Origin of the sequence: Clavibacter zhangzhiyongii, assembly GCF_014775655.1 — a bacterium.
In the GTDB taxonomy this organism is placed as follows: Bacteria; Actinomycetota; Actinomycetes; order Actinomycetales; family Microbacteriaceae; genus Clavibacter; species Clavibacter zhangzhiyongii.
Window position 1 is genome coordinate 1,575,431 of sequence record NZ_CP061274.1, and the last position, 57,671, is coordinate 1,633,101.

47 protein-coding genes, 2 tRNA genes and 1 pseudogene (2 of these 50 running past the window's edge) are annotated in these 57,671 nt (G+C 72.9%); 42 read left to right on the top strand and 8 right to left on the bottom strand.

Annotated elements, in window-relative coordinates:
* The 7 genes from H9X71_RS07510 to leuA all read left to right on the top strand — a co-directional run.
* Positions 1-522, top strand: partial view of a hemolysin family protein gene (locus tag H9X71_RS07510; protein WP_191146532.1) — the 3' portion only. 801 nt of this gene lie to the left of the window's left edge; 522 of the gene's 1,323 nt are visible here — the last part of the coding sequence; the start codon falls outside the window, past its left edge; it ends in the stop codon at positions 520-522.
* On the top strand, positions 515-1,564 hold the full coding sequence (era, locus tag H9X71_RS07515; protein WP_191146533.1) for a GTPase Era: 1,050 nt from the start codon (positions 515-517) through the stop codon (positions 1,562-1,564). Before H9X71_RS07510 ends, era begins: the two co-directional genes overlap by 8 nt.
* Before the next feature lie 109 nt (positions 1,565-1,673).
* Positions 1,674-3,179, top strand: coding sequence for a sensor histidine kinase (locus H9X71_RS07520; RefSeq protein ID WP_191146534.1), 1,506 nt, complete (start codon positions 1,674-1,676; stop codon positions 3,177-3,179).
* A 53-nt stretch (positions 3,180-3,232) separates the two neighbouring features.
* Complete coding sequence (locus tag H9X71_RS07525; protein WP_191146535.1) at positions 3,233-3,919, top strand: response regulator; 687 nt, start codon at positions 3,233-3,235, stop codon at positions 3,917-3,919.
* Positions 3,920-4,021: 102 nt separating this feature from the next.
* Positions 4,022-5,410 carry an alpha/beta hydrolase gene (locus tag H9X71_RS07530; protein ID WP_191146536.1) on the top strand — a complete coding sequence of 463 codons (1,389 nt, stop codon included), beginning with the start codon at positions 4,022-4,024 and terminating at the stop codon, positions 5,408-5,410.
* Positions 5,407-7,965, top strand: a complete 2,559-nt coding sequence (locus tag H9X71_RS07535) for a bifunctional lysylphosphatidylglycerol flippase/synthetase MprF (protein ID WP_191146537.1) — start codon at positions 5,407-5,409, stop codon at positions 7,963-7,965. Before H9X71_RS07530 ends, H9X71_RS07535 begins: the two co-directional genes overlap by 4 nt.
* A 179-nt stretch (positions 7,966-8,144) precedes the next feature.
* Positions 8,145-9,911 (top strand): 2-isopropylmalate synthase, encoded by a 1,767-nt coding sequence (gene leuA, locus H9X71_RS07540; protein ID WP_191146538.1) that lies wholly within the window; start codon positions 8,145-8,147, stop codon positions 9,909-9,911.
* A gap of 108 nt (positions 9,912-10,019) precedes the next feature.
* On the opposite strand, the gene H9X71_RS07545 is transcribed toward leuA, so the two are convergent.
* Positions 10,020-10,697 (bottom strand): trimeric intracellular cation channel family protein, encoded by a 678-nt coding sequence (locus H9X71_RS07545; RefSeq protein ID WP_191146539.1) that lies wholly within the window; start codon positions 10,695-10,697, stop codon positions 10,020-10,022.
* 116 nt (positions 10,698-10,813) lie between these two features.
* On the opposite strand from H9X71_RS07545, the pseudogene recO reads away from it, so the two are divergent.
* The 4 genes and pseudogenes from recO to H9X71_RS07565 form a co-directional block, all read left to right on the top strand.
* A pseudogene (gene recO, locus H9X71_RS07550) lies at positions 10,814-11,527 on the top strand (DNA repair protein RecO); the annotation flags it as partial.
* A gap of 215 nt (positions 11,528-11,742) precedes the next feature.
* A complete protein-coding gene (locus tag H9X71_RS07555; protein ID WP_191146541.1) occupies positions 11,743-12,609 on the top strand; it encodes an isoprenyl transferase in 867 nt (288 codons plus the stop codon).
* Between the two features lie 10 nt (positions 12,610-12,619).
* Positions 12,620-13,732 carry a Gfo/Idh/MocA family protein gene (locus tag H9X71_RS07560; protein WP_191146542.1) on the top strand — a complete coding sequence of 371 codons (1,113 nt, stop codon included), beginning with the start codon at positions 12,620-12,622 and terminating at the stop codon, positions 13,730-13,732.
* Positions 13,733-13,841: 109 nt separating this feature from the next.
* Positions 13,842-15,227, top strand: coding sequence for a glycine--tRNA ligase (locus tag H9X71_RS07565; protein WP_191146543.1), 1,386 nt, complete (start codon positions 13,842-13,844; stop codon positions 15,225-15,227).
* 51 nt (positions 15,228-15,278) lie between these two features.
* Here the strand turns inward: H9X71_RS07565 and H9X71_RS07570 are convergent, their stop codons facing one another.
* Positions 15,279-15,809: an aminoacyl-tRNA deacylase gene (locus tag H9X71_RS07570; protein WP_191146544.1), complete on the bottom strand. Its 531-nt coding sequence runs from the start codon at positions 15,807-15,809 to the stop codon at positions 15,279-15,281.
* 51 nt (positions 15,810-15,860) lie between these two features.
* Between H9X71_RS07570 and H9X71_RS07575 the strand changes: the two genes are divergently transcribed.
* From H9X71_RS07575 to H9X71_RS07630, 12 genes are all read left to right on the top strand, one after another.
* The gene (locus H9X71_RS07575; protein ID WP_191146545.1) at positions 15,861-16,586 is read left to right on the top strand and encodes a DsbA family oxidoreductase; all 726 of its coding nucleotides are present in this window, start codon (positions 15,861-15,863) and stop codon (positions 16,584-16,586) included.
* On the top strand, positions 16,583-16,792 hold the full coding sequence (locus tag H9X71_RS07580; protein WP_191146546.1) for a hypothetical protein: 210 nt from the start codon (positions 16,583-16,585) through the stop codon (positions 16,790-16,792). Before H9X71_RS07575 ends, H9X71_RS07580 begins: the two co-directional genes overlap by 4 nt.
* Positions 16,793-16,884: 92 nt before the next feature.
* On the top strand, positions 16,885-18,111 hold the full coding sequence (gene dusB, locus H9X71_RS07585) for a tRNA dihydrouridine synthase DusB (protein WP_191146547.1): 1,227 nt from the start codon (positions 16,885-16,887) through the stop codon (positions 18,109-18,111).
* 4 nt (positions 18,112-18,115) lie between these two features.
* Positions 18,116-19,375 carry a deoxyguanosinetriphosphate triphosphohydrolase gene (locus tag H9X71_RS07590; protein ID WP_191146548.1) on the top strand — a complete coding sequence of 420 codons (1,260 nt, stop codon included), beginning with the start codon at positions 18,116-18,118 and terminating at the stop codon, positions 19,373-19,375.
* Between the two features lie 61 nt (positions 19,376-19,436).
* Positions 19,437-21,338, top strand: a complete 1,902-nt coding sequence (dnaG, locus tag H9X71_RS07595) for a DNA primase (RefSeq protein ID WP_191146549.1) — start codon at positions 19,437-19,439, stop codon at positions 21,336-21,338.
* Between the two features lie 179 nt (positions 21,339-21,517).
* Complete coding sequence (locus tag H9X71_RS07600) at positions 21,518-23,173, top strand: ABC transporter substrate-binding protein (protein WP_191146550.1); 1,656 nt, start codon at positions 21,518-21,520, stop codon at positions 23,171-23,173.
* Positions 23,174-23,326: 153 nt separating this feature from the next.
* Complete coding sequence (locus H9X71_RS07605) at positions 23,327-24,421, top strand: ABC transporter permease (RefSeq protein WP_191146551.1); 1,095 nt, start codon at positions 23,327-23,329, stop codon at positions 24,419-24,421.
* Position 24,422: 1 nt separating this feature from the next.
* The gene (locus H9X71_RS07610) at positions 24,423-25,406 is read left to right on the top strand and encodes an ABC transporter permease (protein WP_191146552.1); all 984 of its coding nucleotides are present in this window, start codon (positions 24,423-24,425) and stop codon (positions 25,404-25,406) included.
* Positions 25,403-27,115, top strand: a complete 1,713-nt coding sequence (locus H9X71_RS07615) for a dipeptide ABC transporter ATP-binding protein (RefSeq protein WP_191146553.1) — start codon at positions 25,403-25,405, stop codon at positions 27,113-27,115. Before H9X71_RS07610 ends, H9X71_RS07615 begins: the two co-directional genes overlap by 4 nt.
* 111 nt (positions 27,116-27,226) lie before the next feature.
* Positions 27,227-28,120 (top strand): ABC transporter ATP-binding protein, encoded by an 894-nt coding sequence (locus H9X71_RS07620; RefSeq protein WP_191146554.1) that lies wholly within the window; start codon positions 27,227-27,229, stop codon positions 28,118-28,120.
* A gap of 298 nt (positions 28,121-28,418) precedes the next feature.
* Positions 28,419-29,324, top strand: coding sequence for a D-isomer specific 2-hydroxyacid dehydrogenase family protein (locus H9X71_RS07625; RefSeq protein ID WP_191149119.1), 906 nt, complete (start codon positions 28,419-28,421; stop codon positions 29,322-29,324).
* A gap of 49 nt (positions 29,325-29,373) precedes the next feature.
* Positions 29,374-30,402 (top strand): lactonase family protein, encoded by a 1,029-nt coding sequence (locus H9X71_RS07630; protein ID WP_191146555.1) that lies wholly within the window; start codon positions 29,374-29,376, stop codon positions 30,400-30,402.
* 49 nt (positions 30,403-30,451) lie between these two features.
* Here the strand turns inward: H9X71_RS07630 and H9X71_RS07635 are convergent, their stop codons facing one another.
* Positions 30,452-30,817 carry a hypothetical protein gene (locus tag H9X71_RS07635; protein ID WP_191146556.1) on the bottom strand — a complete coding sequence of 122 codons (366 nt, stop codon included), beginning with the start codon at positions 30,815-30,817 and terminating at the stop codon, positions 30,452-30,454.
* A gap of 103 nt (positions 30,818-30,920) precedes the next feature.
* Here H9X71_RS07635 and H9X71_RS07640 point away from each other — a divergent pair, with 103 nt between their 5' ends.
* The 10 genes from H9X71_RS07640 to H9X71_RS07685 all read left to right on the top strand — a co-directional run bounded on the left by H9X71_RS07640 (position 30,921) and on the right by H9X71_RS07685 (position 40,825).
* Complete coding sequence (locus tag H9X71_RS07640) at positions 30,921-31,109, top strand: streptamidine-related RiPP repeat protein (RefSeq protein ID WP_191146557.1); 189 nt, start codon at positions 30,921-30,923, stop codon at positions 31,107-31,109.
* Positions 31,110-31,224: 115 nt separating this feature from the next.
* Positions 31,225-32,136 carry a hypothetical protein gene (locus H9X71_RS07645; protein ID WP_191146558.1) on the top strand — a complete coding sequence of 304 codons (912 nt, stop codon included), beginning with the start codon at positions 31,225-31,227 and terminating at the stop codon, positions 32,134-32,136.
* The gene (locus H9X71_RS07650; protein WP_191146559.1) at positions 32,133-33,716 is read left to right on the top strand and encodes a CocE/NonD family hydrolase; all 1,584 of its coding nucleotides are present in this window, start codon (positions 32,133-32,135) and stop codon (positions 33,714-33,716) included. Before H9X71_RS07645 ends, H9X71_RS07650 begins: the two co-directional genes overlap by 4 nt.
* Positions 33,713-35,089 carry a YcaO-like family protein gene (locus H9X71_RS07655; RefSeq protein WP_191146560.1) on the top strand — a complete coding sequence of 459 codons (1,377 nt, stop codon included), beginning with the start codon at positions 33,713-33,715 and terminating at the stop codon, positions 35,087-35,089. The genes H9X71_RS07650 and H9X71_RS07655 overlap by 4 nt, the downstream gene beginning before the upstream one ends.
* Before the next feature lie 8 nt (positions 35,090-35,097).
* Complete coding sequence (locus H9X71_RS07660) at positions 35,098-36,432, top strand: YcaO-like family protein (RefSeq protein WP_191146561.1); 1,335 nt, start codon at positions 35,098-35,100, stop codon at positions 36,430-36,432.
* Positions 36,433-36,518: 86 nt separating this feature from the next.
* Positions 36,519-37,661, top strand: coding sequence for a FecCD family ABC transporter permease (locus tag H9X71_RS07665; RefSeq protein ID WP_213003932.1), 1,143 nt, complete (start codon positions 36,519-36,521; stop codon positions 37,659-37,661).
* Complete coding sequence (locus H9X71_RS07670; protein WP_191146562.1) at positions 37,658-38,446, top strand: ABC transporter ATP-binding protein; 789 nt, start codon at positions 37,658-37,660, stop codon at positions 38,444-38,446. Before H9X71_RS07665 ends, H9X71_RS07670 begins: the two co-directional genes overlap by 4 nt.
* A complete protein-coding gene (locus H9X71_RS07675) occupies positions 38,443-39,438 on the top strand; it encodes an ABC transporter substrate-binding protein (protein WP_191146563.1) in 996 nt (331 codons plus the stop codon). The genes H9X71_RS07670 and H9X71_RS07675 overlap by 4 nt, the downstream gene beginning before the upstream one ends.
* Positions 39,431-40,699: an MFS transporter gene (locus H9X71_RS07680; RefSeq protein WP_191146564.1), complete on the top strand. Its 1,269-nt coding sequence runs from the start codon at positions 39,431-39,433 to the stop codon at positions 40,697-40,699. The genes H9X71_RS07675 and H9X71_RS07680 overlap by 8 nt, the downstream gene beginning before the upstream one ends.
* Before the next feature lie 53 nt (positions 40,700-40,752).
* Positions 40,753-40,825, top strand: a tRNA-Asn gene (locus H9X71_RS07685).
* 118 nt (positions 40,826-40,943) lie between these two features.
* Here the strand turns inward: H9X71_RS07685 and def are convergent.
* Entirely contained in the window at positions 40,944-41,510 is a 567-nt protein-coding gene (gene def, locus H9X71_RS07690; protein ID WP_191146565.1) for a peptide deformylase, read from the bottom strand.
* Positions 41,511-41,549: 39 nt separating this feature from the next.
* On the opposite strand from def, the gene H9X71_RS07695 reads away from it, so the two are divergent.
* From H9X71_RS07695 to H9X71_RS07705, 3 genes are all read left to right on the top strand, one after another.
* Positions 41,550-42,461, top strand: coding sequence for a DMT family transporter (locus tag H9X71_RS07695; RefSeq protein ID WP_191146566.1), 912 nt, complete (start codon positions 41,550-41,552; stop codon positions 42,459-42,461).
* 221 nt (positions 42,462-42,682) lie between these two features.
* Complete coding sequence (locus H9X71_RS07700; RefSeq protein WP_191146567.1) at positions 42,683-43,888, top strand: glycosyltransferase; 1,206 nt, start codon at positions 42,683-42,685, stop codon at positions 43,886-43,888.
* A 10-nt stretch (positions 43,889-43,898) separates the two neighbouring features.
* A tRNA-Ile gene (locus H9X71_RS07705) sits at positions 43,899-43,975 on the top strand.
* A gap of 85 nt (positions 43,976-44,060) precedes the next feature.
* On the opposite strand, the gene H9X71_RS07710 is transcribed toward H9X71_RS07705, so the two are convergent.
* On the bottom strand, positions 44,061-44,966 hold the full coding sequence (locus tag H9X71_RS07710; protein WP_191146568.1) for a toll/interleukin-1 receptor domain-containing protein: 906 nt from the start codon (positions 44,964-44,966) through the stop codon (positions 44,061-44,063).
* 172 nt (positions 44,967-45,138) lie between these two features.
* Between H9X71_RS07710 and H9X71_RS07715 the strand changes: the two genes are divergently transcribed.
* A complete protein-coding gene (locus tag H9X71_RS07715) occupies positions 45,139-45,657 on the top strand; it encodes a hypothetical protein (protein WP_191146569.1) in 519 nt (172 codons plus the stop codon).
* 763 nt (positions 45,658-46,420) lie between these two features.
* Here H9X71_RS07715 and H9X71_RS07720 read toward each other — a convergent pair.
* Positions 46,421-47,950, bottom strand: coding sequence for a Shedu anti-phage system protein SduA domain-containing protein (locus H9X71_RS07720; RefSeq protein ID WP_191146570.1), 1,530 nt, complete (start codon positions 47,948-47,950; stop codon positions 46,421-46,423).
* Between the two features lie 1,261 nt (positions 47,951-49,211).
* On the opposite strand from H9X71_RS07720, the gene H9X71_RS07725 reads away from it, so the two are divergent.
* Positions 49,212-51,410, top strand: coding sequence for an acyltransferase family protein (locus tag H9X71_RS07725; RefSeq protein ID WP_191146571.1), 2,199 nt, complete (start codon positions 49,212-49,214; stop codon positions 51,408-51,410).
* A gap of 94 nt (positions 51,411-51,504) precedes the next feature.
* Here the strand turns inward: H9X71_RS07725 and H9X71_RS07730 are convergent, their stop codons facing one another.
* Together H9X71_RS07730 and gmd are read right to left on the bottom strand one after the other, a co-directional pair.
* On the bottom strand, positions 51,505-52,509 hold the full coding sequence (locus H9X71_RS07730; RefSeq protein WP_280527967.1) for a GDP-L-fucose synthase family protein: 1,005 nt from the start codon (positions 52,507-52,509) through the stop codon (positions 51,505-51,507).
* A complete protein-coding gene (gene gmd / locus H9X71_RS07735) occupies positions 52,506-53,558 on the bottom strand; it encodes a GDP-mannose 4,6-dehydratase (RefSeq protein WP_191146572.1) in 1,053 nt (350 codons plus the stop codon). The genes H9X71_RS07730 and gmd overlap by 4 nt, the downstream gene beginning before the upstream one ends.
* A gap of 221 nt (positions 53,559-53,779) precedes the next feature.
* Here gmd and H9X71_RS07740 point away from each other — a divergent pair, with 221 nt between their 5' ends.
* The 4 genes in view from H9X71_RS07740 to H9X71_RS07755 are tightly spaced (each overlapping or abutting the next) and all read left to right on the top strand, a layout consistent with a single transcriptional unit that may run on beyond the window.
* Positions 53,780-55,009: a glycosyltransferase family 4 protein gene (locus H9X71_RS07740; RefSeq protein WP_244961507.1), complete on the top strand. Its 1,230-nt coding sequence runs from the start codon at positions 53,780-53,782 to the stop codon at positions 55,007-55,009.
* Positions 55,006-55,587, top strand: a complete 582-nt coding sequence (locus H9X71_RS07745) for an LbetaH domain-containing protein (RefSeq protein WP_191146574.1) — start codon at positions 55,006-55,008, stop codon at positions 55,585-55,587. The genes H9X71_RS07740 and H9X71_RS07745 overlap by 4 nt, the downstream gene beginning before the upstream one ends.
* Entirely contained in the window at positions 55,584-56,705 is a 1,122-nt protein-coding gene (locus H9X71_RS07750) for a glycosyltransferase (protein ID WP_191146575.1), read from the top strand. The genes H9X71_RS07745 and H9X71_RS07750 overlap by 4 nt, the downstream gene beginning before the upstream one ends.
* Positions 56,702-57,671, top strand: the 5' portion of a protein-coding gene (locus H9X71_RS07755; protein WP_191146576.1) for an acyltransferase family protein. Its footprint extends 161 nt past the window's final position; 970 of the gene's 1,131 nt are visible here — the first part of the coding sequence; the start codon lies at positions 56,702-56,704; its stop codon lies beyond the right edge, outside the window. Before H9X71_RS07750 ends, H9X71_RS07755 begins: the two co-directional genes overlap by 4 nt.

The window sequence follows — 57,671 nt, forward strand, 5'->3', positions numbered from 1 at the left end:
GACCAGCTCGCGCGTCCGGCCGTCTTCGTCCCCGAGTCGCAGAAGGCCGACGCGCTGCTGCGGCAGATGCAGCTCGAGTCCAACCACCTCGCGATGGTGGTCGACGAGTACGGCGGCATCGCCGGCCTCGTGACGCTCGAGGACCTCATCGAGGAGCTCGTCGGCGACATCAGCGACGAGTACGACCGCGACGTGCCCGAGTACGAGGACCTCGGCGACGGCGTGTACCGTGTGAGCGCCCGGCTCCCGATCGACGAGCTGGGCGACCTGTTCGGGCTCGAGCTCGACGACGACGACGTGGACAGCGCCGGCGGCCTCCTCGCGAAGACCCTGGGGCGCCTGCCGGAGCGCGGGTCCGTGGTGCGCGTCGGCGGGCTGGTCCTCACGGCCGACCGGGTCGAGGGGCGCCGCACGCGCATCAGCACGATCCTCGTCGAGCGCGACCGCGCGGACGACCCCGACGACGACCACGAGGCGGCCCCCGCGGGCGCCGCCGCCAGCAGAGGACACGACCATGACTGATCCCCGCGACGACGACCGCGCGGCCGACGCCGTCGAGGACGCGACGGCGGAGGGCGCGGACGCCCCGGCCCCCGCGCCGCTCTCCGACGAGGCATGGGGCATCGACCGCGCCGCCGAGCCCGCGCGTGCCGCACGCAAGCCGCGCGGCGGCGCCCCCGCCTACCGGGCCGGCTTCGTCTCCTTCGTCGGCCGCCCGAACGTCGGCAAGTCGACGCTCACCAACGCGCTCGTGGGCGAGAAGGTCGCCATCACGAGCTCCAAGCCGCAGACGACGCGCAAGGCCATCCGCGGCATCGTGCACCGGCCCGACGGGCAGCTGATCCTCGTCGACACCCCCGGGATCCACCGCCCGCGCACGCTCCTCGGCGAGCGGCTGAACGCGCTGGTGCAGACGACGCTCGGCGACGTCGACGTCATCGGCCTGTGCATCCCGGCCGACGAGCGGATCGGCCCGGGCGACCGCTTCATCAACGAGCAGCTCGACGAGTACCCGCGCGCCCGCAAGATCGCCATCGTCACCAAGACCGACTCCGCCTCGCGCCACGCGGTCGCCGAGCAGCTGCTCGCCGTGCAGGAGCTGCGCGAGTGGGACGCCATCGTGCCCGTCTCGGCCGTGGAGGCCATCCAGCTCGACGCGCTCGTGGGGGAGCTCCTCAAGGCGCTGCCCGTCTCCGAGCAGCTCTACCCGTCGGACGCCGTCACCGAGGAGGGGCTCGAGGCGCGCATCTCGGAGCTCATCCGCGAGGCCGCGCTCGAGGGCGTGCAGGACGAGCTGCCGCACTCGCTCGCCGTCACGATCGACGACATGATCGAGCGCGAGGACAAGGAGCTCCTCGAGATCTACGCGAACCTCTTCGTCGAGCGGGACAGCCAGAAGGGCATCGTCATCGGCGCCCAGGGGTCCCGGCTCAAGCACGTGGGCCAGGTGGCGCGCGCGCAGATCGAGCCGCTCGTCGGGAAGCGCGTCTTCCTGTCGCTGCGCGTGAAGATCGCCAAGGACTGGCAGCGCGACCCGAAGCTGCTCGGCCGCCTCGGCTTCTGACCCGCCAGGCGGGCGGCCCGTACATCGCGCGGATGAGATCGGGTCGCCGCCGCGGGGATCCTCGGCCCGGAGCGTCCTGCGGCCGGCTCCCGGCACGTACGGTGGTCGCATGCTCCGCCGGATCCCGAGGTACCAGGTCGTCCTCGACGTCGTCCTCGCGGTGGCGTTCGTCGCCCTCCTCGCCCCGGGCTCGATCGGCGTGGCGGCCACGAGCGCCTTCGGCATCTTCTCGTTCACGACCTCCGAGGTCTCGCTGGCGCTCGTGCTCGTCATGGGCGCGGCGCTGTCCGTCCGCCGCACCATGCCGGGGCTGTCACTCGCGATCGCCTGGGCGGGCGCGGTCATCCAGATGAGCGCGGGGGCGAGCGTCGAGCCCGGCGACATCGCCATCGCGGGCGTCGTCTACTGCAGCGCCGCGTACGGCGGCCGCGTCACCCGCGCCCTCGGCCTCACCTCCGCCGTCGTCGGCGGCGTCGTCGCCGCGCTGTACCTGTCGTACGCGGCCGGCCGCGTCCCCGTCGGCCGCCTCGCGTTCAGCACGGGGGAGTGGGCCGACTTCGCGACGCTCTTCCTCTTCCTCCTCCTCTGCGCGTGGAGCGTGCTGCTCGCCTCGTGGACCGCGGGACGTCTCGTGGTGGCGTCGCGCGCGTCGCACGAGAGCCGGGACGCGCAGGAGGCGGCCGAGCGCGACCAGGCCCGCGCGCTGCACGACGTGGTGGTCGAGCAGGAGCGGAACCGCATCGCGCGCGACATGCACGACGTCGTCGCGCACTCGCTGGCCGTCGTCATCGCGCAGGCCGACGGCGCCCGCTACGCCCGGCTGGTGGATCCCGACGCCGCCGACCAGGCGCTCCGCACCATCTCCACGACCGCCCGGCAGGCGCTCGGCGACGTGCGGATCCTCCTCGGGCAGCTCCGGCACAGCGAGGACGACACCCCGCAGCCGGAGCTCAAGGAGCTGAGCGACCTCATCGACCAGATGCGCTCCACGGGCCTCGCCATCGAGTTCGTCGAGACGGGCGCGCCCGGCGCGTTCGGCACCGGTCAGCAGCTCGCGGTCTACCGGATCGTGCAGGAGGCGCTCACCAACGCGCTCCGGCACGGCGACGTCGGCCACCCGGTCGAGGTGGAGCTGGCCTGGGAGCCCGACGGCGTCTCCGTGTCGGTGCGCAGCCGCACCCTCCCGGAGCCCGCGCGGCCGACGCGCGCCACGACCGGGATCATCGCGCTGCCCGTGCTCCCGCCCGCGCCGACGCCGCCCGCGCAGCCCGTCGGGCACGGCCTGGCCGGCATGCGCGAGCGCGCGACGCTGTCGGGCGGCCGGTTCTCCGCGGGCGTGCGCGACGGCGTCTGGACCGTCTCCGCCTGGATCCCGTTCGCCCCCGCGACGCGACCCGTGCCGCGCGTCGCCGTCCCCGGCGGGGACGCCGCCTCGGGCGCGGACGCCCGCAGCCGCCCCCTCACCCTCGACGAGCTGTTCCCGCCCGAGGCCGCGGCGGCCGGCACCGCGACCCCGGGGGCGCCCTCCCCGCGCGTCAGCCCGCACCGCACCGCCGCCGCGCGCGGTGCCGCCGCCGCGCGACGCGCCCGCGACGACCGGCCCGCCGGGTCCTGATCCCGCGCACCCCGCGCTACGCTCCGACCGCCCCTCCCGACCGAAGGACCCCCGTGCCCACCCCACCGATCCGCGTCGCCCTGGTCGACGACCAGGCCCTGTTCCGCACGGGCGTCCGCATGCTCATCTCCTCCCAGCCCGACCTGGAGTTCGCCGGCGAGGCGGCGAACGGCGAGGAGGCGGTGGCGCTCGCCCGCCAGGAGCGCCCCGACGTGATCCTCATGGACATCCGCATGCCCGTGATGGACGGCATCCAGGCCACCGCCGAGGTCCTCCGCGCCGCGGACGCCCGCGGCGAACGCCCGCCGCGCGTCCTCGTGCTCACCACCTTCGACCTCGACGAGAGCGCCGCCCGGGCGATCCGCGCGGGCGCCAGCGGCTTCGTGCTGAAGGACGCCGACCCCGAGTTCCTCCTCGCGGCGATCCGGACGGTGCACGCGGGCAACAGCGTCATCGCGGCGTCGGCGACCCGGCAGCTGCTCGAGCACTTCGACCCGGGATCCCGGCCGCGCGTCGCCCCGCCGGAGTTCGCGGCGCTCACCTCGCGCGAGCGGGAGATCTTCGTGCTCGCCGCCCGCGGGCTGAGCAACGCCGAGATCGCGCAGGCCGAGTTCCTCAGCGAGGCGACGGTGAAGACGCACGTCAGCCGCATCCTCGCGAAGCTCAGCCTCCGCGACCGCGTGCAGCTCGTCGTCTTCGCCTTCGAGCACCGTCTGACGGGGGCGCAGCCGGGCGCCTGATCGCCGGCACGCCTCGCGCTGGCCGCTCCGCGGTCCTCACCGCTCTCCGAGGGAGCGGTGGGCTAGATTCGATCGCCGCAGCTTCCGCACCAGAGGACCACCGTGCTCCACGAACTCGCCGACCTCCCGATCATCTCGGCCTCCTTCGTGACCGCCGCGGCGGTCGCGCCGCTCGTCGTCCTCGTGCTGCTGCTCGTGGTGGCCCGACGCGCCCGCCTCCGCACGGGCGCCCGGCCGGAGGACCCGCGCCGGGCGGCCGTCCGCACGGGGATCGCCGCCGTGGCCGGCGCCCTCGCCGGGCTCGCGCTGGCGTTCGTCCTCGGGGACGTGCTGGGCCTCTTCGGGGTGAGCCTCTCCAGCGGCACCCGCACGTGGACCGCGCTCGGCGGGCTCGGGCTCGCCCTGGCCGCCGTCGCCCTCGTCCGCAGCCGGCGCAGCGTGACCGGCGTCGGCGGGCGGATCCCGCCGAGGCGCACGGAGCGCGCGCTGCACGCCGCGCTCGCCGTGCTCGTCGTCCCGCTCGTCGTCTTCGCGTCGGCCGTCGGGATCAACGCCGACGTCCAGCAGTACCCGAACATCGCGGCCGCCTTCGGGCTGACCCGGGTCGCGCCGCTCGACCTCGCGGGCCTCCCGGCGCCGGTCGACGCCCCCGAGGCGGACGGACCCCTCGAGGACACGTGGGCGCCCGGCGGCGCCCTCCCCGCGCGCGGCCGGCTGGGCACGATGCCGATCCCCGCGACGACCTCCGGCTTCCCGGCCCGCGACGCCCTCGTCTACCTGCCTCCCGCCGCGCTCGTCGACGACGCGCCGGCCCTGCCGGTCGTGATCGCCCTCTCCGGCCAGCCCGGCGCGCCGATGGACCTCTTCGCGTCCGGCCGCCTCGACCGGGCCATGGACGCCTACGCCGCCGCCCACCGCGGCCTCGCCCCCATCGTCGTGGTGCCGGACCAGCTGGGATCCCCGGAGGACAACCCGATGTGCGTGGACTCGCCGCTCGGGAACGCCGCCTCGTACCTCACGGTCGACGTGCCCGCGTGGATCCACCAGCACCTCCGCGTGCAGACCGCGCGCACCGGCTGGGCGATCATGGGCTTCTCGGAGGGCGGCACGTGCGCGGCGCAGCTCGGCTCCGGCCGCCCCGACCTCTTCGGCTCCCTCGTGGACATCTCCGGCGAGGTCGCCCCCACCATCGGCGCCGACACGGTGCAGGACGCCTTCGACGGCTCGCAGGCCGAGTACGCGGCCGCGTTCCCGGCCGCGCTCATGGAGGCCCGGAAGCCGTACGCCGACACGACCGCCCTCTTCTGCTCCGGCGAGGACGACGCGCAGTACCGGCCGCAGGTGGAGCAGGTGGAGGCGGCCGCGCGCGCCGCCGGGATGGCGACCCGCATCAGCGCGTCGCCGGGCACGGCGCACGACTGGGGCACCGTGCAGTGGTGCGTGGGCGACGCCCTGCCGACGCTCGGGACCCGGCTGGGCATCACCCGATGACGCGGCCGCGGATCCTCACGCTCGCCGGAGCCGCTCGCGCCCTCGGTGCGCGCCTGCTGGCGCAGCCCGTCACCCTCGGGATCGCCGCCGTGATCCTCCTGCTCGCCGTGCTGCCCGCCGTGTCGGCCGTCTGGCGCCACGTCGTGCACCACCAGCTGGCCACGGGGTACGTCGCCGTGGTCGAGCGCGGGCACTGGTGGACCACCGTGACGGCCGCGTTCCTCACCGACGGCCCGGTCGAGCTCGTCGTCTCCCTGCTGGCCGTGCTGGTCCTCGTGGGCGTCGCCGAGCGCCTGATGGGCTGGTGGCGCACCCTCGTCGGCTTCGTGCTCACCGGCACGGTCGGCGCGCTCCTCGGCATCGCCGTGCAGGCGCAGGGGCTCGTCGACGGCGAGCTCTGGTCGCACGGGGTGCGCGGCATCGCGACGGCGGACCCGCTCACCGCGGTCGCGGGCGTGCTCGCGCTCTCGAGCGCGTGGGCCGGCGTGCTCTGGCGGCGACGGATCCGGGTCGTCCTCGTGGTCGTCGTGCTCGTGTTCCTCCTGTACTCGGGCCAGCCGTCCGACCTCTACCGGCTGCTGGCGATCCTCCTGGGCGGCGTCGCGGGCGCCCTCCTGCACCGGCCGGCCGCGGGCGCGCGCTGGCAGCGGAGCTCCCACCACGAGGTCCGCGTCATCCTCGCCGCGGTCGTCGGGATCCTCGGCACGGGCCCCGCCATCGCCCTGCTCTCGCGGAGCCGCTACGGCCCGCTCGCGCCCATCGCCCTGCTCTTCGTCGACGACCGGGAGCCGGGCGACGCCATCTCCACCCGCTGCCTCTCGAGCGACTTCACGCACGACTGCCTGCAGGAGATCATGCTGGCGCGCATCGGCGGCGGCGTCGGCCCGATCCTGCTGTCGGTCGCCCCGCTCCTCGCGCTCCTCGTCGCCGCGTACGGCCTCTCCCGCGGGCGCCGCTTCGCCGTGTGGCTCGCCGTGAGCGTCAACCTGCTGCTGGCGGTGCTGTCGGCGTACGCGTTCGGGATGCTCGTGCACCGCGACATGGTGTCGCCCCGGCTCTCCGCCTCGCCGTCGGCCCACCCGGAGGCGGTGGCCGCGCTCGTCGCGTCGGTGATGCTCCCGCTCGGGAGCGCCATCGTGCTCGTGGCGCTGCGGCGGCACTTCACGATCCTCTCCACGCGCCGCGCGATCCGGCGCTTCCTCGTGACCACGGGCGCCGCCCTCGCGGGCCTCATGGCGCTCTTCGTCGCCACGGGGCTCGCGCTGGCCGACGGCTTCACGCGCCCCGTCGACCTCAACGACCTGATCGCCGAGGCCCCGGACCGCTTCATCCCCGCGTCGTTCCTCCGCGGCGAGTCGCTCGACTTCCTGCCGACGGACCCCATCACGGACGTCGTCTACCGCGGGGTCGGCCCGGCCTTCTGGATCATCCTGGTGATCGCGAGCCTCCGCGCCATCGCCGACGTCCGCATGGCCGCGGTGCCGCGCGCGCAGGCGCTCGTGCGGCCGGCCCTCCGCCGCGGCGCCATCGGCTCGCTCTCCCACATGGCGACCTGGCCCGGCAACTCGTACTGGATCGCCGCCGACGGCCGCACGGTCGTCGCGTACCGGGTGGTCGGCAGCGTCGCCATCACGACGGCCGCGCCGCTCGGCCCGCCCGACGACGAGCGCGCGCTCCGCGACGTGCTCGCGCAGTTCGCGCGCTTCGCCGACGACAACGGCTGGACCCCGGTCTTCTACAGCGTGCCCGCGTCGATGGCCCCCCTCTTCCACGACATGGGCTGGGAGACGCTCGGGGTGGCGGAGGAGACGGTCGTGCGCCCCGGCACCTGGCAGACCACGGGCAAGAAGTGGCAGGACGTGCGCACGTCGATCAACCGGGCCGACCGCGCCGGGATCCGCGCCGAGTGGACCACCTGGGCCGAGCTGCCGCTCGCGTGGGCGAGCCAGATCGAGCAGATGTCGGAGGAGTGGGTCGCCGAGAAGGAGCTGCCGGAGATGGGCTTCACGCTCGGCGGCGTCGAGGAGCTGCGCGACCCGCAGGTGCGCCTCATGCTGGCCGTCGACGCGGACGACCGCGTGCAGGCGGCCACGAGCTGGCTGCCCACGTGGCGCGACGGCGTGGTCGTCGGCTGGACCCTCGACTTCATGCGCCGCCGCCCCGACGGCATCAACGGCGTGATGGAGTTCCTCATCGCGCGCTCGGCCATGCGGATGAAGGAGGACGGCATCGAGTTCATGAGCCTCTCCGCGGCGCCGCTCGCGCAGACCCGCGCGGCCTCGCCCGCCCCCGCCGACGCGGCCGACGGCCAGCAGGAGCGGCAGGAGGGCGGGGTCGAGCGGATCCTCGAGTTCCTCGCCGACTCGCTCGAGCCCGTGTACGGGTTCCGCTCGCTGCTGGAGTTCAAGCGCAAGTTCCAGCCGGAGCTCGTGCCGCTGATCATGGCCTACCCCGACGCGACCGCCCTGCCGACGGTGGGGCTCGCGCTCACCCGCGCGTACCTGCCGTCCACGTCGGTGCGCGACCTCACGCGCGTCCTCCGCTCGGCGCGCTGACCCGCCGACCCGCCGGGCTGCCGGGCCGCCGTCCCGGGTGCGGATCGTCCGGGCGCCGGTGTACCGTGGATCCATGCAGTCCGGCCGCCTCCTCCTTAGTCGCCGCGGCGAGGCCTGATCCGGCCCTCCTCGTCGCGGAGTCCCGTCACGGCTGACCCGACATCGATGAGGAGACGACCATGAAGCGCACGCAGACCCCCAGCGGGATGCCGATCCACAAGTACCGCCCGTTCCACGAGCAGATCCAGGTGGACCTGCCCGACCGCACCTGGCCCACCCGCCGCATCACGGAGGCCCCGCGCTGGTGCGCGGTCGACCTCCGCGACGGCAACCAGGCGCTCATCGACCCGATGAGCCCCGAGCGCAAGCGGATCATGTTCGACCTGCTGGTGCGCATGGGCTACAAGGAGATCGAGGTCGGGTTCCCGTCCGCGAGCCAGACCGACTTCGACTTCGTGCGCAGCCTCATCGATGAGGACGCCATCCCGGAGGACGTGACGATCCAGGTCCTCACGCAGGCGCGCGAGCACCTCATCGCCCGCACGTACGAGTCGATCCGCGGCGCGAGGCAGGCCATCGTGCACCTCTACAACTCCACGAGCGTGCTGCAGCGCGACGTCGTCTTCCGCACCGACCGCCAGGGCATCATCGACATCGCGCTCGAGGGCGCCCGCCTCTGCAAGCGGTACGAGGAGACCATCCCGGACGTCGACGTCTACTACGAGTACTCGCCCGAGAGCTACACGGGTACCGAGCTCGAGTTCGCCGCCGAGATCTGCAACCGCGTCATCGAGGTGCTCGACCCGAGCCCCGAGCGCAAGGTCATCATCAACCTGCCGGCGACCGTCGAGATGGCGACCCCGAACGTCTACGCCGACTCGATCGAGTGGATGTGCCGCCACCTCGACCGCCGCGACGAGGTCATCGTGTCGCTGCACCCGCACAACGACCGCGGCACCGCCGTCGCGGCCGCGGAGCTCGGCTACCTGGCCGGCGCCGACCGCATCGAGGGCTGCCTCTTCGGCAACGGCGAGCGGACCGGCAACGTCGACCTCGTCGCGCTCGGCATCAACCTGTTCACGCAGGGCATCGACCCCGAGATCGACTTCAGCGACCTCGACGCCATCAAGCGCACCGCCGAGCACTGCAACCAGCTGGCCGTGCCCGAGCGGAGCCCGTGGGCGGGCGACCTCGTCTACACGGCGTTCAGCGGATCGCACCAGGACGCCATCAAGAAGGGCTTCGAGGCCATGGCCGTCGACGCGGCGGCGCAGGGCGTCACGGTCGACGACATCCCGTGGGCGGTGCCGTACCTGCCGGTGGACCCGCAGGACCTCGGCCGCTCCTACGAGGCCGTGATCCGCGTCAACTCGCAGTCGGGCAAGGGCGGCGTCGCGTACCTGCTGAAGGCCGACCACGCGCTCGACCTGCCGCGCCGCCTCCAGATCGAGTTCTCCGGCGTCGTGCAGGCGAAGACCGACGCCGAGGGCGGCGAGGTCACGAGCGCGCAGATCTGGTCGATCTTCCAGGACGAGTACCTGCCGGCGCCGCTCGACCGCGCCGAGGAGAAGTGGGGCCGGTTCGAGCTCACGTCCACGCGCACGTCGAGCGACATGGGCGGATCCGTGAGCCTCGAGGTCGAGCTGCGCGACGGCGACGAGGTGCGCGAGGCGTCCGCGTCCGGCAACGGCCCGATCGCGGCGTTCCTCCAGGTGCTCGCCGACCAGGGGGTCGACGTCCGGCTGCTCGACTACGTGGAGCACGCGCTGAGCGCGAGCGGCGACGCGCGGGCCGCGTCCTACGTGGAGCTCGAGGTCGAGGGCGTGCGCCTCTGGGGCGTCGGCATCGACGAGGACAGCTCGACCGCCTCGCTCGAGGCGATCGTCTCGGGCGTCAACCGGGCGATCCGCCGCGCGGTGCGCGAGCCGGAGCTGGCCGCGGTCTGATCCGCGGAGCACGACGCACGAGGACGGCCGGGCGGCGACGCCCGGCCGTCCTCGTGCGCGGGGCCGGTCGCGGCGCGCCGTCGCCCGCGGCGCGTCCGCCGTCGCGGGTCAGCGCCGGGGACGCGGGCGGCGCAGCGCCGTGAACCGGAGCCGGCTCAGCGCGCGCTGCTCGGGCAGGCTCCAGCCGAAGCGCACCGCGAGCAGGCGCGTGGTGGCGGTGACGGCCACGCACACGATCGCGGCGACCCACATCGGCACGCCGGTCGCCGCGAGCGCCACGACGATGATCGCGCCCACCGCGGCCGCGACCGCGTAGAGCGAGCCGACGTGCATCATCGCGATGGGCAGGTTGAGGAGCAGGTCGCGCACGAACGAGCCGCCGACGGCGGAGACGACGCCGATGAAGACCGCGGGCACCTCCGGCACCCCGGCCGCCAGCGCCTTCGACGTGCCGATGGCGCAGAACAGGCCGATGGTGAGCGCATCGAGCACCGTGATGACGACGTCGAGGCGGGTGAAGATCCGCTCGAGGAGCATGCCGCCCAGGGCCGCGGCCACCGCGACGAGCATGAGCCAGTTGCTGGAGAGCGCCGCGGGCGTGACGTTGAGGAACACGTCGCGGAGGAGGCCGCCGCCGAGGCCCGTGGCGGTGCCGATGATGGCGATGCCGAGGAGGTCGAGCCGGCGGTCGCGGAAGCCCGCGGCGAACATGGCGCCCTGCAGGCTGCCGATGCTGACGGCCAGGAGGTCCGCCCACAGCGGGATGGTGAGGGGGACGGGATCCATGGCCTCCCCTTGATAGCACAGCGCGGACGCGCGCCCGGGCCGGGTGACGCCGCGCGGCCCGGCGGACGGCCCGCGCGGCGGCGGGGGAGGCCGCGCCCGGGGCGGATAATCGAGGGGTGCCCCTCTACCGTGACGAGATCGTCGTCCTGCGCACCCACAAGCTGGGCGAGGCGGACCGGATCGTCACGATGCTCTCGCGGCAGCACGGGAAGATCCGCGCCGTCGCCAAGGGCGTCCGCCGCACGCAGTCCAAGTTCGGCGCCCGGCTCGAGCCGTTCATGGTCGCCGACGCGCAGTTCTTCGAGGGCCGGACCCTCGACATCATCACGCAGGCCGAGTCCATCGCCTCGTACGGCACCCTCATCGCGAGCGACTACGGCAGCTACACGGCGGCCAGCGCCATGGTCGAGACGGCCGACCGCGTCACCGAGGACGAGGGCTCGCTCCAGCAGTACCTGCTCCTCGTCGGCGCGCTCCGCTCGCTCAGCCGCCGCGAGCACGGCGCCAGCCTGACGCTCGACTCGTACCTGCTGCGGAGCCTCTCGATGGCCGGGTGGGCGCCGAGCTTCCAGGACTGCGCGGTGACGGGCGCACCGGGGCCGCACTCGGCGTTCGTCGTGCAGCTCGGCGGCGTCGTCGCGGACGCGGCGGCGCCCCCCGGATCCCCGCGGCTCGACCCCGACACGCTCGCGCTCCTCTCCGCCCTCCTCACGGGCGACTGGCCGCACGCCGAGGCGGCCACGCTCCGCTCGCAGGCCCGTGCCAGCGGCGTCGTCGCCGCGTACGCGCAGTGGCACCTCGACCGGGGGATCCGCTCCCTCGGCCTCGTCGACCGCAGCGACGCGCGCCAGCTGCTGCCGCCGACCGAGCAGCCCGTGCCGCTCGACGCGCCCGACCTCGACGCGCGGGACCCGGATCCCGCAGCGGCCCTCGCCGCCGCCACCGCGTCCGTCGTGCGGGGCACCCCGCGCGACGCGGACCCGGCGGCGGACCCGGACTCCGACGACACCACCGCCGACCGCCCCCGAGCACAGGAGACGACCCGATGAGCCGACGCCCCGAGGTCCCCGGCCGCACCGACCTGCCGCTCGACTGGACGGGGGAGCAGCCGCCCGCGATCCCCGCCGACCTCGTGCCGAAGCACATCGCGGTCGTGATGGACGGCAACGGCCGCTGGGCGAACCAGCGCGGACTGCCCCGCACCGCCGGGCACCAGGCGGGCGAGGAGGCGTGGTTCGACACCGTCGCCGGCGCCGTGCAGCTCGGCGCGACGCACCTCTCCGTCTACGCGTTCTCGACCGAGAACTGGAAGCGGTCACCCGCCGAGGTGCGCTTCCTCATGGGCTTCAACCGCGACGTGATCCACCGCCGCCGCGACCAGCTGAACGCCTGGAACGTGCGGATCCGCTGGGCCGGCCGCCGACCGCGCCTCTGGCGCAGCGTCATCGACGACCTGCAGGTGGCCGAGGAGATGACGAAGCACAACACCGGGATGACGCTCACGATGTGCATCAACTACGGCGGCCGCACCGAGATCGGGGACGCCGTGAAGCGCATCGCCGAGGACGTGGACGCCGGACGGCTCAAGGCGTCGCGCGTGGACGAGCGCACCATCCAGCGCTACCTCTACCTGCCGGACGTGCCCGACGTCGACCTCTTCATCCGCAGCTCCGGCGAGCAGCGCACGAGCAACTTCCTGCTCTGGCAGTCGGCCTACGCGGAGATGGTCTTCCTCGACCGGCTCTGGCCCGACTTCCGCCGGAAGGACCTGTGGGACGCCGTCGAGAGCTACGTGCACCGCGACCGCCGGTTCGGCGGCGCGGTCGACGCCCACGCGGGGGACGCCGACGAGGGGTCCGCGGAGGATCCGGACGGCCCCGCCGAGGGCGACCAGGAGCCCGCCGCTCAGTAGCATCGGGGACGTGAGCACACCCGAGAACGCGCCCCGTCCGTCCGCCGCATCCGCATCCGCCGCGGGATCCGACGCGCCCATCCGCGTCGGCATCGTGGGCTACGGCCTCGCCGGTCGCGTCTTCCACGCGCCGTTCCTCGAGGCGAGCCCCGAGTACCGCATCGCGCTCGTGTCCACCTCCGACCCCGACCGCGCGGCCCTCGTGCGCGAGCGCCACCCCGGCGCCGACGTCGTCGCCTCCGCGGACGAGCTGTTCGCGCGCTCCGCCGAGCTCGACATGGTCGTCATCGCCTCGCCCGCGTCCGCGCACCTCCGTCAGGGCCTCCAGGCGCTCGACGCGCACCTCGCCGTCGTCATGGACAAGCCGTTCGTCGCGACCGTCGACGAGGCGCTCATGCTCATCGAGCGCGCCGAGGCCCTCGGGATCCCGTTCTCCGTCTTCCAGAACCGGCGCTGGGACGGCGACTTCCTCACCGTGCGGGCGCTCATCGCGTCGGGCCGGCTGGGCGAGGTCCACCGCTTCGAGTCGACCTTCGAGCGCTGGGGCGGACCCGTGCGCGACCGCTGGCAGGACCGCGAGACCCCGGCCGAGGCCGCCGGCATCTCCTACGACCTCGGCAGCCACCTCATCGACCAGGCGCTGGAGCTCTTCGGCCCCGTCGTCGACTTCGCGGCCGAGCTCGCGACCGTCCGCGACGGATCCGCGAGCGACGACGACGCCTTCTACTCGCTGCTGCACGAGTCGGGCGTGCAGTCGCACCTCACCGTCAGCCGCGTCGCCGCGCTGGCCGGCCCGCGCTTCCGCGTGCTCGGCACCGCGGGCGCCTACGCCGTGGACGGCCTCGACCCGCAGGAGCCGCTGCTCAAGGAGGGCGCGTCGCCCGCCGACCCCGGCTTCGGCGAGGCGCCCGAGTCGGAGTGGGGCACGCTCGTGGAGGCGGCCGGCGACCCCGCGGGGGAGCGGGTCCCCACCGAGCGCGGCCGCTACGCCGACTTCTACGCCGCCATGGCCGACGCCGTGCGCGGCCGCGGGCCCGTCCCGGTGGATCCGCGCGCGTCCCTGGAGACCGTCCGCATCGTCGAGCTGGCGCACCGCCGCACCGCCGGGGACGACGAGGACTGAGCGGCCCGCCCGTAGACTGGGGGCCGCCTTTCCCGGCGACCCGCGGCATCCGCCCACCGGTCGCCGTCCGCCGACCGGGCACCCAGTCCGGCCCCACCTAGGAGCAAACGTGGCAACCCCCTCGCGTCTCGACCCGGTCATCAACCTCGCCAAGCGGCGCGGCTTCGTCTTCCAGGCGGGTGAGATCTACGGCGGCTCGCGCTCCGCGTGGGACTACGGGCCGCTCGGCGTGGCGCTGAAGGAGAACATCAAGCGCCAGTGGTGGCAGACCATGGTCAACGGCCGCGACGACGTCGTCGGCCTCGACTCCTCCGTCATCCTGCCGCGCCGCGTGTGGGAGGCCTCCGGCCACGTCGAGGTCTTCAGCGACCCGCTCGTCGAGTCGCTGCACACGCACAAGCGCTACCGCGCCGACCACCTTCTCGAGGCGTACGAGGCCAAGCACGGCCACCCGCCGGTCAACGGCCTCGCCGACGTCAACGACCCCGACACCGGCCAGCCCGGCTCCTGGACCGAGCCGCAGAACTTCTCCGGCCTGCTGAAGACCTTCCTCGGACCGGTCGACAACCAGGAGGGCATGCACTACCTCCGCCCCGAGACCGCGCAGGGCATCTTCGTCAACTTCGCGAACGTCCTGAGCGCCGCCCGCCAGAAGCCGCCGTTCGGCATCGGCCAGATCGGCAAGAGCTTCCGCAACGAGATCACGCCGCAGAACTGGATCTTCCGCACCCGCGAGTTCGAGCAGATGGAGATGGAGTTCTTCGTCGAGCCCGGCACCGACGCCGAGTGGCACCAGTACTGGATCGACCAGCGCTACGCCTGGTACACCGACCTCGGCATCGACCCCGAGAACCTGCGCCTCTTCGAGCACCCGCAGGAGAAGCTCTCGCACTACTCGACCCGCACCGTCGACATCGAGTACCGCTTCGGCTTCACGGGCGGCGCCTGGGGCGAGCTCGAGGGCATCGCGAACCGCACCGACTACGACCTGCGCACGCACTCCGAGGCGTCCGGCCAGGACCTCTCCTACTTCGACCAGACGAAGAACGAGCGGTGGATCCCCTACGTGATCGAGCCCGCGGCCGGCCTCACGCGCTCGATGATGGCGTTCCTGGTGGACGCGTACCACGAGGACGAGGCGCCCAACGCGAAGGGCGGCGTCGACAAGCGCACGGTCCTCCGCCTCGACCGCCGCCTCGCGCCCGTCAAGGTCGCCGTCCTGCCGCTGTCGCGCAACGAGAAGCTGTCGCCGGTGGCGCGCGAGCTCGCTGCGGAGCTCCGCAAGGTGTGGAACATCGAGTTCGACGACGCGGGCGCCATAGGCCGCCGCTATCGCCGCCAGGACGAGATCGGCACGCCGTTCTGCGTCACGGTCGACTTCGACACGCTCGACGACCGGGCCGTCACGGTGCGCGAGCGCGACACCATGGCGCAGGAGCGCATCCCGCTCGACGACCTCATGGGGTACCTCGCGGGGCAGCTCATCGGGGCCTGATCCGACCCTCGCGCCCGGCCGATCCGCCGTCCCCGCTCCCGCCCCGCGGGATCAGGGGCGGCGGATCGTCAGCTCGTCGGTGATGTCGCCCACCGTGGCGCCGAGCGCCCCGATCAGCGCGTCCGCGTCCACGAGGGCCGAGACGCCGTGCTCCCCGCCGCCCATGCCGATCCGCCGGCCGACGATCCGCTCGTCCGCGTAGACGGGCAGGTCCCCGTCGGCGCCGAGCGGCGTGATGGTTCCGCGCTCGTACCCGGTGGCCGCGAGCGCCACCTCGGCCGCGGGCATCGAGAGCTTGTTGACCCCCACGATCCCGCGCAGCTTCGCCCAGCTGATCTGCCGGTCGCCCGGCACGAGCGCGATGAGCAGCGCGCCGTCGTGCCGCTTCACCACGAGCGACTTCACGAGGTGCGACGGCGGGATGCCGAGCCCCGCGGCCGCCTCCTCGAGGGAGGACGCGTCCGGGCGGTCGACGACCTCGATGTCGATCCCGAGGCGCGCCGCGTGGGCGAGCACGCGGTCGCGGCCGCGGGGCGCGGCGTCGGATGCGGACGGGACGGGGGAGGGGGAGCTGTCGGCCATGCTCGGGCAACACCGCGGGAATGCCCCGCCTTCCCGACGGGTTGCCCACCCGTGACCGACTCCTCCGCCTCCGCCCCGCCCGCCCTCCGCGTCGACGTCTGGTCCGACATCGCGTGCCCGTGGTGCTACGTCGGGAAGCGGCGCTTCGAGCGCGGCGCCGCGGACTTCGCCGCAGCCACTCCCGGCGCGCCGCGGATCGAGGTCGAGTACCACTCCTTCGAGCTCGCCCCCGACACCCCCGTCGACTTCCAGGGCACCGAGGTCGACTTCCTCGCCGGACACAAGGGCATCCCCGCCGAGCAGGTCCGGACGATGCTCGCCGACATGACCTCCCTCGCCGCCGCCGAGGGCCTCGCCTACGACTACGACGCGCTGCAGCACACGAACACCGTGCTCGCGCACGAGCTGCTGCACCTCGCGCGGGTGCGCGGCGTCCAGCTCGAGATGGTGGAGCGGCTGCTGAAGGCGTACTTCACCGAGGGCCGCCACGTCGGGCGCGTGGACGACCTCGTGGACCTCGCCGTCGAGGTCGGCCTCGACGCCGGCGAGGTGCGCGAGGCCCTCGCGTCGCACCGGCACCTCGACGACGTGCGCGCCGACCAGGCGCAGGCGGCCGCCTACGGGATCCGCGGGGTCCCCTTCTTCGTGATCGACGAGCGCTTCGGCGTCTCCGGCGCGCAGGACCCGACGGTGTTCGCGTCCGCCCTCGCCGAGGCGCTGGCCGCGCGCGACGGCGAGACGGCGCACGTCGGCGCCGACGAGGAGGCCGCGAGATGAGCGCCGTCCCCGTCACCGACGCGCTGCCCGTCGTGGCGTCCCCCTTCGCCATGCGCGGATCCGCGGACGCCGCCGCCTGCGAGGGCGACGCGTGCCTCGTGCCCGGCGCCCTCGACGCCGCGGCGTCGGCGGCCGCGTCCGACGCCTCAGCCGCCGCGGACCTCGCCCGGGTCCGGGACGCCATCGACTCCGGTCGGGCCATCTGACCGTCCCTCCCCAGGCGCGCACCGACCCCGGGTCGCCCGCCTCCCGTCCCGCGTCCGTCGCCCGCCGTCCCGTCTGGGAGAATCGAGCCGTCATGTCCTCTCCGACCCTCGCCCCCGTCCCCTCCGCGGCCGACGCGCCCGGCGCCCCCGCGCCCGCCGCCGAGCCGGCCCTCCGCATCGGCGGCATCCCGCTCGACGTGCCCGTGGTCCTCGCGCCCATGGCGGGCATCACCAACACCGCGTTCCGCCGGCTCTGCCGCGAGTTCGGCGCCGGCCTCTACGTCAGCGAGATGATCACGAGCCGCGCGCTCGTCGAGCGCACCCCCGAGTCCATGCGGCTCATCACGCACCACCCGTCGGAGAAGGTGCGCTCCATCCAGCTCTACGGGGTCGACCCGAAGACGGTGCGCGAGGCCGTCACCATGCTCGTCGCGGAGGACCGCGCCGACCACATCGACCTCAACTTCGGCTGCCCGGTGCCCAAGGTCACCCGCAAGGGCGGCGGCGCGGCGCTGCCGTGGAAGCTCGGGCTCTTCACCGACATCGTCGAGGGCGCGGTGAAGGCCGCGGGCGACGTGCCGCTCACGGTCAAGATGCGCAAGGGCATCGACGCCGACCACCTCACCTACCTCGAGGCCGGCCGCGCCGCCGAGGGCGCGGGCGTCGCGTCCATCGCGCTGCACGCGCGCACCGCGAGCGACTACTACAGCGGGCACGCCGACTGGTCGGCTATCGCGAAGCTCAAGCAGGCCATCGCGAGCGTGCCGGTGCTCGGCAACGGCGACATCTGGGCCGCGGAGGACGCCATCCGCATGATGGACGAGACGGGCGCCGACGGCGTGGTCGTCGGCCGCGGCTGCCTCGGCCGCCCCTGGCTCTTCGGCGACCTCGCCGCCGCCTTCCACGCGCGCGCCGCCGGGTTCGACCCCGCGGACACGCCGCGGGCGCACCCGTCGCAGGGCGCCGTCGCCGACACCTTCCGCCGCCACGTCGAGCTCCTCGCCGAGTTCTTCGAGAGCGAGGAGCGCGGCTGCCGGGACGCGCGCAAGCACGTCGCCTGGTACTTCAAGGGCTACCCCGTGGGCGGCGACCTGCGGGCCGCGCTCGCCTCGGCGTCCTCCCTCCAGGAGATCGACGGCCTGCTCGCCACCCTCGACCGCGACCAGCCCTACCCGGGCGCGGGCGCCGAGGGCGCGCGGGGCCGCCAGGGCAGCATGAAGCGCACGGCGCTGCCCGACCGCTGGCTCGAGAGCCGCGACATCGACGCGCAGGATGCGATGGACATCGCGGACGGGGAGATCCACAACAGTGGCGGGTGACGGCATGACGACGAGGTCCACGTACAGCGAGTCGGACGCGGAGCGCTGGTACCCGGAGCAGCACTCGTCCCGCCGCAGCGACTTCGCGCGCGACCGCGCCCGGCTCCTGCACTCCAGCGCGCTCCGCCGCCTGGCCGCCAAGACGCAGGTCCTCAGCCCCATGGCCGGGCTCGACTTCGCGCGCAACCGCCTCACGCACTCCCTCGAGGTGGCGCAGGTCGGCCGCGAGCTCGCCTCGAGCCTCGACCTCGATCCCGACGTGGTGGACACGGCGTGCCTCGCGCACGACATCGGCCACCCGCCCTTCGGCCACAACGGCGAGCGGGCGCTCAACGACTGGGCGTCCGACATCGGCGGCTTCGAGGGCAACGCGCAGACGCTGCGCCTGCTCACGCGGCTGGAGCCGAAGGTCATCGGGCCGACGCGCCGCCCCTACGGGCTCAACCTCACGCGCGCCAGCCTCGACGCGAGCTGCAAGTACCCGTGGCCGAGCTCGCAGTCGGTGCCCGACCCGTCCGGCCGCGGCAAGTTCGGCTTCTACGACGACGACGTGGCGGCCTTCGAGTGGCTCCGCGAGGGCGCGCCCACGGGTCGCCGCTGCATCGAGGCCGAGGTCATGGACCTGAGCGACGACATCGCGTACTCCGTGCACGACTTCGAGGACGCCATCGTGGGCGGCTACGTCGACGTGCGCGCCCTCGGCGCCCGGGTCGATCACGAGGAGCTCGTCGACTCGATGGTCGCGTGGATCGGCGGGGCGCACTCGCACGAGGAGCTCATCCAGGCGTTCGACCGGCTCGACTCGCTCGACGTCTGGGTCGACGAGTACGACGGCGGCCGCGGCGCGCAGGCGGCGCTGAAGGACCTCACCAGCCAGCTCATCGGCCGGTTCGCGGGCGCGGCCACGCAGCTCACGCGCGCCACGCACAGCGAACGCAGCCTCATCCGCTTCGGCGCGCACGTCGTGGTGCCGCGGGCCATCCAGGCCGAGATCGCGGTGCTCAAGGGCATCGTCGCGGCGTTCGTCATGTCGAAGAACACGCGCCAGCCCATCTACGCGCGCCAGCGCGAGGTCCTCGCGGGCCTCGCGGACGCCCTGCACGCGCGCGGCGCCGACGAGCTCGACCCGGGCTTCGCGGGCGACTGGCGCGAGGCCGCGGACGACGGCGCCCGCAAGCGCGTCATCGTCGACCAGGTCGCCAGCCTCACCGACCAGTCGGCCATCGCCTGGTACGAGCGCCTGTGCGCCCGGCCCGTCTTCTGACGCCCGCGCGGGGCCGACCGCGGCCCGGGATCGCGCCGGACGCCGGACGTAGGATGAGCCAATGGCCCTGATCCGCAAGAGCGACATCGACGAGGTGCGCGCGCGGGTGAACCTCGGCGACGTGGTGGGGGAGTACGTCACCCTCAAGTCGGCCGGCGTCGGATCGCTCAAGGGCCTCTGCCCGTTCCACGACGAGCGCACGCCGAGCTTCCACGTGCGGCCCCAGGTGGGCTTCTACCACTGCTTCGGCTGCGGCGAGGGCGGGGACGTCTACACGTTCCTGCAGCGCATGGACCACGTGACCTTCGCCGAGGCCGTGGAGCGCATGGCGCAGCGCATCGGCTACCAGCTCCACTACGAGGACGGCCAGGCCGCCACCGACCAGGGCAACCGCTCGCGCCTCCTCGGCGCCAACGAGGCCGCGGCCGAGTTCTTCGTCGAGCAGCTCGGATCCGAGGAGGCGGAGATCGGCCGCACCTTCCTCGGGGAGCGCGGCTTCGACCAGGGCGCGGCGCAGCGCTTCGGCGTCGGCTTCGCGCCGCAGAGCTGGGACGCGCTCTCCACCCACCTGAAGGCCAAGGGCTACACGGAGGCCGAGCTCGTGACCGCCGGCCTCCTCAGCCAGGGCGACCGCGGCGCGTACGACCGGTTCCGCGGCCGGCTCGTCTGGCCCATCCGCGACCTCACGGGCGCCACCGTCGGCTTCGGCGCGCGCCGCCTGCGCGAGGACGACAAGGGCCCGAAGTACCTCAACACCCCCGAGACGCCCGTCTACCACAAGAGCTCCGTGCTCTACGGGCTCGACCTCGCCAAGCGCGACGTCAGCCGCGGCCGCCAGGTCGTCGTGGTCGAGGGCTACACGGACGTCATGGCCTGCCACCTCGCGGGGATCACCACGGCGGTCGCCACCTGCGGCACGTCGTTCGGCGTCGACCACATCAAGGTCCTCCGCCGCGTGCTCGGCGACGACAGCGGCCTCGGCGAGGTCGTCTTCACGTTCGACCCCGACGCGGCCGGCCAGAAGGCCGCCATGCGCGCGTTCTCCGAGGAGCGCCGCTTCGCCGCGCAGACCTACGTGGCCGTGGGGCCCGAGGGCCTCGACCCGTGCGACCTCCGCCTCACGCGCGGCGACGACGCCGTGCGCCGCATGATCCAGGGCAAGAAGCCCATGTTCGAGTTCGCGATCAAGCAGATCCTCGCCGACCACGACCTCGACACCGTCGAGGGCCGCGTGGCCGCGCTCCGGGCCGCCGCGCCCGTGGTCGCCGACATCCGCGACCCGTCGCTCCGGCCGGGCTACGCGCGGGAGCTCGCCGGCTGGCTCGGCATGGACCTCACCGAGGTCGGCCGCGCCGTGCAGACCGCGGGACGCTCCACGCCCGCGGACGGCACCGACCGCTCCGGCGGCACGCCCTCCGGTCGCGGTCCCGGGCAGCACGGCGCACACGGCCGCGACGAGGACGGCCCGGTCATCGACAGCTCGCGCTCCATGTCGCTCATGGACCTGCCCACCGACCTCGCGACGCGGCTCGAGCGCGACGCCCTCATGGCGATGCTGCAGCACCCGGAGCTCGTCGGGAACGACCTCGTGATGCGCGCGGCGCAGGTCACCTTCGTCAACGAGAGCCTCGCGGTCGTCCGCGACGGGGTCATCGGGAGCATGGACGCGCTCGGCGGCGCCGACTGGCTGTCGCGCGTGGCGCTCGAGGTGCCCGAGTCGTTCGCGACGCTCGTGAAGCAGCTGGGCGTCGCGCCGCTGCCGAACCGCGGCGACGCGGACAAGCTCGCCGTCTACGTCAAGGGCGTCACGGCGGAGCTCGTGGGGCGCGATCTGCTCCGCCGGAAGGCCGACCTCATCGGACGGCTGCAGCGCACCGACGCGACGCACGAGCGCGAGCGCTACCAGGAGATCCAGCGCGAGCTGATGCAGGTCGAGGCCGAGCGCCGCGCCCTCCGGGAATGACGCTCGGGGCGTCGGCCCCCGCGCCGCGCCCGCATGTTTCGGTCGTGTGAAGAAGCGCCGCCGCACGACCCCGGGGTCGGGGCTGCTGTTTCCCGTGTGTTAGAAATCATTCACAGCACAGCGTCCGTGTCTCTCGATGCGCGGGCGCGAATCCCCTTCATGAAAGAGGCACTCGGAACATGACGTCCGCATTCTCCCGGCGCTCACGCGTCCTGCTCGCCACAGCGGGATTCTCCGCCGCGGCCCTCGTCCTCGCCGGCTGCTCCGGCGGCTCCGGTGACCCCCTCGCCGAGGACGGCGCGTCCGGCGGCGGCTCCATCGTCGTCGGCACGACCGACAAGGTCCTGTCGCTCGACCCCGCGGGCTCCTACGACAACGGCTCCTTCGCCGTGCAGAACCAGGTCTTCCCGTTCCTGTTCAACAGCCCCTATGGCAGCCCGGACGTCGAGCCCGACCTCGCCGTCTCCGGCGAGTACACCTCGGACAACGAGTTCACGGTCATGCTGAAGCCCGACCTGAAGTTCGCGAACGGCCACGCGCTCACCGCGAGCGACGTCAAGTTCACGTTCGACCGCGTCGCGGCCATCGCGGCCAACGGCGCGGACAACGGCAACGGCCCGTCCTCGCTCCTCGCGAACGTCGAGTCCGTCGCGGCGCCCGACGACACCACCGTCGTGTTCACGCTGAAGACCGCCAACGACCAGACGTTCGAGCAGGTGCTCTCCAGCCCCGCCGGCCCCATCGTCGACGAGGAGGTCTTCCCGGCCGACGCGCTCGCGGACCCCGCCGACATCGTCGCGGCGAACGCCTTCGCGGGCCAGTACGTCATCACCGACTTCGACCTCAACCAGCTCGTCGCCTACGCGCCGAACGCCGACTACCAGGGCGTCCTGCCGAAGGCCGCGAACGGCGGCGTGACCGCGCGCTACTACGCGGACGAGACCACGATGAAGCTCGCCGTGCAGAACGGCGAGATCGACGTCGCGGGCCGCTCGCTCGGCGCGACCGACATCGCGGACCTCAAGAAGGACGACAGCGTGAAGGTCGTCGAGGGTCCGGGCGGCGAGATCCGCTACATCACGTTCAACCTCAACACGCAGCCCTTCGGCAAGACGACGGGCGAGGCCGACGAGGCCAAGGCCCTCGCCGTGCGCCAGGCGGCCGCCGACCTCATCGACCGCGAGGAGCTGTCGACCGAGGTCTACAACAGCACCTACACGCCGCTCTACTCCTACGTGGCCGACGGCCTCTCGGGTGCGAACGAGGCGCTCAAGGGCCTCTACGGCGACGGCGACGGCGGGCCGGATGCGGACAAGGCCGCGAAGGCCCTCGCCGACGCGGGCGTCCAGACGCCCGTCGCGCTGCAGCTGCAGTTCAACCCGGACCACTACGGCGCCGGATCCGACGACGAGTACGCGCTCGTCAAGCAGCAGCTCGAGGCGACCGGCCTTTTCCAGGTGAACCTGCAGTCCACCATCTGGGACCAGTACAGCAAGGCCCGCGTCAACGACGAGTACCCGGCGTACCAGCTCGGCTGGTTCCCCGACTACTCGGACGCGGACAACTACCTGACGCCGTTCTTCTCCCCGCAGTCCTTCGTCAAGAACCACTACGACAACCCGGCCGTGACCGACCTGATCACGCAGCAGCTGTCGGAGGCGGACACCTCGAAGCGCGCCGACCTCATCGGCCAGATCCAGGACGAGGTCGCGGCCGACCTGCCGACCCTGCCCCTGCTCCAGGGCTCGCAGGTCGCGGTCGCCGGCGAGGACGTCGAGGGCGTCACGCTCGACGCGTCCTTCAAGTTCCGCTACGCCCCGATCACCAAGGGCTGAGCCGACCGGGAGGAGGCCGCTCGATAGGCTGACTCCCTCCACGGATGGGGCGTCCCGCTGCGGCGGGACGCCCCACTCCTGTGCCACCCGAGGTGGCACCGCCCGTCCGCGCCGCACCGCCCGCACACCGACGACCTGAGAGGCCCACCCGCCGTGACCGTCATCCCGGACGCCGTACCCGCGTCCGCGCCCCCCGGGGCGCAGCAGCCCAAGGCCCGGAAGCAGGGGATCGGGCTCGGCCAGTACATCCTCATCCGCGCCGTGCTCATCATCCCGACCGTGTTCATCCTCGTGACGCTGGTCTTCTTCCTCATGCGCATCGTCGGCGACCCGATCTCCGCCGCCGTCGGCGACCGGCTCACCCCCGAGCAGCTCCAGGAGCGCCTCGCGACGGCCGGGTTCGACCGGCCGATCATCGTGCAGTACCTCGAGTACCTCGGCCAGATCGCCACCGGCAACTTCGGCCGCTCGCTCACCGACAACCGGCTCATCAGCGAGGTGCTGCTGCAGTACGGCTCCGCCACGCTCGAGCTCGTCGTCTACTCGCTCATCGTCGCGTTCCTCATCGGGATCCCGCTCGGCCTCGTCGCCGCGTACTACAAGGACCGCACGCCCGACGCCGTGCTCCGCATCCTCGCGATCCTCGCCTACGCCACGCCCGTGTTCTTCGCGGGCCTGCTGCTCAAGCTGGTCTTCTCGGTGTGGCTCGGGATCCTCCCGCTGTCGGGCCGCGCGGACACGCGCGTGGAGGTCGCCCTGGGTCGCCTCGAGAACCCGACCGGCATCTACCTCATCGACGCCCTCCGCCTCGGCAGCCCCACCGCCGTGAGCGACGTGCTCGAGCACGCGGTGCTCCCGGCGCTCGCGCTCGGCCTCCTGACGGCCGGCATCTTCCTGCGCCTCGTGCGCACCAACGTGATCTCCACCCTCGGCACCGAGTACGTGGACGCCGCGCGCTCCCGCGGCGTCGGCGAGTTCCGGCTCACGACGCGGCACGCGCTGAAGCCGGCGCTCATCCCGATCATCACGGTCGTGGGCCTGCAGATCGCCGTCATGCTCGGCGGCGCGGTCCTCACGGAGACCACCTTCGAGTGGCGGGGCCTCGGCTTCCAGCTCGCGCAGTACCTCGCGGCGCGCGACTTCGTCGCCGTGCAGGGGATCGTGGCGCTGCTGGCCGTGATCGTGGCCGTGACCAACTTCATCGTCGACGTCGTCGCGGCGCTCATCGACCCGCGAGTGAGGTACTGACATGAGCGAGACCACCACCACGCCCGCCGCCGTCGCGTCCGGGCCCGCCCGCCGCACGCTCTGGCAGCGCCTCCCGCTCGTCTCGCACGTGCGGCAGAGCGTCGGCCTCCAGCGCGGCATGCTCGTCGCCGGCATGGTCATCACCGGCGCCTTCCTCCTGCTCGCGGCGCTCGCGCCGCTCATCGCGCCCTTCGGCTTCGCGCAGGGCCGCGACGACAGCGGGTCCTTCCCGCGCCAGTCCGCGCCCGACGCCACGCACATCTGGGGCACCACGGTCGGCGGCTACGACGTGTTCTCGCGCGTCGTCTGGGGCACGCAGACCGCGCTGTCCGTCGTCGTCATCGCCGTGATCCTGTCGCTGTTCGCGGGCGTCCTGCTCGGCGTCGTCTCCGGCTACCTGGGCGGCTGGCTCGACCGGATCCTCGTGGTCGTCGCCGACGCCATCTACCCGTTCCCGACGCTGCTGCTCGCCATCGTGGTGAGCATCGTGCTGAACGGCGGGCAGTCGAGCCTCTGGGGCGGCATCCTGTCGGCCGCGGTGAGCATCACGGTCGTCTACATCCCGCAGTACTTCCGCGTGATCCGCGCGGAGGTCGTGCGGCTGAAGGCGGAGGCGTTCGTCGAGAGCGCCAAGGTCATCGGCACGTCGACCCCGCGCATCATGTTCGTGCACGTGCTGCGGAACTCCACCCGCACGCTGCCGCTGATCCTCACGCTCAACGCGTCCGAGGCGATCCTCACCCTGGCCGGGCTCGGCTTCCTCGGCTTCGGCATCTCGCCGACGTCGGCCGCCGAGTGGGGCTACGACCTCAACCGCGCCCTCGCCGACACGGCGAGCGGCGTCTGGTGGACGGGCGTCTTCCCCGGCGTCGCCATCGTGCTGCTCGTCCTCGGGCTCACGCTCGTCGGCGAGAGCGTGAACGACATCTCCGATCCCAAGCTGCGCGCCCGCAAGCGCGCCTCGACGAAGAAGGTGGCCGCATGAGCGACGTCGTCTCCATCCGCGACCTCGGGGTGACCTTCGCGACCGACGGCGGCGACGTCCGCGCGGTCGACGGGGTCTCGCTCACGGTCTCGCCCGGCGAGATCCTCGCCATCGTGGGGGAGTCGGGGTCGGGCAAGTCCGTCACCGCCCGCACGGTGCTCGGGCTCCTGCCCGACACCGCCGTCACCGACGGCGCCGTGCTCCTCAGCGACCGGACGGGCCAGGGCGCGGTCGACGTGCTCTCGCTCTCGGCGGACGAGCTGCGCCGGGTGCGCGGCCGCGACGTCGCGATGGTGTTCCAGGAGCCGTCCACTGCCCTGAACCCCGTGCACACCATCGGCTGGCAGATCATTGAGGGCCTCCGCGCCCACGGTCGCGTCTCGAAGAAGGAGGCGCGCGCGAAGGCGATCGACATCCTCCGCCGCGTGGGCATCCCCGACCCCGAGACCCGGGTCGACCACTACCCGCACCAGTTCTCGGGCGGGCAGAAGCAGCGCGTCGTCATCGCCATGGCGCTCGTGCTCGACCCCGGCCTCATCGTCGCCGACGAGCCGACCACCGCCCTCGACGTGACGGTGCAGGCTGAGATCCTCGACCTGCTGCGCCGCTGCCGCGACGAGTTCGGCGCGGCCGTGATCCTCATCACCCACAACATGGGCGTCGTCGCCGACCTCGCCGACCGCGTGGCCGTCATGTACCGCTCGCGCCTCGTCGAGCAGGCCGACGTGGCGACGCTGTTCGCGTCGCCGAAGGAGGAGTACACGCGGAACCTGCTCGCCTCCGTGCCGAAGCTCGGCGAGGGCGTCGCCGCCACCGTCGAGCGCGCGGCCGTGCGCTCGCGGGCGCGCGAGGCCTCGGCCACGAAGGCGGCGCCCGTCGTCGTCGCGCGCGGGCTCGAGATCGAGTACCCGGGTCGCCTCGGGAGCCCCGCGTTCCGCGCGGTCAAGGGCGTCGACCTCCACATCGAGGCCGGCGAGGTCCTCGGGCTCGTGGGGGAGTCGGGCTCCGGCAAGACCACCATCGGGCGCGCCATCGCGGGCCTCACGAACGTGACCGGCGGATCCCTGCGGGTCCTCGGCACCGAGATGCTCGGCGTCCGGGAGCGCGACTTCCGGAAGCAGCGCGCCGACATCGGCTTCGTGTTCCAGGACCCGGCGACGAGCTTCAACCCGCGCCTCACCATCGCGGAGTGCGTGGCAGAGCCGCTCATCGTGCACGGCCGGGCGAAGAGCCCGCAGGCCGCGCGCGGGCGCGTCGACGAGCTGATGGAGGCGGTCCAGCTGCCGAAGGCGTTCGGCGACCGCTACCCGCACGAGCTCTCCGGCGGCCAGCGCCAGCGGGCGAGCCTGGCCCGCGGCCTCGCGCTCGAGCCGTCGCTCCTCGTCGCCGACGAGCCGACGAGCGCGCTCGACGTGTCCGTGCAGGCGCGCGTGCTGGAGCTCTTCGCCGAGCTGCAGCGCGAGCTCGGGTTCGCGGCGCTGTTCATCAGCCACGACCTCGCCGTCGTCGACCTCCTCGCCGACCGGATCGCCGTGCTGTACCGCGGCGAGCTGGTGGAGGAGGGCACGGGCGCCGAGGTGCTCGGCGACCCGCAGCACCCCTACACGCAGCGCCTGCTGGCGTCGCTGCCCGTGCCGGACCCGGCCGAGCAGGCCGAGCGCCGCGCCCGGCTGCACGCGCTCCGAGCCGCCGAGCGCACCGCCGGCTAGGGAGCCGCGAGCGGGGCCCGGCCGACGCCGGGCATGATGGGACACGACCCGCATCCGTCGTCCGGCCGGCACCCGTCCGGCCGGACGACCACGCCGAGGACGGAGCAGCGCATGACGCACACCCCCCGAGACGCCGACGCGGGCGGCGGGCCGGCCGAGCCGGTCCTCGACGCGCGGGACCTCCGGCTCGCCTACCCCTCCCGCCGCGGCGCCGAGACGCCGCCCGCCGTCGACGGCGTGACGCTGCGGCTCCAGCCCGGCGAGGTGCTCGGCGTGGTGGGCGCGAGCGGATCCGGCAAGTCGTCCCTCGCACGGGTCCTCGCGGGCCTCGTCCCGTCCGGCGACGAGGCTGCCGCCGTGCCACGCATCACGGGCGGCGACGCCTCCGTGCTCGGCCAGGGCCTCCGCCGCATGGGGCGCCGCGCCCGCACGCGCACCACGTACGGCATCGGCTACGTGCCGCAGGACGCCGGCACCACGCTGCACCCGCAGCTCACGGCGAGCGAGGCCATCGCCGAGCCGATCTTCTCCCGCGACCGCCGCTTCGACAGCCAGGTCGCCGCCCGCCGCGTCGTCACGCTGCTGGCGGCGCTCGACCTGCCGCCCGGCACGCAGGACCGCTACCCGCACGAGCTCTCCAGCGGCCAGCGCCAGCGTGTCGCGCTCGCCCGCGCGCTCGTGCTCGGGCCGCGCCTCCTCATCGCCGACGAGCCGACCTCCGGCGTCGACGTGATGAGCCGCGTCGCGGTCCTCGACCTCCTCCGCGACCTCCAGTCCCGCGGCGGCTTCTCCGCCCTCGTCGTCAGCCACGACCTCGCGGTCGTCGAGCGGCTCACCGACCGGCTGGCCGTGCTGCACCGCGGCACGCTCGTCGGCTACGGCGACATCGACGACGTGCTCCGGGACCCGACGCACCCCTACGTGCGGGGGCTCGCGGAGTCCCGCGCCGCCGCCGACCCCGGGCGGGTCCCCGCGACCGGCGAGACGACGGCGGGCGAGGCGTGACGCGCGAGGCCCGGCCCGACGACGAGCACGCGGAGACGACGACCGACGGGGCGTCGGCTGCGGCGCCCGACCCGCGACGCGACGCCGCCGATCCCGCGCAGGAGCCCGAGCCCGCCGACCCGCCCGTCGTGCTCCGCGACCCCGCACCCCCCGTCCGCATCCCGCACCCCCGGAGGCCCCGCACATGACCGACACCGCCGCATCCGCCCCCGCCCCGCGCCGCGTCCACCGCGCGGTCGACGGCGCCACGCCGCATCGCCTCACGGGCGACGCGCGCCCCGCGCCCGGCCCCGTCGCCATGCTGCCGCGCACCGAGGACGCCTACCTCGAGGCCGTCCGCGCGGGCGGCGGCGAGGTCGCCGAGCTCTCGGAGGAGACCCGCGGGATCGTCTGGCTCTCCATCCGCCGCGCCGCCGAGCTGACCGACACGCTCGCCGCGAACCCCCAGGTGCAGTGGGTCCAGCTGCCGTTCGCGGGCGTCGACGCCTTCGCCGACACGCTCCGCGAGTGCGACCGGCCCGACCTCGTGTGGACGAGCGCGAAGGGCGCGTACTCGCAGCCCGTCGCCGAGCACGCGCTCGCGCTGACCCTCGCGACCCTGCGCCAGCTGCCCGAGCGCGCCCGCGCCACGTCGTGGGGATCCTCGGCCGGCCTCTCGCTCTACGGCGCCGAGGTCGTCGTGGTGGGCGCCGGCGGCATCGCGCTGGAGTACATCCGGCTGCTCGCCCCGTTCGACTGCACCGTCACGGTCGTGCGCCGCAGCGGCGACCCCGTGGAGGGCGCCGACCGCACGGTCACGGCCGACCGGCTGGACGAGGTCCTGGCCGACGCGGACGTCGTGATGCTCGCCGCTGCCAGCACCGACGACACCGCCCGCCTCATCGGCGCCGCGCAGCTCGACATCATGAAGGACACGGCCGTCCTCGTGAACATCGCCCGGGGCGCGCTCGTCGACTCCGACGCGCTGCTCGCGGCCCTCCGCGCGGGAACCCTCTTCGGCGCGGGCCTCGACGTCACGTCGCCCGAGCCGCTGCCGGACGGGCACCCGCTGTTCTCGGAGCCGCGCTGCGTCATCACGCCGCACACCGCCGACACCCCGGACATGGTGCGGCCCCTGCTCGCCGAGCGGATCCGCCTCAACACGGAGGCCTTCCTGCGCACCGGCGACTTCGTCGGCATCGTGGAGCCGTCCTCCGGGTACTGACCCGGGCGCCCGCCGCACGTCGGGGGCGCCCCCTAGTGTGGGCAGCGTGATGACGCCCGAGGAAGCCGCCCTGCCCGAGGTCTCGATCTGGGCGGGCGGGTACACCGCCGACAGCGGCGGATCCGGCATCGGCATCACGGGCCTCGCGCTCGACGCCATCACGGGCGACCTCGCCGTCGTCGGCACCGCGGTCGAGACCCCGTCGCCCTCGTTCCTCCTCGCGCACGGTGGCATGGTCTACGCGGTGGGGGAGGCGGCGGACCGCGTCGAGGCGTTCCGCCGGGGACCCGGCGGCTCGCTGCGCTGGGCGGGCGGGCAGGCGAGCGGCGGATCCGGCCCGTGCCACCTCCACGTCGTCGACGGGCTCCTCCTCACCTCGCACTACGGCGACGGCACGGTCGCCGTCCACCCGCTCCAGGACGACGGCGGCATCGGCGAGGCGGTGCAGCTGCTGACGGCCGAGGGGTCCGGCCCCCTTCCCCAGCAGGACGGCCCGCACGCGCACAGCACGCTGCACGTCGGCGGGGGAGTCGTGCTGAGCGCCGACCTCGGCTCCGACGCCGTGTTCGTCCACGCCCTGCGCGACGGCCGGCTCGACCGGATCGCCGGGGTCGTCCTCCCGCCCGGCACCGGGCCGCGTCACCTCGCCCTGCTCGACTCAGGGCGCGTGCTCGTGGTCGGCGAGCTCGACGGCACCCTGCACGCGCTCGAGGGCGCCGGCGCGTCCTGGCGCATCGCGGCCTCCACCCCGTGCGCGGCCGAGCCCGACGCGCGGGACTCCGCGGCCGAGGTGCGGGTGTCCGCGGACGGGCGGCGCGCGTACGTCGGCCTCCGCGGATCCGACCGCATCGCCGTGGTCGGCATCGCCGCCGACGGTGCGCTCGCGCCCCTCGCGGCCTTCGCCTGCGGCGGCGCCATGCCGCGCCACCACGTCCTCGTCGACGACCGGCTGCACGTGGCGAACCAGGAGTCCGGCACCGTCGCGTCCTTCCGTCTCGACCCGGCGACGGGGCTGCCGACCGCGGCGCCCGCCGTCATCGCCGTGCCCAGCCCGACGTACCTGCTGCCCGTCGTCTGACGGGGCCCCCGCGCGATGCGCCGCTCGACGCGCGATCGGCGCACGGCCGTCAGCGCAGCAGCAGGGGCGCCGCGGCGCGGATCTCCTCCTCGACGCCGAGGCCGCGCCAGCCCGACGCGGTGAACGCCCGACCGCCGACGCCGTTGCGGTCCATGAGCGCGAAGCCGACCGCGCGGATCCCCGAGTAGGCCAGGAGCACGGGCGCCTCCGGATCGGACACCAGGCGCACGATGCGCTCCCGGCGCGCCTCCAGGAGCGGCAGCGTCTCGTCCGGTGCGTCGCCCGGCCGCGGGCGGAGGGCGGCGGACACCGGATCCGCGTCGGACGCGTCGCGCTCCCGCAGGTCCTCCGCGAGCAGCGGCCACAGCCGGTCCACGTCGTTCGGCCGGGCGACCACGACCTCGAACATCCCCATGCCGCGACGCTACCTGTGGACGGCGTGCGCGTCCCGACCTACCGCTCCTCTACCGTGCCCGTACTGAGAACCGTTCTCAGTAACTGACAGGGAGGATGCCGACATGATCGACGTCACCATCACCAGGATCGCCGGCGACGACGTGCTGAGCGCGCCGCAGGGACCGGGCACGAACGCGCTCGTCCACAATCCGTTCGCCGTCGAGGCGATCGCCGGCGACGACGTGCTCAGCGCGCCGCAGGGACCGGGCACGAACGCCCTCGTCCACAACCCCTTCGCTCTCCAGCACTAGGAGAGGGAAGCCGGCCGGCGCGCGACGGCGCGCCGGCCGGGACGACGCCCGCCCGCGTCCGACGCCCCCGCATCCGCCGCCCGGCCCCGCCGCCGCCCACCGATCGTGAGACCCGATGCTCCGCCTCGCCCCGCACCACCTCCTGTACCGCGTCGCCGCCGACGAGTGGCGGCACGTGACCCCCGCCCGCGAGTTCCACCGCGTGAGCGGACCCGACGCCCTCGTCGCCGACGTCGCCCGGCGCCTCGCGGGCGACGGCATCGCGGATCCCGACGCCCCGGCCCCGGCGTCGTCCGACGACCCGGGCACCCCGCTCGTGCGGCTCCTGCGGGACCGCGGCGCGGCGATCGAGGGCGTCCCCGACCCCTCCCGCCCGCTGCCCGGGAACGCCCCCGTGTCCGTCGAGGGCGACGGCCCGGTCGCGCGGGCGCTCCTCGCCCTGCTCGGCGACCGCGCGACGCCGCTCGCCTCGGACGCCGCCGTGCCCGCGGCCGCATGCGCGCTCGTCTCCATCGCCCCCGAGCAGCCCGACGCCGCGTGGTCCGCCCGGGGGCGCGAGCTCGCCCGCACCGGACTGCCCTGGCATCGGGTGCACCAGGAGGGCGAGCTCCTCGTCGTCGGGCCGCTGCAGGCGCCGGGCGGCCCGGGCGCCGTCGCCTACGCCGACTACCGCGGCCGTCGCCGTGCCGCGCACCGCGTGGTGGAGGAGCTCGACCGGTTGTGGCGGGAGGCGGACGCGCGCGCCGCTGCGGGGATCACGGCGCCATGGGCGTGGCACGGTGTGGGTGTCGGCGCGGCGGCCATCGCCGCGGGCATCGTCGTCGACGAGCTCGAGGCGCACCTCGACCCCTCCGGCGGGGGCTCGCCCGGCGTGCGGCACGAGCACACGATCGCCCTCGCCACCGGCCTCGTCGAGCGCCACCCCGTGCTGCCGCTGCCCGTCGACCTCGCCGACCCGCCGGTCGCGCTCGCGACCGCCGACGGCCTCCCCACCGCGCCCCACCTCCCCGTCGCGGTCGACCGATGACCGGCACCTCGGGCTTCGCCCTGCCGCTCCGCGCGTCCGACGGCGTCGTCCTCGTGCACGACGCGCACGTGCCGGAGGGCGCCGGGGCCGACGGGCCGACCGTGCCCTGCATCGTGACGCGCACCCCCTACGGCCGCTCCCGGCACCTCGCCGAGGGCCGCGCCTGGCGCGAGCGCGGCTTCGCGTACGTGGCGCAGGACGTCCGCGGCCGTCACGACTCGGACGGGACGTGGGTCCCCTACCGCGGGGAGCGCTCCGACGGGGCGGCCCTCGTCGACTGGGTCGTCGCGCAGCCCTGGAGCGACGGACGCGTCGTCGCGTACGGCGGCTCGTACTCCGGCTGCACCGCGTGGGCGATGGCGGTCGAGCGTCCCGCGGCGGTACGCGCCGTCGTGTCCCTCGGCCCGTCGATGTCGCTCGGCCGCACCAAGTTCGGCGGCGGGGGGATCCTGCGGCTCGCCGAGCACGCGGCCTGGTGGCTCGAGCGCGGCGACGCCCGCACGAGCCGCGACGGCCTCGCGGCGCTCGTCTTCGGGGAGCGGCCCGGGATCCTGCGGCACCTGCCCGTCGTCGACCTGCCGGACGCGCTCGGCGCGCACCTGCCGTCGTGGCGGCGGATCGTGGAGGACGGACCCGACGCGCGGACGGGGGAGGAGATCACGCCCGACGAGCTCGCCGCCCTCGACGCCGCGACCCTGCACGTCGGCGGCTGGCACGACCTGCTGCTCCCGGAGACGCTCGAGCACCATCGCCTGGCCGGATCCGCCGTGCCCGGCACCCCCGCGCACCTCCTCGTCGGACCGTGGGAGCACGACCTCGCGAGCAGCGGCTCGGGTCGGATCGGCGACCTCGACCACGGGGACGACGCCGTCCTCCCGTGGGGCCGGATGCTCGTCGACTGGATCCGCGACGCCCTCGACGCCGCCCTGCCGCCCCGGCGCGCGCAGGTGCACGTCCGCGGATCCGGCTGGGAGCAGCACGAGCACTGGCCGCCGCCGCATGCGCTCACCCGCGTGGAGTGGGCGGCGGGCGGCCCGGTCGGCATCGTGCACGACCCGCGCGATCCGCGTCCGTCCCGCCACCCGGGCGTCGACCGGCGCGCCCTCGCGTCCCGGCCGGACGCGGTGCGCGCCACCGCCCTCCCGATCACCGCGCCCCTGCGCCTCACCGGCGACGTCGCGGTGGAGCTCGTGAGCTGCTCCGACGCGCCCGGCGTGGACTGGGTCGCCCGGCTCCTCGCCCGCACCCCCGACGGCGCCGAGCAGGAGCTCGCGGTCGGGGAGACGACCGTCGCCGGACCCCACGACGGCCTCCGCGTCGCCGTCCCGCTCGGACCCGTCGCGGTCGTCCTCGCGGCGGGCACCGTGCTCGTGCTCGAGCTGGCCGGCGCCGACGCGCCCCGGCTCGCGCGGAACCTCGGCGGGCCGCCGGGGGAGCGGTGCACCTCCACGCGGCAGGCGACGGTGCGGCAGGGCGTGCGCATCGACCCGGACGCGCCGCTCGCGCTCACGCTGCCGGTCGCGTCGGGATGCGTCCCGCCGCCCGACGGCGTGCGGGCCGGCGGGGAGGAGGCCCCGTGAACGTCGCCGACCTGGTGGACGCGCGCACGGGACTCATCACGTCGCTCGCGCGCCAGCCCGCGGATCCCCGCCTCCCGTTCGCCTGGGTGGGCCACGGCGCGACCGTCTCCCGCGCCGACCGCTTCTCGCCGTGGCGCGCGGACGGCTTCGGATTCGGCGCGTCCTCGGGCGATCCGGTCCCCGCGCGCCTCGCCGCGTGCGGGGAGGCCGTCGAGCGGTACTGCGGCAACGCCGTGCCGGAGCGCCTCGTCCGCGGCTCGCACGCGTCCCTCACCGCGGGAGGCGCGAGGGTGCTGGATCCCGAGTCGCTCGCCCTGTACTCGCCCGCGCAGCACGCCGCGCCCGGCTTCCCGTTCCGCCCGTTCACGCGCCGCTCCGAGGCGCTCTGGACTCCGGGGGTCGACCTCCATGACGGCGGGCCCGTGCTCGTGCCCGCCACGCTCGCCTGGCTCGACGTCGTGCACGGCTCCCGCGCCGGCGAGGTGCCGCGGCACTCGCTCGCCTACTCCGGCATCGCCACGGGATCCGACCGCCGCATGGCGGAGCGCAACGCCCTCGAGGAGCTGTGGGAGCGCGACGCCACCGCCGTCTGGTGGGCGAGCGGCGCGTCGACGCGCGCGATCGACGACGGCGGCCGGATCACCGGGGCCCTCGGCTGGGCGGAGGACGCCACGACACCGCCCGTGCGCGTGCGCCTGCTCGAGGTGCCGTCGGAGTCGCCCGCGCCCGTCGTCGCCGCGTTCCTCGAGGAGGAGCACGACGACGGATCCCGGCTGGTCGCCTTCGGCAGCGCCTGCCGGAGCACACCCGCGGGCGCCGCGACGAAGGCCCTCGTCGAGGCGCTCGGCCTGCTGCAGCTCACCCGCCAGCTCGTCGACCCGGCGAGCGAGGTGTGGCGGGCCGTCCGCGCGGGCGGCATCGAGGAGCACGTGTTCCTGCCGTACCGCGCGGATCGCCGCTACCTCGACGACGCGGGTCCCGGGTACGCGCGGCTCGTCGACCTGCCGTCCGTCGCGCAGCTGCACCTCGACCCGCGGATGAACGGCGCGCACCTCGACCGGCTGCGACCGGACGCGTCCGTGCCGCTCGACGACCTCCCGCGCATCGCCGCCGCCGACCCCCGGCAGGCGCACCTCCAGGAGCTGGCCCGGCAGGGCCTCCGCGCGGTGTCGGTGGACCTCACCACGCCCGACGTCCGGCTCGCCGGGCTCGAGGTGGTGCGCGTCGTCGTGCCGGGGCTCGTGGGCAACGGGCCGCCCGCGTACCCGCTCCGCGGATCCGCCCGCTACCTGGAGGTGCCGCGGCGCCTCGGGCTCGACCGCATCCCCGCGACCGCCGACGACCTCGTCCCCGACCCGATCCCCCTGGCATGAGAGGCCGCATGGACGCCGACCCCTACCCCGCCCCGACCTCGACGCCGGCCGACCTCGTGGACGCGCGCACGGGCGTCGTCCGCCGCATCGAGCAGCGCCGGATCCCGGCCCACTTCCCGCCCGCCTTCGCGCTCGCGCACGCCGTGCTCGCCGACTCGACCGCGTCCTGCGGCTGGGCCTCCGACGCGTCCGGGGCCGGCCACGCCTTCGCGGATCCCGACGCCGTGCTCGGCGCCGCCGTGGGCGAGGCGGTGGAGCGCTACTGCGGCAACGTCGTGCCGTCGGGCCTCGTCCGCGCGTCCGCCCGCGAGCTCGCCGCCGCTGGCCGTGACGTGCTGGACCCGCGCGAGCTCGCGCTCTACTCCGCCGCCCAGCACGCGTCGGGCCGGCTGCCCGTCGCGGTCCTCGACCGGGACGCCATCGTCGACTGGACGGAGGCCGCGCGCCTCGGCACGGACGGGCGCGTGCTCGTGCCCGCATCGCTGGTGTGGGTGTCGCACGCGCTCCTCGTGCCCCCGGCGGTGCACCCGATCATGCAGGCGGGGCTCGCGACCGGCCGGTCCGAGCGCGAGGCGCTCTGGGGCGGCCTCGGGGAGGTGCTCGAGCGGGAGGCGATGACGCGCGCGTGGACGGACGGCGCCGGCTTCGTCGAGCTCGACGTGCCGCGCGAGCTGCACGACCTGGCGCGCGGGCCCGCCGACGCCCTGTCCTGCCGCTGGCTCCTCCTCCCCGCGGAGGGCGGACTGCCCGTGCTGGGGGCGCTGCTGCGCGACGCACGCACCGGGTACCTCACCCTCGGCATGGCGAGCGGCGGCCGACCCGTGCGCGCCGCCCGCAAGGCGCTGGGGGAGGCCCTGCAGCTGCAGCTGTTCCAGGCCGACCTCGACGATCCGACCGGCCCCTACATGGCCGCGGCCCGCGAGCCCGGCAGCCCGCTGAAGCCGTGGCGCGCCGACCGCGCCCACCGCCTGTCGTACCGCGCGGACCTCTCCGACGTCGTCGACTACGGCTGCCACCTGCAGCTGCACCTCGACCCGGTGATCCAGCGCACGTTCCTCGACGAGCTCGACCGGTCGATCACCGGGCGCCGGGCCCTCGCCGACCTCGACGACCGGTTCGACGGACCCGACCGCCTGCCGGAGCTCGTCGACGCGCTGCGGGCGGGCGGCCGCGAGGTGCTCGCGGTCGACGTGACCCTGCCGGAGATCCGACGCGCGGGCCTGCACGTGGTGCGCGTGATCGTGCCGGGCCTCCGCTCGAACGCGCCGCACGCGCTGCCGTTCCTCGGCGGGCCGGGACCCGCGAGGCCGCGACCCGCGCGGCCCGTGCCGCTGCCGCACTGAGCTCCGGCGGCCCGCCGCACCCCGACCCGCCGCCCCACGACCATCCGCCGGCCCGCCGGCGCCCCACCCTCCCGACGGAGAGCGACATGGATCCCACGACCGCCCCCGCGCCCGACGCGCCCGCCCCGCCCGCACCCGACGGCTCCTCGCCGCGCCACCCGGCGCCCCCGCCGCCGCCGCCGCATTGCGCGCGCCTCGCCCGGCGGGCCCTCGTGCCCGCCCTCGTCCTCGCCGCCCCGCTGGTCCTCGCGATCGCGATGGGCGTCGGATCGGTGTCCGTGTCGCCGCTGCACGTCGCGCAGGTCGTCCTGCACCACGCGCTCGGCGCGGACCCGCTCGGCCCGGGCGTCGACCCGATCGACGACCAGATCGTGTGGGAGTACCGTGCGCCGCGGGTCCTGCTCGCGCTCGTCACGGGCGCCGCGCTCGCCCTGGCGGGGACCGTGCTGCAGACCCTGATCCGGAACCCGCTCGCCGACCCCTTCGTCCTCGGCATCGCGTCCGGCGCCTCGCTCGGCGCGGTGGCGGCGCTCGTCGTGGGGGCGTCGGCGGCGGGGATCCTCGCGACCCTCGGGGTCACCGGCGCCGCCTTCGCGGGCGCCCTCGGGACCCTCGCGCTCGTGCTGGCGCTCGGCCGTCGGGGCGGCCGCGTCGATCCGGCGCGGCTCGTCCTCGTGGGCGTCTCGATCTCGTCCCTCCTGCAGGCGCTCACCAGCTGGCTGCAGCTCCAGGCGTCGCCCGACCAGATCGCCGGCGTGCTCTTCTGGCTGCTCGGCAGCGTCTCGGGCGCCTCCTGGGCGTCGCTCGCCCTGCCCGCCTCCGCGCTGGCGCTCGGCCTCGTGGGGCTCCTCGGCGGCGCGCGCACCCTCGACGCGCTGCTCCTCGGCGACGACCGCGCGGCGTCGCTCGGCGTCGACCTGTCGCGCTCGCGCACGATCCTCTTCGCGGTCTCCGCGCTCCTCACGGCCGCCGCGGTGTCCGTCGCCGGCGGCGTCGGCTTCGTCGGGCTCATCGCGCCGCACCTGGTCCGGCTCGTCGTCGGGCCCGGACACCGGCGGCTCCTGCCGCTCGCCGCGCTCGTCGGCGGCCTGTTCCTCGTCCTCGCCGACCTGGCCGGCCGGACGCTCACCGCGCCGCGCGAGCTGCCGCTCTCCATCGTGACCGCGCTCGTCGGCGTGCCCGTCTTCCTGGCGGTCCTGCTCCGCGCGGACGGGGGACGGACCCGATGAGGCTCGCGATCCGCGACGTCGCCGTCCGCATCGGCCGCGCCACGCCCGTCACCGAGGCGACGCTCGAGGCGCGCGACGGGGAGCTCGTGGGCCTCGTGGGCCCGAACGGCAGCGGCAAGTCCACCCTGCTCAAGGCCCTGTACCGCGCCCTGCCCGTCGCGCAGGGCACCGTCCTCCTCGGCGACCGCGACCTCCGCGGGATGCGCCCGCGCGACTCCGCCCGGATCGTCGCCGCCCTCACGCAGGACCACGGGGACGACGGAGCGCTCGACGTGCGCGCCGTCGTCGCGACGGGCCTCACTCCGCACAAGGGCGCGCTCGACCGCGACACCGCCGACGACCGCGCGACCGTCGACGCGTGCCTCGCCCGCACGGGAGCGGCCGGCCTCGCCGACCGCGCCGTCCGGTCCCTGTCCGGCGGGGAGCGCCAGCGCGTCATGCTCGCCGCGGCGCTCGCGCAGCGTCCCCGCATCCTGGTGCTCGACGAGCCGACGAACCACCTCGACGTCGCCACCCAGCTCGAGCTGCTCGACCTCGTGCGCGGGCTCGGGATCACCGTGGTCGTCGCCCTGCACGACCTCAACCTGGCCGCCGCGTACTGCGACCGCATCCACGTCGTGCACCACGGCCGCATCGTCGCGGGCGGCACGCCCGACGAGGTGCTCCGCCCCGGGATCCTGCGCGACGTCTTCGGCGTCGACGTCCACCTGGGCGAGCACCCCGTCACCGGCCGCCGCCACCTCTTCTTCAGCACGCCCACCACCCCCCAGGACGGACGACCATGACCCCCGCACCTCCCGCACGCCCCCGCGCCGCCGCGCGCCTCCCCACCCTCGCCGCGGCCCTCGCCGCCGTGCTCGTCCTCGCGGGCTGCGCGGCCGACGCCCCCGCGGCCCCGCCCGCCGCCGACGCGGCCCCCGTCTCGGTGGACTCGTGCGACCGCACGCTGTCCTTCCCCGCCGGCCCGCAGCGCATCGTCTCGCTGTGGCCGGCCGTCACCGAGATGCTGCTCGAGCTGGGAGCGGGCGACCGCCTCGTCGGCCAGGCGTTCACCGACCAGTCGCCGCCGCTCGACCGCTACCGGGACGCCTACGACCGCATCCCCGTGCTCGCGACCGGCGCCGTCGACCGGGAGACGCTGCTCGCATCGCACCCGGACCTCATCGTCGCCGACGGCGAGTACCACTTCGACGGCACGGAGCTGCCCACGATCGACGACCTCGCCGCCCTCGGCATCCGCGTGTACGTGATCAGTTCGTTCTGCCACGGGCAGGTCACGACCGGGCACGTCGACGACGCCGCCACCGACCTCGCCGCGCTCGGGACGCTCCTCGGCGCCGAATCCGCGGCCGACCGCGCGATCGCCGACGAGCGCTCCCGGCTGGCGGCGGTCGACGCGCGCGTGGCGGACGCGGCTCCCGTCGACCTCGCCGTGCTGCAGGTCTTCGACGGCTCCGTCTACGCCGACGCCCGCGGCCTCTACAGCGACGTCGTCGCCCGCGCGGGCGGACGCGACGTGTACGAGGACGCGCTCCCCGCCGACCAGTACTACACGGAGGTCAGCGTCGAGGACGTGGCCCGCCGCGATCCCGGCACGATCGTCTACCTCTACTCGACCGACGCCGAGCGCGACAGCGTGCGCGCCGACCTCGAGGCCCGCCTCCCCGGCGTCCGGGCCGTGCGTGAGGGGCGGATGCTCGCCCTGCCGTCGACCGACTTCATCGGGTCACGCGCGGTCGACGGGGTCGTCGCCCTCGACGCGCTCCTCCATGGCTGACGCGACGGCGCGCGCGCCGGCCCTGCGCGACGCCGACCGGTTCGTCCTCTCGCGGGCGGTTTCGTGGGCGGGCAACGCGCTCACGGCGGTGGCGCTGCCGGTGCTCGTCTACACGACCACGGGCGACGCGGCCCTGCTCGGCCTCGTCGCCATGATGGAGGCGCTGCCGTACCTGGTGCTCGCCCTCCCGGTCGGCGCGCTCGTCGACGGGTGGGACGCCCGTCGCACGATGCTCGCCACGACGTGGCTGAGCGCCGCCGCGACCGCCTCGGTCCCGCTCGCCGCGCTCGCCGGCCCCCCGCATCCGGCGCTCCTCGTCGCCGTGGCGGCGGCCGTCTCGTCGCTGTTCGTCTTCTTCGACGCCGCGAGCTTCTCCGCTCTGCCCGCCCTCGTGGGGCGCGACCGCGTGGGAGCGGCCACCACGCGCATGACGACCGTGTACACGGTGATCGGCATCGCCGGCCCGCTCGCGGGCGCCGCGGCGGTATCGGGGCTCGGCGCGCCGGCGGTCCTCGCGCTCGACGCGGCCAGCTACGTCGCCGCGGCCCTGCTCCTCGCGCGGGTGACCTGGACGCCCGTCCCGCGCCCGGGGCCCCGCGTCCGGCGCCGCATCGCGGCGGAGGTCCTGGAGGGTCTGCAGCACATCCGACGCGCGCCGCTCGTCCGCGACCTGACCCTCGTCGGATCCGCCAGCAGCCTCACCGGGGGAGCGGTCACGGGCACGCTCGTCGTGATGGTCGCCCGCGGCCTCCACGAGCCCGCCGACGGACCGGCGCTCGGCGTGCTGGCGGCGGCCGCCGCGTGCGGGACCCTCGTCGCCTCGCGCGCCCTCGCCCCCATCCAGCGCCGCGTCGGCGTGGGCGCCGTCGCGATCTGCGGGCTCGCGATGCAGACCGCGCTCACGGCGGCGTGGGCGGCCGTCGGATCGCTCGTCGCCGCCGTCCTCGTGCTCGCGGCCTGGCAGGCCGCGGCGTCCACGGTCGCGCTGTCGGGGATCGTCGTGCGCCAGACCGTCACGCCCGCGCACCTCCAGGGCCGCGTGAACACGACCGCGCGCATGATCGCGTGGGGCGGGCAGCCCGTGGGCGCGGCCCTCGGCGGGGCGATCGCCGGCGCCTGCGGGATCCGCGCGGCCGTCCTCGTCACGGGCCTCGGCGCGCTCGTCGGCCTCGTCGGCGCCGTCGCGTCGGGCCTCGGGAGGGCGCCGCGACTCGCCGATCTGCCGGTGCCGGACACCGGGGACGCGCCCGTCGCGCGCTAGGTGATCGGAGGCGCCCGGATTCTTTGCTACGCTTTCCAGGTTGCTCCACACGATCCTCGATAGCTCAATTGGCAGAGCAGCCGGCTGTTAACCGGCAGGTTGTTGGTTCGAGTCCAACTCGGGGAGCGAAGGCCTCGCGGCTCCACCCGCGGGGCCTTTTCCTTTGCCCGGACGCGGGCAGCCGGAGGTGCCGCACGCCCAGCTGGGCGCCCCCCGCACCCGCGCGTCGCCCGGGCGCGTCCCCTCAGTCCTCGAGCCGGTCGCGCCCCGGCAGCCACGAGACGCCGGGCACGCCCCAGCCGCTCCTGCGGATGACCTTGGCGACCGGCTTCCGGTGCTCGTGCTCGAGCCGGTCCGTGTAGAGGTACCCGTCGAGGTGGTCGAACTCGTGCTGCAGGATCCGCGCGAACCAGCCGAAGGCCTCCATCTCGAACGGCCGGCCGTCGAGGTCCTGCGCGCGGAGGATCGCGCGCTCGGCGCGCACCAGCGGGAAGCGCTCGCCCGGGAAGGACAGGCAGCCCTCCTCCTCGGTGTCCTCGTCCGCCTCGCGCACCGGCACGGGCGTGATGAAGAGGTCCGGGTTCACGGCGACCCCGCGCAGCGGCTCGCCCTCGTCGGTCTCGTAGGAGTAGACGAACACGCGCAGCGGGACGCCCACCTGCGGGGCCGCGAGACCCACGCCGGGAGCCTCGTCCATGGTCTCGAGCATGTCCGCCACGAGGGTCCGCAGGTCGTCGTCGAACGACTCGACCTCGCGGGCTCGCTCGTGCAGGACGGGGTCTCCGGTGATCCGGATCGGGAGGACGGCCATGCTGCCGAGCATAGGCGGGCCGCCGGGTAGGGTCGGGGCGTGCCCTTCGACGCCAGCCCCGTGATCCAGGCCGCATCGCTGACCCCGTACCAGGCGCTCGGGATCCCGATCGCGCTCGTCGGCGCCGTGTTCCTCTCGCTGGGCGCGCAGCTGCAGTCGCAGGGCGTCGCGAAGATGGAGGCGCGGGGGAAGAAGAGCACGTCGGGCCTCAGCCTCCGCCAGCTGGGCGCGCTCCTCGGCCGGCCGTCGTGGGTCGCCGGCACCGTGATGCTCGGCCTCGCCATCGTGTTCCAGCTCGCGAGCCTGCGCCTCGCGCCGCTCATCGTCGTGCAGCCCCTCGGCGCCGTGGCCCTCGTCGTCACGGCCGTCCTCAACTCGCGCGCCACGGGCGTCCGCCTCGACCTCAAGGCCAAGCGCGCGGTGGCCCTCTGCATCGGCGGCGTCGGGCTCTTCGTGGTGTTCGCGGCGGTCTTCGCCAAGGAGACCCCCATCCGCACGCCCGAGCTCATCACGATCCTCGTGATCCTCGCCGTCGTCCTCGCGCTGCTCGGCGGCCTGTTCCTCTACTTCCGCCGGCACGTGCGCGCGATCTTCTACATCATCAGCGCGGGCGTGCTCTACGGCTTCGTCGCGACGCTGGCGAAGGTCGTCATCAACCGGCTCACCACGGGCGACTTCGACGTCCTCACCGCCGTGTGCATCGTGGCCCTCGTCGCGGCGACGCTCCTCGGCGCCTACTTCGTGCAGACGGCCTACTCCTCCGGCCCGCCCGACCTCGTCATCGCGGGCCTCACCGTGGTGGATCCGCTGGTCGCCGTGTGCATCGGCGTCACGGTCCTCGGCGAGGCGGCCGACGCGCCCTTCTACGCGGGCGTGGCTTTTCTCGTCGCGGGCGCCGTGGCCGTGGCCGGCGTGTTCCAGCTGGCGAAGCACCACCCGCACGTCGTCTGACCGATCCCGTCCCGCGCGGCGCGATCCGGCCCGGGCGGCCTCGGCTCGCTCCGGTGCGCCGTCGGCCGCCCGCCGGACCCGTGCGATACGTTGCTCGGCGACTCCCGACCCCGCGCCGCCCACTCCGCGTCGCGCGTCGGACGCCGACACCCCTGGAGAGACACTTCGTGCCGAACACCTCGGACCCCGTCCCGCACCATCCCTCGACCGACGGTCGACCGATGCGCATCCTCATCGGCGCGGACACGTTCCCGCCCGACGTCAACGGGGCCGCCCGCTTCGCCGAACGGCTCGCGGGCGGTCTCGTGCGCCGCGGCCACGAGGTCCACATCGTCGCCCCCGCCGCCAGCCGCAAGCACGGCACGTGGAAGGAGGTGCACGACGGCCAGGAGGTCACGGCGCACCGCCTCCGCAGCTGGCGCTGGTACCCGCACGACTGGCTCCGGTTCGCGCTGCCGTGGACGATCAACCAGAACAGCGCGCGGATCCTCGACGCCGTGCAGCCCGACGTCGTGCACTTCCAGTCGCACATCGTCACCGGCCGCGGCCTCAGCATCGAGGCCGCGAAGCGCGGCATCCGCATCATCGGCACCAACCACTTCATGCCGGAGAACATGCTCCAGCACACGCTGCTGCCCGTCGCATGGCAGGACAAGGCGATCAAGGCCGCCTGGCGGGCCGCGCGCCGCACCTTCGGCCGCGCCGAGGCCGTCACGACGCCCACGCGCCGCGCCGCCCAGTTCCTCGAGCGGTACACGGGCCTGTCGGGCGTCATCGCGATCTCCTGCGGCATCGACGCCGCCAACTACACGCCCGACTTCACGCCGCGCACGCGCAACCGGGTCGTGTTCGTCGGCCGGGTCACGGGCGAGAAGCAGATCGACGTGCTGCTGCGCGCCTTCGCGAAGCTGCCGGCCTCGCTCGACGCCGAGCTCGAGATCGTCGGCGGGGGAGACCAGCGGACGGCGCTCGAGCGACTCGCCGCCGAGCTCGGCATCGCCGACCGCACCACCTTCACCGGCTACGTCTCCGACGAGGAGCTGCGCCGCGCCTACACGCGATCCACGGTGCTGGCCATGCCGAGCATCGCCGAGCTGCAGTCCATCGTCACGATGGAGGCGATGGCCTCGGCGCTGCCCGTCGTGGCGGCCGACGCCATGGCGCTCCCGCACCTCGTGCACGACGGCGAGAACGGCTACCTGTTCCGCCCCGGCGACGTCGACGACCTCGCCGCGAAGCTCCAGAGGGTGCTCGAGCTGCCCGACGAGGAGTTCCAGCGCATGAAGCGCGAGAGCCTCGCGGTGGTCGCGTCGCACGACATCCAGCGCACGATCTCCACGTTCGAGAGCCTGTATCGTGGCGAGTCCGTGGCCGCGCCGGTCACGGACGAGGCACGCGGCGTGACGGACGGCTCAGGCGCCGCCTGACCCGCGCCTCGGGGCGGTAGCTCAGCTGGTCAGAGCAGCGGACTCATAATCCGTCGGTCATGGGTTCAAGTCCCATCCGCCCTACCAATAAAGCACAGGAATCTACGACCTCAGCCGGCAGCCTGGACAGAAGTAAACCCGTCCGGAACCCGTCGTGCTCAGGGGCATCTGCTCAGTCCCGGGGCGCCAGTTGTCCGTCGGGACCCGTCCGGTACCGCCCGCCGGGCTCGAACTCGTACCAGTGCTCGTCATCCCATTGCAGGCGGAACACGAGCTCTGACCCGATGGCCAGGCTCTGGAACGCCCAGATGTACTCAGGGCCCAGGTCAGGTACGGAGGCGGGAAGCTGCAGCACGAGGCTCTGACCGACACGATGTGCGGACAGGCCCTCTTTGAGGTCCAGCTTCATCATCTTGATGTAGTCCAAGGCTCGGCGCGCGGCATCGCTTACCTTCTGTTCGCTGAGAGGAATCGGTCCTGGCCCAGCAACCTCAAAGCGAAGGTCATCTACCTGGCGCTGTAGGCCGCGTACTGTGCCAAGAACTTCCTCAAGGATGTCCTCCGTGCCACGACGAGGAGTCTCGTCCGTGTTCGTGGCTCTTGCGGCTGCAACAAGCTCCTGAAACGCGGACCAGTTGAGGCCGAAGAGGTCCTTGACCGTCTCCTCATCGACCGGGTCAGGCTGAGCCCGGTTGACGGACAGAACCAGCTGCAGCACCGACTCCTTGCTGGTTGCGGAACGCATCTGGAACTGCGAAAGTGGCGGCTTGACTTCCTGCTCGGCCAGACCCACGAGCAACGGTGTGACTTGCGCGTGGTCCTTGAAGGCTTTCGAGAGCGCCCCAGCTTCGAAGTTGATCCAGGGCTTTTCCAAGTTGTCTGGCGTGACAACGACGATGCCGAACTCGCACTGCTCAAGCTGTTGAGCAATGACGTTGAGGCCTCGTTGCCCACTCTCAATGTCTGACGACGACACGAAGCAGCTGACCGTCCGCGCCAGCACGCGCGGAAGCCAGTCCTTCAGACCCTCGGCCACGGCGTTGGCCTGCGGACCGGACCAGCTGATGAAGACCTGCATGACGCTCCTTCGAGTAGACACCTCACATTACTCAGGGGACCCCACCCTCCGCACAGGGGCTAGGACGCTCAGGCCACAGCAGCCAGTTACATGTCCTCATCGCACGGGCTCTGATGCAGTACGTTGTGCGTGAGGACGCAATTGTCCCGCTGGATTGACGGAGGAGGGGCGCGTGCAGTGGTTCGACTCGACCGTCAACCCGGGCTGGTTTGACTGGCTCGGAATGGCAGTGGCGTTAGTCGGATTCGCGGTGACGATCTTTCAGGTTGTCCGAACACGCTCGGCGGCCAAAACCGCTACAGATGCTCTTGAAAAAGCACAGACTGTCCTCACGGCTAACATGCTTATCGCTCTACCAGGTCAATATAGCCTCATTGTCTCAGAACTTGATCATGCAATCAGACTGAACCAGGGAGACATGGCTATTAGAACGCTAGTCCGATACGGTCACTTAGCTCAAGAAACTATCGCTCTCTTACAGTCACCAACTGACGAGCATAGCGAACTTTGCCAGCAACTTATTGATACTACGACGCGTGCCCTAAATACAAAGGAAAAGCTCGTGCAAACGGCAGAGCCTGACGTGCGGGCCATCAGTAAGCGTGTAGCAAAGGAAATAGACGAAGTGTCGGTTGGCATGTCCGGCGTAGTTTCGACCATTCGCAACAAGATTGGAGCTCCAGGTGTTTGAGGACTCTGAGTGGCTGGCCCTGATCGACAGGTTGACTCAACTGACGATGAAACAGGTAGCTAAGTGGGAGGTCAGCGGCATCGGCGATGTGGTGACCACGATCGCGAGAACTGAGTACTTAATGTTCTCCGTTGATTCCGATGGTCGGCAGCCCTACGCCTTGGTCGTTCGAAGGGAGGAGCGGGGAACATGGCGAGACCTTGCACGTTTGGAGTCGGGTCCCCTAGACGATCAGCGTGACGATGTACATACATCACAGGCCTTGGTCGACCTTTACACCCTTGCGCATCGCATGGCCCTAGGCGGGCCTCAGCTGGTGCAAGATCTCCTTGCTGAAATGGACAGCGCACTTTGGCCAGGCCCAGCAGGAATGGGCAAGCCTGCGGGGCTAGATGGGCCTGCCGGCGTTTACGGGTCGCCGCCTTGGGACCCAAACACTCCGTTTTGAAACCGGGCATATATTCTAAGGTGTTTCGTGGCTGCGCGGCCTTCAATAGTCTCGTGTTTGTCACGCACCTCTGCAGCTAGGTGTATCGCAAGGGTTAGCACCTAGGTCGTATGACGGTTGGCCCTTCTCCCAGCTGAGGCTGCTCAGAGACGCAGAGTTCTTCCCGGCGCGTCCGTGCTCAAAACGCCGTTCTTTGGCTGATAGTTTTGCCTCACGTTGTTCTCAACGCCCCAGGCGGCGTTTTGGCTTGGTATTCAAGGATTCAAGCGTTTACTACCGACTAGAGCTGCTGATTAGGCCTGCAAATGCGTGAACCTAGGAGTCCTCGCTGTCGTCGTCGTCGCCGAATGCGTTCTCTTGCGTTGGCGGAGACTCGAGCATGTCGCGTAGACCCTTAAGCCGTTCGCCGACTTCGTCATACCCGAGAATGCTCACTGCAGTTAGGCCCTCGCGGTATCGGAGAAAGGAAGCGCGCTGCTCGTCATTCAGAGTAGACACATTGCCGATGACTACAGCGCCGCGCACGTGCCACTTATCAATTGCCCCAAACTGCGGCACTTCCTTTAGGTCACGACTAACCGACTCCATTTGAGCTTGTATTTGACTCACGGCACCGCTTAGTTCGGTAGAGGTGGCATAGACCGTAGCCATCCCGCTGCCCCGATACGCACTAGCACTCATGAGCCTGGTAGCAGGAGTCTTAATTTCCACGACTATGGCGCTTCTTGTTACGGTGTTAACGCATAGGAAGTCAGCAATACGACCGCCCTGCCCAAGTGCATCGGCGCCTCTCACGTGCACGAGTCCGCCGAGGACTAAGAGTGGGGCAGAAAAAAGCTGTTGTAACGCGAATGGGTTAGTAGTAAAGAATCGTTGCCAGAAACCTTCATTGCTCCTGCCGATCAAACTCCGCTCAAACTGCTCTATTAGGACCTGTAGTGAGACTAGCTCTATGTCTTCGCGAAGGCGTCCAAATTGTTGGGGTGATTCTTGTGCGACTTGAGGTGCGGCGAGTACCGTCTCATTGACCATGGTCAACCGATCTTCAGGGCTTGTTACATGCCCGGTCTCGACCTCCTCCGTCAAAGCCTGGATTACCGGATTCCGGCCATAACGAGGCTGTGTAGGCGTTAAGCCAAATAGGTCAGCAACTGCATTGTGACGTTCGGCCTCAATCACGCGCCGCACTGCGGTGTTGCCACGGCCGCGGTTGCGGTCGACAGTAGCCCTGTACGCATCAAACCGTTCGAGCGAAATACAAAAAACGTCTCGGTCAGGGCCCTCCGCTTCGGAAGTCACGAAGCGTACAATGGAGCAGGCGGTTTGTTCTTCAATCGTTTCTACGATACCACGGTAAATTCGCTGGATACCAAGTCCAAACAGCCAAACAGCACTAAATCCCTTAGGTAGTCCGAGGACTCGGAGAAGGCCGTATCGGTCACTTTCGACCGAATGACGATCGGGATCCCAGCCTGGAGCCTCAATCTGTAGTTCGACGATCTGATCAAAGGGGTTCTCATGGGTAGATCCGCGACTTATCATCGGGTATATATGCAACAGTTCAGTGTCTCTATTGAAGCGCAGCATCTCAGTACCGCTGGAGGAGCCTCTATTCACCCAGGAATACGAAGCGGCATTACCGACCTCGGCTCTCCTGACTGAGCCGCTTTGGTCGCTATCATCGGTCGCTTGTTCGTTGTTCATTACTTGACCGGGCGCAACGTCCTCTTCATCGAGCAGCGAGCTGTCCGTCAGATGACTGTCTGCGTCCCCGTCGCTGGTCGATAACAGTTCATCGTAAAGCTCCTCGAACCCAACGGGGCTTTCGCGATCTGACTCATCCAATGATGCCTCCTAGTAATCCTGTGTCTTGCTCGCTGGCGTACGTTGCCGCGACGGGTCACCGCCGCTTCAGCGCGGCCCGGGCGTCATCGGCTGAGGATGAGCAACGTTATGTAGGGTAGCGCGCGGCGTGGGACGGATCGATGCTACTTCTTGTGGCACAAGCGCGTCGGGCATCAGGGGCATTCAGCCGATCACTATGCACAAGCTGCCTGTGGCCGCGCTTGCAGCAAGTGCCGCGAGGGTCGGGAAAGCACGGTGGAAACCGCCGCCTCGTGCCCCACCGTGGCGGCTAAGTCGTCGCACCGTTAGTGTCTCGGTCCAAGCGCGAAAACCTGGACACTGCGTGCTGACGGCAGTGCAGACGGGTGGTGCTCCTTACGAGCGAAGCTTCGTGGCGGCGGGCATCCTCGGCGCAGTACTTGCGTGTACGGCCGCAGCCCACAACTCGTGGCGGAATGACGGGTGCGGCACGGCAGCTTCACTTCATCTTCGGTACGGATTTGAGATGTTTCTGCAGGACGCGCTTGCTGAGGAACAGGGCACCTGTCTGACAAGTGCAGCGGTCGCGCCTGGCACTGAAAACCGTCGTGCCATGTCTGCACGCTTTTCTCTAACCGAGCCCCAGGAGGCCACGTAGCCGGCTCGGCGACGCCCCGACCCAGCCCAACGGCCGTGAGCGGGGCGTTCGCTCGTTACGCGGGGTCCTTCTGAGCGCCGCGACTGAGCGCGGGGCGACGGGCCCGCGTGTCCCGCAACCCGTCGCAAACCTGTCGAGCTGTGCTACTCCGCACCGATCAGTTACCGACCGCTCAGCACCATCGCGGCTTGCCGCAGACGACCAGGCGGACCTGCAGAAGCCGGTGTTCTAGCGGTTAGAATGATGCGGGGAAGTGCGATCCGGTTCGGTCCGCAGCAGAGAGGTAGCGACGGTCCGTCTCGGGCCCGACGCGCTCATACTCCGTCGGTCATGGGTTCAAGTCCCATCCGCCCTACTCCTTTTCCCCCTCCTCCCGCGTCGCGGTCCCCGTGCGGATCCCGCGGCGACGCCGCGCGCGGCATCCCCCTCGGACTGGGGTGCGCGCCGGGCATACCACGGCGCCGCCGGCACCGCCATCGGGATGTCCGCTGGATTACCATGGGCGGAGAAATCTCCCGGTCGCGGGGCCCTGCGGGTGCCGTCGACCGCAGCCGGCCGCCCGTCGCCGGCCGCCCCTGCCGCGCCGTGCGCACGCGCGCGCACCGCCGCCCACCCGAGGACACGATGACCAGCACCCGCTCACGCAGCAGCCGACAGCCCACCACGGTCGCGCCCGAGGGCTCCCGCACGAGCTCGTTCCGCGGCGACATCCAGGGGCTGCGCGCGCTCGCGGTTGTCGCGGTGATCCTCGACCACCTGCTGGCCTGGCCGTCCGGCGGCTTCCTCGGCGTCGACGTCTTCTTCGTGATCTCGGGCTTCATCATCACGTCGCTGCTGCTGCGCCAGCACGACAAGCTGGGCCGGATCTCGTTCGCCGACTTCTACCGCAAGCGCGTGAAGCGCATCCTCCCGGCCTCGACCGCCGTGCTCCTCGTCACGGTCCTCGCGAGCTGGATGGTGTTCCTGTCCGGCCGCGCGTCCGCCATCGCCTGGGACAGCATCGCCGCGTTCTTCTTCGTCGCCAACTGGCGCTTCGCCGCGACCGACACCGACTACTGGGCCGCCGACAGCGCCGTCTCGCCCGTGCAGCACTACTGGTCGCTCGGCGTCGAGGAGCAGTTCTACGTCGTCTGGCCGATCCTCCTCACGCTCGGCCTGGCGCTCTCGCTCCGCTTCCGCGGGCCGGGCCGCTACCGCGGGATCCTCACCGCGATCCTGCTCGTCGTCACGGTCGGCTCCTTCGCATGGGCCATGGCCGACACGGCGGGCGACGCCGCGGTCGCCTACTTCTCGACCCTCTCCCGCGCGTGGGAGCTCGGCATCGGCGCGCTCCTCGCGGTGGCGACGCCGCTGCTGCGCCGCATCCCGGACGCCGCGCGCCCCGTCATCGCCTACGCGGGCCTCGCGGTCATCGCGTACGGCCTGTTCGCGCTCAGCAGCGTGTCGCCCATCCCGGCGCCCGGATCCGCGATCCCGGTCCTCGGCGCCGCGCTCGTGATCGCGGGCGGCACCGGCGGCGCCCAGCGCTTCCTCTGGCCGCTCACGAACCCGGTCTCCCGCTACCTCGGCGACATCTCGTACTCGCTGTACCTGTGGCACTTCCCGGTCATCGTGATCCTCGCCGCCGTCAGCGACACGGCCGGCCTCGGCTACCCGGTCATCGTGCTGGTGCTGACCCTCGGGCTCTCCGTGCTCTCGTACCACGGGCTCGAGGACCCGATCCGCCGCTCGCACTGGCTCGAGCCCGGCGCGGCGGCGCGGCGCAAGAAGAGGCGCGCGCGACGCCGCCCCGGCTTCGGCGCGTCGACGGGCACGAAGGTCGCGGCGCTCGGCACGGCCGCGCTGCTCACGGTCACGTTCATCAGCCTCGCGGTCGTCCGCCAGCAGGAGATCCAGGAGGCGTCGCGCCTCGCCACGGGCCCCGCGGCCACGGAGGGGGAGCAGCAGGATCCCGCCGGCACCGCCGAGCTCGCCGGCGGCGACCTCGGCGCGCTCCAGGGCCAGATCCGCGACGCCCTGTCCGCGACCAGCTGGCCCGCGCTCGACCCCGCCATCGACGGCCTGGAGGAGTCAGCCGTCCCCGTCGAGGACGGCCAGGGCTGCGGCCGCACGGACGTGTCGAACCCGCGATCCTGCTCCTTCGGCGACGCCCGCAAGCCCACGATCATGGTGCTCGGCGACTCGACGGGCATCACGCTCCTGCCGACCGTGCGCCAGCTCTTCGAGGCGACCCACCACATCCGCGGCCTCACGTCCGCCGGCTGCGCTGTCATGGACGTCGAGTGGGAGTTCCCGGACCGGTCGACGAAGGGGAGCTGCCTCGACTTCCGCGACCAGGCGGTCGCGGCGATCCAGGAGGAGGAGCCGGAGATCCTGTTCGTCAGCAACAGCTACGGCCAGGTCCTCAAGCTCGCCTCGAAGGCCACCGGCGACGACGCCGTCGCGGAGTGGTCGGCGGGCGTGCAGAGCACCGTCGGGAAGGTCCGCGACAGCGTCGGCCAGGTGGTGCTCGTCTCGTCGCCGCCCGTCGGGCAGCCGCTGGAGACGTGCGCCACCAAGGTGTCGACCCCGGCCGACTGCCAGTCCTCGATCCCCGGCGCCTGGAAGGTGGGCGACCGCGCCCAGCGGGACGCGGCGACCGCGCTCGGCATCGCGTACCTCGACACGTCGTCGCTGTTCTGCTGGGAGGACGCGTGCCCGTCGTTCGTCGGCAGCACCCCCACGAAGCGCGACAGCGTGCACACGACGCCGCAGTACGCGACGACGATCACGCCGGCGTTCCGGCAGATGCTCGACGAGGCCCTGGCGGCCGTGCCCGCCTGATCCGGCACCCGGTCGCGAGCGGCGGCAGCGCACGGGGACGACGACGGCCGCCGCGCGGATTCGCGGCGGCCGTCGTCGTCAGGGAGAGGCGGGCCTACTCCCGCAGCGTCGTGATGTGCTCGCGGTACCACTCGACCGTGGTGCGCAGGCCCTCGTCGAGGCCGATGGACGAGGTCCAGCCGGCGGCGGCCAGCTTCGACACGTCGAGCAGCTTCTGGGGCGTGCCGTCGGGCTTCGAGGTGTCCCACTCCGTGCGGCCCTCGTAGCCGACCACGTGCGCGATGGTCTCCGCGATCTCGCGGATGGTGACGTCGCTGCCCGTGCCCACGTTGACCTGCTCGGGCCCGTCGTAGTGCTCCATCAGGTGCAGGCAGGCCGCGGCCATGTCGTCGACGTGCAGGAACTCGCGGCGCGGCGTGCCCGTGCCCCAGTTCGTCACCGACTCGGCGCCCGATGCGCGCGCCTCGTCGTAGCGGCGGATGAGCGCCGGCAGCACGTGCGACCCCTGCGGCGAGAAGTTGTCGCCGGGGCCGTAGAGGTTCGTCGGCATCGCCGAGATCCACGGCAGGCCGTACTGGCGCCGCACCGCCTGGATCTGCATGATGCCGGCGATCTTCGCGATCGCGTAGGCGTCGTTGGTCGGCTCGAGGTGCCCGGTGAGCAGGGTGTCCTCGGTGATGGGCTGCGGCGCGAGCTTCGGGTAGATGCACGAGGAGCCGAGGAACAGGAGCCGCTGCACGTCGTGCGCGAGGGCCGCGTCGAGCACGTTGACCTGGATCCGCAGGTTGTCGCTGAGGAAGTCCACGGGGTAGGTGCTGTTCGCGAGGATCCCGCCGACCTTGGCCGCCGCGAGCACCACGTGCACGGGCTTCTCGGCGGCGAAGAACGCGAAGACCGCGTCCCGGTCCTTGAGGTCGAGCTCGGCGGAGGTGCGGCCGATCACGTCGGTGAAGCCCTCGGCCTCGAGCCGGCGGACGATCGCCGAGCCCACGAGCCCGCGGTGCCCGGCGACGTAGATGCGCGCGGAGCGGTCGAGCGGCGCCGGCTCGAAGGCCACGGCGTCGCGCTCGTCGGACGCCGGGGCGGACGCCGCCGTCACGCCTGGACCGCGGTCGGCTCGGCCGTGCCCCAGCTCGCGAGGCGCACGGTGTCGATCCACGGGCTGCCCTCGGCGGCCAGCGCGGCGATGTCGGCGTCGACCATGATGCGGGCGAGCATCGTGGTGTCGACGGTAGCCTCCCAGCCGAGCTTCTCTCGGGCCTTCGAGGCGTCGCCGACGAGCGCGTCGACCTCGGTGGGGCGGAGGTAGCGCGGGTCGAAGCGCACGTGCTCGGACCAGTCGAGCCCGGCGTGCGAGAACGCGGTCTCGAGGAAGTCGCGCACGGTGAAGTTCCCGCCGGTGGCGAGGACGAAGTCGTCGGGCTCGTCGGCCTGCAGCATGCGCCACATGCCCTCGACGTACTCGGCGGCGTAGCCCCAGTCGCGGATGCTGTCGAGGTTGCCGAGGTAGACGTGGTCCTGCTTGCCGGCCTGGATGGCGGCGACCGCGCGCGTGATCTTGCGCGTGACGAAGGTCTCGCCGCGGCGGGGGGACTCGTGGTTGAAGAGGATGCCGTTCACCGCGTACATGTCGTACGCCTCGCGGTAGTTCTTCGTGATCCAGAAGCTGTAGAGCTTGGCGGCGCCGTAGGGCGAGCGCGGGTAGAAGGGCGTGGTCTCGTTCTGCGGCGGGGGAGTGGCCCCGTACAGCTCGCTCGAGGAGGCCTGGTAGAAGCGCGTGTCGATGCCGGAGAGGCGCACGGCCTCGAGCAGGCGGATCGTGCCGGTGCCCGTCGTGTCGGCGGTGTGCTCGGGCTCGTCGAAGGAGACGCGCACGTGCGACTGGGCGGCGAGGTTGTAGACCTCGTCGGGCTGGATCTGCATCATCAGCGTGGTGAGGCGCGAGCCGTCGCTCAGGTCGCCGTAGTGCAGGAACAGCTTCGCGCCCTGCTCGTGCGGGTCCTGGTACAGGTGGTCGATGCGCGACGTGTTGAACGTCGACGAGCGGCGGATGAGGCCGTGGACCTCGTACCCCTTGCCGAGCAGCAGCTCGGCGAGGTACGAGCCGTCCTGGCCCGTGATGCCCGTGATGAAGGCCTTCTTGGCCATGGATCCCCCCAGATTCTCATGCGATGTCGACGACGCGGGGCAGTGGCCCGGCGCGACCGTCCGCACGAATCTAACGCGAGCGGGGCGTCGCACGGCAATCGGGGTACGCCGCCGCGCGGGGCGTTAACGACATGGAAACGTCGAGGCACCAGAATGGCCCCATGGGGGAATCACGTACGACCGACGCTGCGCGCACGCAGGCGGCGCCGGATCTGGGGGGCTTGACCGTCTGCCTGATCGGCATCAACTACTGGCCGGAGACCACGGGCATCGCCCCGTACACGACCGCGATGGCCGAGGCGCTCACGGACGCCGGGGCGTCGGTGCACGTCATCACCGGCATCCCGCACTACCCGCAGTGGAAGCTGCAGGACGAGGCGTACGCCCGGGGCCGGCGCTGGGAGGAGATGCGCGACGGCGTCCGCATCACCCGCGTCCGCCACTCCATCCCGGAGACCCCCGACCTCGCGGGCCGCGCGAAGCTCGAGGCGAGCTTCCTGGCCGGGGCCCTGCGCGAGGTGCGCCGTGACACGAGCGACATCGTCATCGCGGTCACGCCGTCGCTGGCCGGCCTCGCCGCCGGCGCGCTCGGCCACGGCCGCCGTCCGCTGGGCGTGCTCGTGCAGGACCTCACCGGCAACGCGGCCGGCGAGTCCGGCACCACGGGCGGCCGCGCGTCACGGCTCATCGCCTCGGGGGAGTACGCGCTGCTCCGCCGCGCCGACCGCATCGGCGTCATCACCCCGCGCTTCGGCGACCTGCTCATCGCGCAGGGCCTGCCCGACGAGGCGATGGTGGCGCTGCCGAACTTCACCCACATCACGCCCGTGGACGTCTCCGCCGCCGCCGCCCGGGCGCGGCTGGGCTGGACGCGCGACGCGTTCACCGTGGTCCACACCGGCAACATGGGCATGAAGCAGGGGCTCGACTCGGTCGTCGAGGCGGCCCGCCTGTCCGACATCCGCGACCTCGGCATCGAGTTCGTCCTCGTCGGGGACGGCAACCAGCGCGTCGCGCTCGAGGCGCAGGCCGCGGGGATCCGCTCGATCCGCTTCGTGCCGCCGCTCGACGGCGACGACTACCCGTACGCGCTGGCCGCGGCCGACGCGCTCCTCCTCAACGAGAAGCCCGGCGTGCGCGAGATGAGCATGCCGTCGAAGCTCACCTCCTACACGAGCAGCAAGCGCCCCATCATCGCGGCCGTCGAGGACGGCGGCATCACGGAGAGCGTGGTGCGGGAGCACGGCGCGGCGGCGATCATCCCGCCGGGCGACCCGGAGCGGCTCCTGCAGGCGGCCCAGGACCTGCGCTGCGACGTCGAGGGCGCCGCGGTCCTCACCACGGCGGCGCAGCGCATGTTCCAGAACCGCTACTCGCCCGTCAGCGCGCACGCCCGCTACGTGCGGTTCGCGCAGTCGCTCGCCGCGCTCCGCGCCGGGGTCCCCGCGTGACGGCGGCGCACGACGCGTCGACCGACGTCCCCGTGATCGACCTGTCCCGCGCGCCCGGCGAACGCCAGGCGTGGGATCGCCCGAAGCGCACGGTCTACCTCTGGGCCGCCGTGGAGCTCCTGCTCGTCACCAACCCGTGGCAGATCAGCTCGTCGCTCCGCGTGCGGGCCCTCCGCGCGTTCGGCGCCGAGATCGGCGAGGGCGTGGTCTTCCGGCCGCGCACGCGCGTCAAGTTCCCGTGGAAGCTGCGCATCGGCGACCGCTCCTGGATCGGCGAGGGCGTCTGGTTCCACAACCAGGACCTCATCACGGTCGGCCACGACGTCGTGCTCTCGCAAGAGACCATGCTCACCACCGGCAGCCATGCGCACCGGCGGGACATGGCGCTCCTCACACGCCCGATCGTGATCGAGCCCGGGGCGTGGATCACCTCCCGGTGCCTCGTGCTCGGCGGCGCCCACGTCGGCCGGTCGGCGCTCGCGCGCCCGATGACCGTGGTCGCGGGCGACGTGCCCGCCGACGCGATCGTGTCCGGCCCGGATTGCGCGCTCGTCGGGTCGCGCTTCCGCGCATCGTGACGCGTCCGCTGCGCATCGCGCACGTCCTGCCGTACGTCTCCGCGGACGGCGCCTTCGGCGGACCCGTCGCCGTCGCGGTCGAGCAGTGCCGCGAGCTCGCGCGCCAGGGGCACCACGTGGTGCTCATCGCGGGCTGGGACGGCGACGTCGACCTCCGCGTCGAGGGCGTCGACGTCCGGCTGTTCCGCGCGCGCCCGATCCCGGGCCTCGGCTTCAGCGGCATGCTCTCGCCCGCCTTGGCGCGTGCGCTCCGCCGGCACGTGCGCGAGTTCGACGTGGTCCACCTCCACCTGGGCCGGCACCTCATCGCGCTCTCGGCTGCGGACGTCTGCCGGCGAGCGGGGGTGCCGTACGTGGTGCAGACGCACGGCATGGTCATCCCCGACCAGCGCGCCCGCTCGCGGGTCCTCGACGCCGTCGCGGTCCGTCGCCTGCTGGCCGGGGCACGTGCCGTGCTCGCGCTGACCGACGCGGAGGAGCGGGCCCTGCACGACGTCTCCCGGGGTGGCGCGCACGTCTCCCGCATCCGCAACGGGGTGGCCCCGGTCTCGATCGCCCGGCCGCGGGATCCCGAGGCTGACCCCGAGGTGCTCTTCCTCGCGCGGCTGCACCCGCGCAAGCGCGTGCTCGCGTTCGCCGAGATGGCGGCCCTGCTGCACGGGCGGGGCGTCCGGGCGCGCTACGCGGTCATCGGTCCCGACGAGGGCGACCTCCCGGCCCTCACGGCCTTCATCGCCGCCCATCCCGGGCTCCCTCTCGCGCACGAGGGCAGCATCGCCCCCGGCGCGTCCACCGCGCGGCTCGCGGCGGCGGACGTCTACGTCCTGCCGAGCGTCCGCGAGGTGTTCCCCATGACGGTGCTCGAGTCGATGTCGGTAGGGACCCCCGTGGTCCTGACGGAGGACTGCGGCCTTGCCGACGAGCTCGACGCCGCGGGCGCCGCGCTGGTCACCGACGGCTCGGCCCCGTCCCTCGCCGACGCGGTGTCCTCGATCCTCTCCGACGACGCGACGTGCGACGGGCTCCTCGACGGCATGCGTGCCGCCCTCACGGGATCGTTCGGTATCGAGCGCGTGACGGACGACCTGATGGCGATCTATTCCGCGGAGCGACGATGAGCGCCCCCGGCGCGGGGATGGGCGCCGTCGTCGCCGCTCCCGCCGCCCCGCCGCGTCTGCACCGGCTCACGAGCCTCCGCTTCATCGCGGCGCTCGTGGTCTTCGGGTTCCACGGTCTCGTGTTCTTCGACGAACCGACCCGGCAGGCCCTCGGCTACCTGCTGGGGCAGGGACGGAGCGGGGTGACGTTCTTCTTCGTCCTCAGCGGCTTCCTGCTCGCGTGGTCCGCCCGGCCGGGGGATCGCGCCCTCCCCTTCTACCGGCGGCGCTTCGCGCGCATCTACCCGGCGTACCTGGCCTCGCTGCTCTTCGCGGCCGGCCTCTGGGCGATCCTCGACCCGGCTGCGCTGCGCCGCGGGATCCTCACCCCGTTCCTCCTGCAGGCGTGGATGCCGACCTCGGACTCCTACTTCGCGATCAACGTCCCGGCGTGGTCGCTGTCCGTCGAGGCCTTCTTCTACCTCGCGTTCCCGCTCATCATCCTCGGCCTCCGCCGGCTCGGGACACGGGGGCTCACGGCCACGCTGCTGGTGATGGTGGGCCTGTCCGTCGTCCTGGCCGCCGTCGTCTCGACCCGGGTCGCCCCGACGGAACTCGACCAGGACTCCGTCTGGATCTGGCTCGCGTACTACTTCCCGCCGTCGCGCCTGCCCGAGTTCGTGGTCGGCATGATCCTCGGCGTGCTGTGCAAGCGAGGTGCCCTCCCGGCCGTCGGCTGGAGGACGGCCATCGCCGTCGCCGCCGTCGCCTACCTCGCGGTCGGGGTGTGGCCCTCGACCTACGGCGTGTCCGCGCTGGTGGTCCTGCCCTTCGGGCTGCTCATCGTCGCGGCAGCGCAGCGCGACGTCGCCCGCACGCCGGGCGTCCTGCGCGGTCGGCTGCCCGTCCGGCTGGGAGAGGCGTCCTACTGCTTCTACCTGCTCCACCACATCTTCATCGTCCGGCTCGCGCAGCCGGGCATCCGGG

Excerpts from the sequence above, each read along its gene's own strand:
- era (WP_191146533.1), top strand. The coding sequence starts at position 515 with ATGACTGATCCCCGCGACGACGACCGCGCGGCCGACGCCGTCGAGGAC.
- H9X71_RS07520 (WP_191146534.1), top strand. The coding sequence starts at position 1,674 with ATGCTCCGCCGGATCCCGAGGTACCAGGTCGTCCTCGACGTCGTCCTC.
- H9X71_RS07535 (WP_191146537.1), top strand. The coding sequence starts at position 5,407 with ATGACGCGGCCGCGGATCCTCACGCTCGCCGGAGCCGCTCGCGCCCTC.
- leuA (WP_191146538.1), top strand. The coding sequence starts at position 8,145 with ATGAAGCGCACGCAGACCCCCAGCGGGATGCCGATCCACAAGTACCGC.
- H9X71_RS07545 (WP_191146539.1), bottom strand. The coding sequence starts at position 10,697 with ATGGATCCCGTCCCCCTCACCATCCCGCTGTGGGCGGACCTCCTGGCC.
- H9X71_RS07555 (WP_191146541.1), top strand. The coding sequence starts at position 11,743 with ATGAGCCGACGCCCCGAGGTCCCCGGCCGCACCGACCTGCCGCTCGAC.
- H9X71_RS07570 (WP_191146544.1), bottom strand. The coding sequence starts at position 15,809 with ATGGCCGACAGCTCCCCCTCCCCCGTCCCGTCCGCATCCGACGCCGCG.
- H9X71_RS07580 (WP_191146546.1), top strand. The coding sequence starts at position 16,583 with ATGAGCGCCGTCCCCGTCACCGACGCGCTGCCCGTCGTGGCGTCCCCC.
- dusB (WP_191146547.1), top strand. The coding sequence starts at position 16,885 with ATGTCCTCTCCGACCCTCGCCCCCGTCCCCTCCGCGGCCGACGCGCCC.
- H9X71_RS07590 (WP_191146548.1), top strand. The coding sequence starts at position 18,116 with ATGACGACGAGGTCCACGTACAGCGAGTCGGACGCGGAGCGCTGGTAC.
- dnaG (WP_191146549.1), top strand. The coding sequence starts at position 19,437 with ATGGCCCTGATCCGCAAGAGCGACATCGACGAGGTGCGCGCGCGGGTG.
- H9X71_RS07600 (WP_191146550.1), top strand. The coding sequence starts at position 21,518 with ATGACGTCCGCATTCTCCCGGCGCTCACGCGTCCTGCTCGCCACAGCG.
- H9X71_RS07610 (WP_191146552.1), top strand. The coding sequence starts at position 24,423 with ATGAGCGAGACCACCACCACGCCCGCCGCCGTCGCGTCCGGGCCCGCC.
- H9X71_RS07615 (WP_191146553.1), top strand. The coding sequence starts at position 25,403 with ATGAGCGACGTCGTCTCCATCCGCGACCTCGGGGTGACCTTCGCGACC.
- H9X71_RS07620 (WP_191146554.1), top strand. The coding sequence starts at position 27,227 with ATGACGCACACCCCCCGAGACGCCGACGCGGGCGGCGGGCCGGCCGAG.
- H9X71_RS07625 (WP_191149119.1), top strand. The coding sequence starts at position 28,419 with ATGCTGCCGCGCACCGAGGACGCCTACCTCGAGGCCGTCCGCGCGGGC.
- H9X71_RS07630 (WP_191146555.1), top strand. The coding sequence starts at position 29,374 with ATGACGCCCGAGGAAGCCGCCCTGCCCGAGGTCTCGATCTGGGCGGGC.
- H9X71_RS07635 (WP_191146556.1), bottom strand. The coding sequence starts at position 30,817 with ATGGGGATGTTCGAGGTCGTGGTCGCCCGGCCGAACGACGTGGACCGG.
- H9X71_RS07640 (WP_191146557.1), top strand. The coding sequence starts at position 30,921 with ATGATCGACGTCACCATCACCAGGATCGCCGGCGACGACGTGCTGAGC.
- H9X71_RS07645 (WP_191146558.1), top strand. The coding sequence starts at position 31,225 with ATGCTCCGCCTCGCCCCGCACCACCTCCTGTACCGCGTCGCCGCCGAC.
- H9X71_RS07650 (WP_191146559.1), top strand. The coding sequence starts at position 32,133 with ATGACCGGCACCTCGGGCTTCGCCCTGCCGCTCCGCGCGTCCGACGGC.
- H9X71_RS07660 (WP_191146561.1), top strand. The coding sequence starts at position 35,098 with ATGGACGCCGACCCCTACCCCGCCCCGACCTCGACGCCGGCCGACCTC.
- H9X71_RS07665 (WP_213003932.1), top strand. The coding sequence starts at position 36,519 with ATGGATCCCACGACCGCCCCCGCGCCCGACGCGCCCGCCCCGCCCGCA.
- H9X71_RS07670 (WP_191146562.1), top strand. The coding sequence starts at position 37,658 with ATGAGGCTCGCGATCCGCGACGTCGCCGTCCGCATCGGCCGCGCCACG.
- H9X71_RS07675 (WP_191146563.1), top strand. The coding sequence starts at position 38,443 with ATGACCCCCGCACCTCCCGCACGCCCCCGCGCCGCCGCGCGCCTCCCC.
- H9X71_RS07680 (WP_191146564.1), top strand. The coding sequence starts at position 39,431 with ATGGCTGACGCGACGGCGCGCGCGCCGGCCCTGCGCGACGCCGACCGG.
- def (WP_191146565.1), bottom strand. The coding sequence starts at position 41,510 with ATGGCCGTCCTCCCGATCCGGATCACCGGAGACCCCGTCCTGCACGAG.
- H9X71_RS07700 (WP_191146567.1), top strand. The coding sequence starts at position 42,683 with ATGCGCATCCTCATCGGCGCGGACACGTTCCCGCCCGACGTCAACGGG.
- H9X71_RS07710 (WP_191146568.1), bottom strand. The coding sequence starts at position 44,966 with ATGCAGGTCTTCATCAGCTGGTCCGGTCCGCAGGCCAACGCCGTGGCC.
- H9X71_RS07725 (WP_191146571.1), top strand. The coding sequence starts at position 49,212 with ATGACCAGCACCCGCTCACGCAGCAGCCGACAGCCCACCACGGTCGCG.
- gmd (WP_191146572.1), bottom strand. The coding sequence starts at position 53,558 with ATGGCCAAGAAGGCCTTCATCACGGGCATCACGGGCCAGGACGGCTCG.